This window comes from Bradyrhizobium sp. AZCC 1578, assembly GCF_036924675.1.
Lineage (GTDB): Bacteria > Pseudomonadota > Alphaproteobacteria > Rhizobiales > Xanthobacteraceae > Bradyrhizobium.
Window position 1 is genome coordinate 5,489,521 of the sequence record NZ_JAZHRZ010000001.1, and the last position, 57,671, is coordinate 5,547,191.

The following is a 57,671-nucleotide window of genomic DNA, read 5'->3' on the forward strand; positions in this document are numbered from 1 at the left end:
TGCCATATCCGACGTTCGACCGATCGCGATACACGCGATATATGAAGCTTGATACCGTATCGGTGGCGCCGCCGGGCCCTCCCGCGGTGACGTTGATCACGATGTCTGCGAGCTTCAATTTGAAGATCATCCGGATGATCAGGACGGTGATGCTCACTGGAAGCATGATCGGAAACGTGACGTGCCAGAACGACTGCCAGCTATTGGCGCCGTCGACCTTGGCGGCCTCAAGCACCTCCTTGGGCATCGCCTGCAGGCCTGCGAGCAGGATGATCATGATGAAGGGAATGGATACCCAGGCATCCATCACCTCGATGCTCAGCCACGCCGACCAAGGCGAGGCGAAGAATGCCGGATTGTCCCACCCCAGATAGCGCGCCAGGGTAGCCGCCGGACCGAACCGATACTCCATGAGCGACTTTCCGATCATCCAGCTCACGGCCACCGGACTGAGCATCATCGGTAGCAGGAACACCACGCGGAAGAATTTTCGAGCACGGATCTCGCCGCTCAGCAGGAGGGCTAGTCCAAAGGCAATCGCATATTCGGCCAGCACCGCGATCGTGTAGAAGATCATGTTGCCGAGCGCGTTCCAGTAATAGGTGTCGTGAAACAGTCCCACGAGATTGTTGAGGCCGCTAAAGCGCGGGCCTTCAAGTGAACTGAGATTCCAGTCCAGGGTGGCGATGTAGATTCCGAACAGCGTCGGAAAGATCACGACCGCGACGGTAAAGAAAACCGCAGGCAGCAGAAACAGCGCCCGCGCGCCGCGTTCGCCCCGGATGACCACGAGGCCGGTTCCGATCGCAACGGCCCAAAGCAGGTAGGCAACAAGGACGGGGCGCCAATCTGCGAAGCCGAGCGCCGTCGCACCGATCGCGTGCAGAAGCTGGACCATGAGTAAGAGCAGGAATCCCAGCGAGGCCAACACGACGATCACGCGTCCAGCGTTCCTTCGACCGGCAAGGATGTGCGGAGACGCCGGCTTGTGCCGATCGTCCACCTTGGATTCAGCTAACGGTGATGAAGTCTGCATCAGAGTAGCAACACATCGATTTCAACGTTGAACCGGTTGAAGGAAACCTTTCGGCTGGCGCTCGACGCGGCGCCAGCCGAAGTGTGAGGCGGAAGCCGGATAGAAGCTACACGCCGAGGGACGCCTTATAGAGTGCAATCTGCTTCTCGCGGCCGATCTGGTCGGTCAGCTTTTCCCAGGCGGCGGCGATGTTGTTCGCGCCGGTCTGCGCGTCAACCCTGCCGGCGAAGATCTTGGTCAGCTCGTCTTCCGCGATACTGTAATACTGGAAGATACCCGGGATGCGCGGTTCGACCGCGCGATTGGGATGGTTGTAGGAAGAAAGCTGCGAGTTCAGATAGGACGTGATGTACTTCCGGTCATAGCCCGCCGCCACCCACTCATCGAAGTTGAAGTGGCTGGTCCGGTGCGCCTGGAAGCCCGACGGATACATGACCATCCAGAGCGAAAGGTCCTTGCCGCCGAGATGCGCTGCGGCGCTCCAGGCCGCCCTGTGCTTGCGCTCGTCGCCGGCGACCCTGGCCATGACGTAGATGCCCCAGCCGAGATAGGCGCAGTTCGGCGCATGGTTGGGACCGCTTGCGAGCTTGTCCCACTTGCCTGTCTTGGAATTGTAAACGTCTTCCGATCCAGGCAGGATGTCGAAGCTGACGACATCGCCGACCACAGAGGTGTCGCTCGCCTTCGCCACCTGGCCAATGTCTCCCCACCAGGGGATCATCGAGCCGATGCCGGCCAGAAATTGCTGGAAGCCGGTGGTGTTGGGGTCCGCGTTGAGCTGATCAGCGGGTTCGGACGGCAACGCATCGATGACGTCCTGGATGGCGCGAATCCAGGCCGGATTGTTGATGCGCGGCTTCATCGTATCGACATCGAACAGCCAGGCCTTGTCATCCGGATGCTTGGCGTAGGCAGAGGCGCGGCTGGCAAGGAAATAGAAGCCGAATCCACCCCAGGGCTTGGGTGCGTCGAGATAGCCGAACGCGTTCTGCCCCATGATCTTCTTGCCTTTGAGGAATTTTGTGACCGCCTGGACCTGCTGCCAGGTCTTGGGCACGCCCCATTCGCCTTGATTGCCGGCGTCCTTCCAGGCCTTGGCGAGAGCGGGGTCGGAGAAATAGTCGGTTCTGTAGTTGAAGTTGTGGCAATCGCCGTCGATCGTGACGCGATAGGTCTTGCCGTTCCAGGTTCCGACCGGCGGCTTCAGATAGTCGACATAATCATCGATATCGATCTGCTTCTTGACCCAGTCCGGCATCTCCGACGCCAGCCCCTTGCCGCACACGTCTCCCTCGAACGGCGCGCCCATTTCGAGGATGTCGAAATCGACTGTGCCGGTCGCGATCGCTTGCTGCAGTCGCGGGTTGTAGTCGGCCTGAGCAAGGTCGATCCATGAAATCTTCGCGCCCGTATAGGCCTCCCATGGTTTCAGGAAGCCGCGGAACAGCAGGTTGTGCAGATTTTGGTTGTTCAGTCCCATGAAGGAGAGCTCGACGCCCTTGAATTCTCCTTCCTTGACACTGGCCTTGGTCGGGCCGAGGCAGAGTTCGCCCACCTTCTGCCAATCGGCGTCGGTTGGCGCGCCTTTTCCAACGCCCGGAATCTGTGAGATCTGGGACCGCAGATTGCTCTGCGCCAAGGCAAGCTCGGAGAATGAGCCGAGCGCGCCGGTCGTCCCCAAGGCAGCGGCGCTGGCTGCTCCCTTCAGGACGGTACGCCGGTTCGGTTTCAGTACGGAATGCTGATCGTGTCCTTGCGGTTTCATTGCGTAACCTCCCTGTTTTCTTATGGCGATGGCTTATGGCTGGGTCTGTAGCTCCCTGTGCACCGGTCGGCGACGCGACCTGCAGAAATCACTTTCGCGGCAGCGGCTGGCCGTGACGCTGAACGGCGTCGTTGCGGACTGATGTTTGACGGTGCAAAGGTTTCGTTTCTTCACGGCTTTTTCGCGGCTTTGTTTGCAGGGTGGGCTGGGTCGCGTCGGGAGCGATGACCCCCTTCTTGAAGACGAAGCAGCCGTAGAAACGGCGCTCGCCGGTCTGGATCACGCAATAAGCATTCTTCGCGCGTTCATAGAAGGCAAATCGCTCGACCGGCCCCATCGGCGAGGAGCGGCCCTCTGCGGCATCGATCTCCTTCTGCACCTCGCGCTGCACGGGAGGAATCTCGTCGGGCTGACCGACGATTTCCATCCGCAATGCGGGCTTTTCGACAAAGGAATCGAGCGGTAGGACTGAAAGAATGGCGCGTGTGGCGCGGCTCGCGCTGACGTTGTCAATGCGGAGCAGCCGGCCCAGCACGGTCTGACGGGCAACCGCATCGGCGGGAAAATTGGTGTCGCAGAGGACGAGATCATCGCCATGGCCCATGGCGCGCAATGCGTAGAGGACGTCTGCATTCAGGATTGGATCGATCGATTTCAGCATGCTGCGCCTCCGATGATTCCAATAGACTCTTTTGGGCGGCTGGCTCTCTCGCTCAACCACGCAGCCACATCCGCTTGTCGATAGGACACGGGTTGAACGAACGGGCACCCGCACTGACTGCGGCACTCAGCGATTTCATTCAGTGGATGGTCGCCCTTAAGCAAGGCTCATTCTCCCCGGTCGTTGTGGTACATCGCCCGCATCCGCGCCGCGCGCTCGCGGAGCAGGGGAGCGGCGGCGCGATCAGGCGAAAAGCTCGCACGGATCGCCGGCTTGACGCAGACCTCTTGCTGGTTGACGCCGGCCGCGATCATGCCCAGGCGTGCCGCGCCGAAGGCGGCACCGAGCTCGGCGCTGTTCGGCACATCGAGAGCGAGGCCGGTCGCATCCGCCAGCAACTGGGCCCAGTAGGAACTCCGCGAGCCGCCGCCGACCATCAGGCAGGAGGTCGGCGCGGCGCCGGCGTCGACGAGCACGTCAAGGCAGTCGCGTAGCGCAAACGCGACCCCTTCGAGGACGGCGTAGGCGAGCGCTTCGGGACCGTGATCGGCGCAGAGCCCGCCAAACGCGGCGGTCGCGTGCGGATCGTTGTGCGGCGTTCGCTCGCCGGTCAGGTAGGGTAGAAAGACCGGTGCGTGGGCGCGCCGCTCCGGTTCCGAAGCGAAGTGCGCTACGCGCGCGAGCAATCCCTGGATGTCGCCGCCGGCACCCATGATCCTGGCGATCCAGGACAGAGCCGACGCCGCCGAGAGGGCGACTGTCATGCCGTGCCAGCGACCGGGAAGCGCATGACAGAAGGCATGCAGCGTACGTTCCGGCAGGGCCACCGGATGATCGGTGACGGTGAAGATGACGCCGGAGGTTCCGAGCGAGAGGAAGCCGTCGCCGGCGCGCGCCGCGCCGATACCGACGGCGGAGCAGGCATTATCTCCGCCGCCGCCCGCGATGGGAATCTTGCGGCCCGCAAGTCCCCATTCGGCCGCAACCTGCGCCGAGAGACAGGCCGAGACCTGCGAGCCTTCGACGACGTGTGGCATCTGCGCTTCCGTCAGGCCGCAGGCGGCGAGCAGGGTGGCGTCCCATCGACGTTCGGCGACGTTAAGCCATAGCGTGCCGGCGCTATCTGACATCTCGGAAACATATTCGCCCGACATGCGGAAGCGCACATAGTCCTTCGGCAGGAGGATCACCGCCGTTTTCGCGAACACCTCCGGTTCGTGCTTCGCGACCCACAGCAGCTTCGGCGCAGTGAAGCCCGGCATCGTGGTGTTGCAGGCGCGCCTCGTGAAGTCCGGCACGCTGTCGAGCAATTCGCGGCATTCGGCGCCTGAGCGTCCGTCGTTCCAGAGAATGCAGGGCCGCAGCGCTTTGCCGGCCGCGTCGAGCAACGTCGCGCCGTGTTGCTGCCCGGAAAGGCCGATCGAGGCGAGTTCGTTCCATTCGCGCGGCACCGCTGCGGCCAAGGCGGAGATCGCGCCCTGAGTCGCGGTCCACCAGCTCTCCGGTTCCTGCTCTGACCATAATGGGCGCGGCCGGTCGACCTCGAGCGGTGCCGAGCTTTCGGCGATGAGATTCTGGCGCGAGCCGATGAGGACCGCCTTGACCGACGAGGTGCCGATGTCGATGCCGAGATGGCTGGTCACTTCAGTCCCCGCTCTTGTGCTTCCTCGTAGCGCAGCATTCAGATCGCAATCCCGTCGGCGTCGAATAGGTAGACCCGCCCCGAGGCAAGCCCGACCGGCAGCGCTGCTCCCCGAACAACTTCCGGCCGTCCGTTCGCGAGGATCGCAATCTGCGGCGCGCCGGTCGCAGTGGCATAGACCTGGGTGTGACCGCCGAGATTTTCGGAGAAGTCCGCGGTGAGGTTGAGAATGGGGTTGGGGCCGCCGATCGTGAGATTGTCGGGTCGCAGCCCCACCGTGACGGGCGCACTCGGCGACACCGGACGCCGTGGCGCGCGTTCGACGGTCAATGTTCCCCCGGCAAAGGCAGGATGCGAGAGCGTGATCGCGTTGTCCGCAACTGCGCCGATCCTGGCCTCAATGAAGTTCATCTTGGGCGAGCCGATGAAACCCGCGACGAAGCGGTTGGCCGGTTCATCATAGAGCGTGCTCGGCGAGCCGACCTGTTCGATTTGGCCGGCGCGCAGCACGACGATGCGGTCTGCGAGTGTCATCGCCTCGATCTGGTCGTGCGTCACATAGACCATGGTGACGCCGAGATTGCGGTGCAGCCGGGCGATCTCGACGCGCATCTGTGCTCGCAATTCGGCGTCGAGGTTGGAAAGCGGTTCGTCAAACAGGAATAGCTTCGGGTGGCGCACGATCGCCCGGCCGATCGCGACGCGTTGTCGTTGGCCGCCAGAGAGTTGGCGGGGCTTGCGCGACAGCAGCGGACCAATCTGAAGGATGTTCGCCGCTTCGTCCACGCGGCCGGTAATCTGGTCGGCGGGCATTTTTGCCATCTTGAGGCCGAAGGCGATGTTGTCGAACACGCTCATGTGCGGGTAGAGCGCGTAGGACTGGAACACCATCGATACTTCACGATCGGCCGGCGCAACGCTCGTGACGACCCGGCCATCGATCGAGACGTCGCCCGCGGAGATCTCCTCGAGGCCCGCGATCATGCGCAACAGCGTCGACTTCCCGCAGCCCGACGGGCCGACGAAGACGACGAACTCACCCTTCTCCGCTTCCAGGCTGACGCCGTGGATTACAGGGATCGAGCCGTAGCGTTTGACAACCTTGTCGAGCTTGAGAAAGGACATCGTGTTCAGAATACTCCTGTGGACGCGGAGGGGCGGCCAGCCAACCGTCGACCTTCGGCCTCGATTTCGTTGCGGACGGCGAATAGCTTCAGGTAGGTCGAATAGGCGACGTCGTTGGCCATCGCCCATGTTGGATCTGCCGTGTGGATGGTCTGCTCCGGCGCCATCGCGTCGAGCGCGGCGAACAGATCCGGATGCAGCCCGGCGGCGACGGCCGCGACCATTGCGGTACCGAGCAGCACCGGTTCGGGTGCATGGGAGATCACGAGGTCCGCGCCAAGCGCATCGCGATAGAGGCGCACCATCAGCGGATTCTTGGCGTGTCCGCCGGAGAGGCAAACACGATCGATCGCATAGCCGTGCGCGTTTAGATGCTCGCGAATGTGCCGGCTTTGCAGCGCGAGCGCGCGGGCCGTCGCGTAGTAGTGCTCAAGGAAGGAGCGCGGGCTCGTTTCCAGGCCGATGCCGCTGACCAGCGCACGCACCGTCCCATCGCCATAGGGCGCGCGATTGCCGAGCCAATCGGGTACGATATGCCGTCGGGCGGCGAAGGCGGGGCCTTCGAGATCGAGCAGCGCTAGGATGTCGCGGGCGGTCTCCGCATGCCGATCCGGCGAAGCCTTGCCTGGGCTCGCGGGATGTTGATCCAGCACGGTGTCAAGCGCAGCTCCCGAGATGGTCATTCCGGCCTCGTGCATCCAGTAGCCGGGAAATACCGCGTCCTTGAAAGGCCCCCAGATGCCGGAGACGTGCCGCTCATCCTCCGCCCAGCACATGTAACAGGTTGACGTGCCGCCGATCAGCGCCAAGGAGCGATTCATCTTGTCGCGAAATCCGCTGCTTGCGACGCCGAGAGCACCTGCTTCCGCGTCGATCAGGCCGATCGCGACGGGCGCGCCCGGCGCGATGCCGAGCGCCTGCGCCGCCTCTGAGGAAACCGTCCCTTGAACTTCGCCGACCCGGCCCGGTGGCTCGGCGAGATTGCCGCGCTGCAGAAGATCGGAGAGGCCAAGCGTTGTCAGCAGTTCGCGGCGCCACGGGCTGGGATCAGCGGGCAGGTAGGGAAACTTGCAGGCAAGCCCGCAGACGGAGTGACGATCGACGCCGGTTAGGCGACGGGCCACTTCATCCGAGAGGTCGCGTACAGCGGTGATGCGCGCCCAGGCCTCCGGCGTGTGTCGCTTCACCCACAGAATCTTGGGCAAATACATCTCCGGGGAGACCGTACCGCCGACATGGTCGAGATAGCGGTCGCCGGAAGCCCCGATCTCCGCGGCCTCGCGCTCGCCGCGATGATCCATCCAGCAGATGACGTCCGCGTCGCCTTCAAGCGGCCATCCGCCTTGCGCCTCGAAAAATGTGGAGGATGTCGCGTCGATAGCAATGCCTGCAATCGCGGCCGCCGCGCCGGGCGCGTCGCTGACGGCTGCACGAACCGCGGCACACACTGCCGCCCAGATTTCGTCCATTCGATAGACGGCATGGTTTTCCGCCGGGCGCAGCAGTTCGAACGGATGACTGCGTGCTGTCACCAGCCGGCCCGATGCGTCGAACAGGCCGGCGCGGGCCGACAGGGTGCCGACATCGATGGCCAGAAGCAGGCTCATTGCAGCAGCACCTCCGCCGCTGATTCGTCGGTGACGAGGCAGCGCACGTAGCGCGCGTTCAGAATGCCTCGGATCACCGGCGCCTTGGGTACTCCGCCCGAAGCCAGGATGGAGATCGGGTATGCTTTCAGTTCCTGTGGGCTCAGGGCCATGACGCGGGAGTTGAGAGGATGGTCGATCGGCCGGCCATATTCGTCTAGGAACGTTCCGAGCAGGTCACCGACAGCGCCGGCCTTCCGCAGCCCGTCCAGCGCTTCGCTCACGATATGGGTCGAGGCAAGCAGCGAGCGCGGTGTCAGGTCGCCACAGGACACAAGCGCAATCTGGCCTTCGCGCGCTCGGCGCATCACGTCCGCGAGACCGTAGTGAGTCAGGAGCATCGAACGGCTCTCGACCGACGGGCAATAAATCGGTGCGGCGACATAGTAGCATTCGACACCGATCAGGCGCGCAAACTCGGTCGCGACCTCGAAAGTATTAGTGCCGGCACCGCGTGTCAGGCCGCCCATCAGCGAAGTCACCCAACCCTGAGCGAACCGTCGCTGCTTGAGCGCGCGCGCAGCGGCGCTTAACGTGCGACCCCAGCCGACGCCGAGGCCAATGCCATCCTTCAGCAGGGGGTGAAGCATCGTGCTCGCGGCTTCCCCGACCACCTGCTGCAGTGCGTCGGGATCGGGGAAGGTCGGCACCACGGAAACATCGTCGAGCGCAAAGCGTGCCTTCAGCTTCTCTTCCAGCGCGACGCAATTGGCGAGTGGCAGCTTGATCTCGACGCTGACGAGCCCATCCTGCCGAGCCTGTCCGAGAATCTTGTTGACCCTGAGCCGCGTCAGCCCCAGCCGATCGGCGATCTCCTGCTGCGTCATCGCGCCGACATAATAGTACCAGCAGGCTCGAGCCTGGATTTGCGCTTCCGTCAAGTCCTCCGCGTTTATGCGCATTGTCGTCATGTCTCTATTGGGTGTGTCGCTCACGGTCCCCTCACGCATACGCCGGCTTCAGAAGCGCAACCGACCGCTTGACCGCCTCGAGCACGGAAGCGTCGTCGCGCTCGAAGGGATAGAAGACCTCGAGGAATACAGGAGTTTGGCCGAGTCCGTGCGCCCTTTGCAGCGCAGCCGTCGCAACGGGATCGAGCCGGCCGGGTTCGGTAAAATCCCAGTGCCGGTCATACTGGAAATCGGTTTGCTGCAGATGGATCACGCCGACATTGGCTCCGAGCGCCGCAAACCAGTCGGCCATGCCGGCCCGGTATCTTCCGTAGAGCGGCTCGAACGTCCCGTGGCCCCAATCCAGGCAGAATTTCCACGGCACCGCCGACGTCTTGAGGTCGGCGGCCATCGTGAGCGCCTGATCCACCGTCCAGGGCCATTCGCGCCGCATCGGCGTAGGCTCAACGTATAGTTCGACGAGCCCTTCGGCCTTTGCGGCGTCAGCCAATTTGTGCATGCGCGCGATCAGGTCTTCATAGTCTGCGGGGGGCAGGGTGTCGGCCTCGCGACCGTCGCGGCGCGAGGCAACCGCGCCGAGCGGCCCGCCGACGCGCGCGATGCCGGCGCTAGTCGCAAAACGATAGGCGCGCCGCAGCCAGACTTCTGCGGCATCGCGGACGCCAGGATCGGGATGCAACAGTTGGTTGAACGTGTAGTGAGCAAGGCCGATGAAAGCGCTATGCACGTTGATGCCAGTCGCGTCTGTGCATCGGCGGATGTCACGGGCAAGCGATAGCAGCAGATCGTCGGGCCAGGTCGGATCGACGAGATCGAATGACAGCTGAACGACATCGAGGCCGAGATCTTCGCGGACCAGCGGGGCCCAGAGCTCAGGCGTTACCCAGCGCTTGGCACAGAAAGAAAGATTCACGCCGAACGGCATGGCCTCGGATTCCCGTTATTTGGTCGCGCCCATGGTTAGTCCGCGTATCATGTGCCGGCTGACGAGCATTGCAAAGACCGTCACCGGCAGCACGATTACCGTGCCTGTCGCCATGATCTTTCCCCAGGGCAGCTCGTAGCCAGACATGAAGTTCGTGGCCACCACGGGAGCGGTCTTGAGTCCCTGGCTTGTGATCAGCACGAGCGCATAGAGCAATTCGTTCCAGGAGAAGATGAACGCGAAGATGGCGGAAACAGCGACGCCGGGTAGACCGAGGGGCAGGTAGATCCGCCAGAATATGTCGAACTGCGATGCGCCCTCCAGCCGCGCCGACTGCTCCAGATCCGGCGGAATGGAGCGGAATTGGTCGGTACAGATCCAGACGACGATAGGAAGGTTGAAGGTGAGATAAATCAGCACCAGCACCAGGTGCGTATTTAATAGGCCGACCTGCCTCGACAGCAGGTAAACCGGCAGTGCGAGCACGATCGGGCTGATCATGCGGTTCGAGATGAACCAGAACCAGAGATCCGCCTTGCCGCGAAACTCGAAACGCGCAAGGGCGTAGGCCGCGGGCGTGCCGAGAACGACGGACAACAGCGTGGTCGAGACCGCGACGATCAGCGAATTGAGGACTGCCGTGGTCACCTTCGTGTCGGCGAAGATGTCCATGTAATTCGAAAGTGTCGGACGGAAGAACCAGACAGGCGGCGAGGCGAGCAGCTCGGTCTGGTCCTTCAGACTGGATGTGATCATCCAGTAGAAGGGGAACAGTGCGAAGGCGAGAATGACGAGCAGGCCTACCGCGTGCAGCAGCGAGCGAATTCGCGTTGCGGCCATCATTCGATCTCCCGATAGAAGATGTGAATGTAGAGACGGCTGAGCACGATCGTGAGAATCAGCAGCAGAATCGCCTGTGCGGAGGCCAGCCCGAGGTCGAAGACCTTGAAGCCGACGCGCTGGACATAGATTGAGATGAGATCAGTCGCAGCGCCAGGTCCACCGCGCGTCATCACGAACACCGTATCGAACAGTTTCAACACGTCAGCGGAGCGCAGGATCAAGATTGCGGTAAGACCCGGCAGCATGTAAGGAAGCTGTACGTAGCGGAGCAGGGCCCAGGGGCTCTTCGTTTCAAGTCGAGCGGCTTCCTCGATCTCGACCGGCACCATCGACAGGCCCGCCAGGAAGATCAGTGCGACGAACGGCGTCCACTGCCAGATATCCATCAGGACGATTGCGACAAAGGCTCCCGTCGGATTGCCAAGCCAGTCGGACGAGGAGACGCCGAGCCAGCTCATGAACTGGTTGGCGACGCCGAAATCGCGATTGAAGACGAGGCGGCCAATCAACCCTACGACGGCATAGGTCGTTGCCAGCGGCACCACCAGCGAAACGCGGGTGATCGCGCGCAACAGTCCCCAGCCTGGTCGATGCAGCATCAGCGCGATCAAAATCCCGAGCGCGATCTGCACCGGCACCACGCTCAGATAGAACTTGCCGGTGAGCAGAAGGCTGTCCCAGAAGCCACTGTCGTGGAGTACGGCCAAATAATTGTCGAAACCGACGAAGGGGAAACCATCCTGCTGGTCGGCGCGTCGCGTGATGTTGTAGCGCCGGAATGACGTTGCGATCGCGAAGAGGGTCGGATAAATACCGATCGAGAACAGGACGATGACCGCCGGCGCGAGGAAGAAGAAAGGTGTCCAGCGGCTATAGCCGGGGTGATGGCGCCGCGCGCCGCGGGTGTCGGGCGACGCCAATTGCGTGGACAGATTTTGCGGTACCGACGTCAAGGCGTTATTCCAGATTCGTGTGGTTAGCGCGCATCGCCTCAGGGGTAACCCCGAGACGTTCCCGCAGCCGGAGGATCATGATCTCGAACAAGATGTACTGGGCACCTTCGAAAAGGGACCCCATCGGCAGCACCGAGCCTGACGGGCCAGTATCATCGGCCATGGTTTGCGCGGGGACCGGCAGCACGGCATCGGCAGCGCGCGCGCATTCACCGTTTGGCTGAGCGGTGATGACCAGGGTCCGGGCACCGTCGCGGCGCGCGCCGCTCATCAGGGCAACCACGGTTGAGAAATGGCCCGGTCCCGCCGAGGTGATCAGCAGGTCACCTGTCCCAAGGTGCGGCGTCGTCATATCGCCGACCATAGCCACCTGGCGACCAAGGTGGAACAGGCGCATGCAGAATCCCTTGATTTGCAGGCCCTCGCGGCCGACGCCGTAAAGCGCGATGCGTTTCGCACCGGCGATCTCATCGATGGCCCGGTCGACGGCGCTTTCATCGATGCGGTCGAACACGCATCCGAGTTCGTCGAGCGCGGCGCGATAGAGCGTCGTCATGACTTGGCCTCCGAGTAGGGGCATTCGTGTTGCGAATGCCTGGAGCAAGGACAGCGAACGCGTGCAAAACGCGTTCGCTGTCGGGCGGCTTACTGCCGCAGGGCTTTCTTGCCGTCGTAGTAACCTTCCTTCTTTAGGATATTTTCCATGCGCGCGCCGATTTGCTTGGCACCGTCTTCGGTCGAGACTTCGCCGAGCATCATCTTCGAGCCGACCTCAGCAACGATCTCGGAGATAGCGGCCCAGGCCGGAAAGCGCGGACGGAACTCCGGCACGCCCTTCTGCCAGGAGGCGACCATCGGCTCGACGAACTTGTACTTCGCCTTGATGTCAGGCTGTTCGTAGACCGAGCTGCGCCCGGAGACACCACCCGCCTCGACATAGGCGCGGGCGATATCCTCCGAGGTTGCCCATTGGATGAACAGCCAGGACGCTTTCTGCTGTTGCGGGCTGGCCTGCGACGCGACGGCGAGCGAGAAGCCACCGAGTGCGGGTAGACGGCCGGCCGGTCCGGCGGGTTCGGGTGCGACCGCGAGGCAATCGCCAAGCTTGGAGGTCTTCGGATCGGTCAGCGTGCCATAGAACGCCGACCATTCCGTGATCATTGCCACCTGGCCCTGAGCCAACGCGTTGACCGCCTCGACGTGGTCATAGGACACGACGCCCGGCGGCATGTACTTCATCAGGTCCTGGCGGAACTTCAAGCCAGTCTGGCTTTCCTTCGACATCAGGTTCGAATGAAACGTCTTGTCGAGTAGGGAGCCGCCAAAAGGCCAGAGCACGCGCATGAAGCTGTCGGCGGACTGCGTCTCGCCGCGTAACGACTGCAGGGCGAAGGCGTATTGTTTCTTCTCGGGGTTGGTCAGCTTCGGGGCGTAAGTGGTGTAGAGCTCTTCCCACGTCGCGGGCGGTTTGTCGAACCCGGCGTCCTTCAGCATGCATTTGTTGTAGAAGAGCAGGCCCGAGTAGTTGTCGAACGGCAGGCCATAGACCTTGCCGCCCCACGAGCCAAATGCATCGAGCAGCAGCGGGAAGAAGCCCTTGAGATTGAGGCCGGGGTCGGTGATTGACGCGTCGCTGGTGAACTTCTCGATCGGAACGATCCAGCCATTCTCTGCGAACTCGCCGATCCACACGAGATCGACCAGTGCCATGGTCAGATCGCCTTTCGAGCTGAAGTTGAGGACCTGCTTCTCGCGGCTGTTCTCATACGGAACGATCTCATAGTTGACCTTGATCCCGGTTTTTTTCTCGAACTCAGGCAGCAGCTTGATGATGGCGCGATAGCCGGGGCGATCGAGAAAGATGATGTTGATCTCGGTGCCCTTGTAAGGCGCGGCGGCCTTGCCGAGCGCCCATTCGGCCCGGGCGAGGGTGGGGTCGCCAACGGCGGCGCCTGCGGTGATGGCGAACGCACTAAGCGTCGCCAGAAGCCATTTCCTCATCGTGATCCTCCCTTTTTGTTATCTATCGTCAGCTACCTGTCATTCCGGCGTCGGGTCATGTCCTCTTCAAATCGACGAGTACCTTGACATAGCCCGGTGCGTTCTCGGCGAGCGCCGTGAGCACGCCGGGCGTTTCCTCCAGCCCGATGCGATGGGTGACGATCGAGCGTACGTCGACCTTCCCCGCTGCGAGGAACTCGATGGCGAGCGGATAGACATCTCCCATCCGCCGCGCGAACTTGATGTTCAGGCCGCGACGACGCGCGTCCGCGGCCGGCAAGGTGTAGATGTCGCCGTCCGGAATGCCGACGAGCACGATGCGCCCGCCGATGCGTGTGGCGGTCACGGCGTCGCGGAACCCGAACGGCGAATTCGTCGCCTCCAGCACTAGAGGACAGCCGCCTTTGGACCATTCGATGAGATCAGCGGCGGTTTCGCCAACCCGGTCCGCGCCGATTCTTTCGGCCATGGCACGGCGATGCGGCAGCGGATCGCAGGCGAGGACTTCTCCGGCGCCGATCGCCTTCAGCACCTGGATGATGAGCAGGCCAATCGGTCCGCAGCCTAGTACGGCCACGCGTTCCAGCATGCGCGGCTTGGCGAGTTTGACGGCGTGAATTGCCACCCCGAGCGGCTCCAGCATCACGGCGTCGAGCGCGTCGAAGCTCTCCGGCAGTGCAACGAGCTGCGACCTTGGCGCCCAGATGCGCTCCGTCATTGCGCCATCGAATGGGGGAGCGCCAATAAACTCAACATTAGGACACAGATTGTGGTGGCCTTCACGGCACCAGTCGCATTGACCGCACGCCTTGTTTGGATCGACCGCAACGAGCTGCCCGCGTGTGAGACCGAGCTGTTCCACGTCTTCACAAAGATAGCCGCCGAACTCATGCCCAGGGACAAAGGGCTCCTTGATAACGGTGGCGCCGATACCGCCGTCCTTGAAATAATGCAGATCGCTGCCGCAGACGCCGACCGAGGCGACGTCCATGAGGACTTCGCCCGCGCGTCCATCCCGCAAATTGAACTGCGCTACCCGCGCCTTGTTTGCGCCATCGACGAAAAGAGCTCGGCTCATCAACCTGCCACCCGCCTTGCACCGGGGTCTTTGCGCCAACGCTCTATCGTGGCACCGCAAGTCTATTACATTCGTATTTCTCTGGATGCAACATATGAAAAATCATAAAAACATTTGTAACGTGCAATGGTAGGAATAAAAACTCAAGTTTTTCAATTGGTTAGCTGCGCAAGCGGCGCTGCCGGATCTGATAAAGTTGACTGGGAGGCCATTGCCAGGACGCGCCGATCCGTCCGGGAGTATCTCGACACTCTGGATGAGACTGCCTGGGGCGCGGCGAGCGAAACGGTACGAAGTTCGTCTCGAAGTCGGATCCGGCCGCGCAATGGACCGGCGCTCGCAAAGGACACGCCTTCTTTGCGTACGCCAACAATTTACCTCATCGACCTGAAGGTTGCGATCATCGTCGACGTCGAGGCGACGCGAACGATTCGGCAGGCAGAGGTCGGCGCGGCACGCATAATGATTGAGCGTACTGAAGGACGCCTTGAACTCTGTCCCGAGCGCGCCGCTAGGCCGCACCAAATCGTCATTTCCGGCCCTTTCATCATGATGATACATATGTCATGATAGAAATACAAATGATCACGCCGCCAGTTGAGGTGCAGTGAAGGGAGAATCGCCATGACAAGGAAAACTGCATTCATCGCGGCGTTGCTCGGGATTTTGGTGCTATCGATGCCCGCGCAGGCGGCGCGCGTCGAGGTGCAATGGTGGCACGCCATGAGCGGCGTGCTGGGCGACCGGCTCAATGAGCTGGTCGAGAAGTTCAATGCATCGCAGGACAAATATACCGTCGTTGCGGTCGCCAAGGGCAATTACGACGAAGTGACCAACGGTGTGATCGCGGCGTATCGCGCCAAGCGGCCGCCCGAAATGGTGCAGATCGCCGAGCGCGGCTACATGACGATGCTGCTCTCCGGCGCGATCGTGCCGGTGCAGGACCTCCTGGAGCAGAAGGCCTACAAGATCGATTGGCCTGACTTCATCAAGCCGGTGGCGAGCTTCTGGAGCTACAAGGGCCGGATGTCGGCGATGCCGTTCAACTCCTCGACACCGATCTTCTGGTACAACAAGGAGCACTTCCGGAAGGCAGGCTTCGACAAGCCGGCCGACACCTGGCAGGAACTGGAGGCGCAGCTCTATGCCATCAAGGCCAAGGGCGTGAGCGAGTGCGGCTCGGTGCTGCCGGGCGACTTCTACTGGAGCCTGCTGGAGAACTACAGCGCCATCAACAACCAGCCCTACGGCACGCTCGCGAACGGCTTCGACGGGCTTGGCACCGAGTTCGTCTACAACAAGACCAAGGTGGTCTCGCAAGTCGCGCGCCTGAAGAAATGGCTCGACGATGGCGTGCTGCAGATCGCGGGTCAGGGCTTCAGCCCTGAGCAGTTGTTTACCTCCGGACGTTGTTCGACCTTCGTCAACTCGACCGCCTCGCACGGCAATATCGAGCGCAACGCCAAGATCGACTGGAGCGCCACCTTCCTGCCGCACGAGAACGACATCAATCCGCCGCTCAACAGCACCATTGGCGGCGGCGCCATATGGGTAATGAAAGGCCATACTCCCGAACGCTACGACGCCGTCGCGGCCTTCCTCGATTTCGTCGCCCAACCGGAGACGCAGGTATGGTGGCATGGCGTGACCGGTTACGTTCCGGCGACCAACAAGGCCTACGGGTTGGCGCGCGAGCGCGGCTACTACAAGGACCATCCGACCCGCGAAATCGCGGTGCTGCAGCTCTCTCGCGGCACGCCAAACGAAAATTCGCGCGGCTTCCGCTTTGGCAATTTCGTGCAGGCGATGCTGGCGCAACGCACTGAGGTGGAGGCGGTGTTCACCGGTCAGAAGCAGCCGCAGCAGGCGATGGATGACGCCGTCAAGCGCGGCAACGAGATCCTGCGGCAGTTCGAGAAGCTGAACGCCGGAAAGGATACCGAGGCGGACGGCAAGCCGAAATGAATGCAGGCTCGCCGATCGTCTTGTCCGAAGCGTCCGCGGCGCAGGTGGCGCAGCCTTCCGGTCTGACCAGAACGCAGCATGCGCCGCCCGGCGGCGCCGTCGTCGGGCGTGGCGCGATGACGCCCCGGCCCAGCAAGGCGCGGACGATCAAGCGCGACCGTCCCGATCGCGAGCCGGGACTGAAGCGGGCGAATTTCGGCCACGGGCCCGGCTTGCCGACACTGTTGCTGTTGCCGCAATTCCTGATCCTGGTGTTCTTCTTCTTCATCCCGTCGCTGCGCGCGCTGATGCAGTCCGTGCTGCTGAGCGATCCGTTCGGCAACAACGTCCAGTTTGTGTGGTTCGACAATTTCAAGGCGCTGTTCGCAAACGGCGAATACCGCCAGTCGATCGTCACCACGATCTGGTTCACGGTGGCGCAGAACGTGATTACGCTTGCCGTCGCCGTTGTGCTGGCATTCGCCACCGACCGCGTGGTGCGCGCACGTTCCGTCTACCGGACCATCATCCTGCTGCCCTATGCGATCGCGCCCGCGATCGCCGGCATTCTGTGGGCGTTCCTGTTCAATCCCGTCGTTGGCCCACTCGCACACATGTTGCACGCGCTCGGGATTGGCTGGGACCCTAACCGCAATCCGAACGACGCGCTGTGGCTTGTGATCATGGCGGCGTCATGGAAACACATTTGCTACAATTACATCTTCCTGGCTGTCGGCCTGTTGGCGGTGCCGGCCATCGCTGATGGAAGCGGCCGCCGTCGACGGCGCCGGGCCGATACGGCGCTTCTTCCTGATTGCGCTGCCCATGCTCGGGCCGACCGTCTTCTTCCTCGCCGTGATGAACTTCATCTACGGCTTCTTCGAAACCTTCGCTATCATCGATGCCGTCACCCATGGCGGGCCGGCCGGCGCGACAAACATCCTGGTCTACAAGGTCTATGTCGACGGCTTCGTCAATCTCGACCTCGGCTCCTCGGCGGCGCAGTCGGTTCTGCTGATGACGTTCGCGCTGATCTGCACGCTGCTGCAATTCCGCTATTTCGACCACAAGGTCAATTACGGGGTCTGACCGCATGGTGGAACGCGCACCCATCCTCGACACGATCTGCCACGCGATCCTGATCGCCGGCGCGCTGCTGGTGTGCGTGCCGCTCTACTTTGCGTTCGTCGCGGGATCGTTGACGATCGCCGAGGTGCAAAAGGTGCCGCTGCCGTGGCTGCCGGGCGACCAGTTCGTCGCCAATCTGCAGGCGGCCTGGATCAAGGCCGATTTTGGCCGAACGTTCCTCAATTCCATTGTGGTGGCGGTTGGCATCGCCACCGGCAAGATCGCGGTGTCGTTGCTCTCTGCCTTCGCCATCACCTATTTCCGCTTCCGTTATCGGATGCTGGCGTTCTGGCTGATCTTCATGTCGCTGATGCTGCCGATCGAGGTACGGATCGTGCCGACGTTCGAGGCGGTGGCGAATGCCGCGCTGCCGCTGCAATGGCTCGCCGACATGCTGCATGTCGGCGATCTCTGGAAATGGATCAGCGGCCATGATGTTGCGATCGCGCTCGAATGGAACATGGTCAATACCTATCCGGGGCTGATCCTGCCGCTGATCGCTTCCGCCACCGCAACCTTCCTGTTCCGGCAGTTCTTTCTCACAGTGCCAGACGAACTGTGCGAGGCGGCGCGGCTCGACGGCGCGTCGCCGCTGCGCTTCTTCTGGAGCATCCTGCTGCCGCTGTCGGTCTCGAACATAGTCGCGCTCGCGATCATCCTGTTCCTGTTCGGCTGGAATCAGTATCTGTGGCCATTGCTGTTCACCACCGACAAGGACATGGCGACCGCCGTGATCGCGCTGAAGAATCTGATCCCGCGCTCCGACAACGAGCCGGCCTGGAACATCGCCATGAGCGGCGCGCTGCTCACGATGCTGCCGCCGACGCTGGTTATATTGCTGTTGCAGCGCTGGTTCCTCAAAGGGCTCATCGACAGCAGCAAATAGGGACGAAGCATGGTTTTCATCGCCGGACACCGCGGCGCTCGCGACCTTTGGCCGGAGAACAGCCTGCTCGGCTTCCGCAATCTATGCGGACTTGGCGTCGAAGCGGTCGAGTTCGACATCCACCAGAGCGTCGACGGCGGACTCGTCGTCATTCACGATCCGCTGCTCGATCGCACCACGCATGACGCCGGGCCGGTCGGCGTCCGCACGCTGAAGCAACTCACCGCCACGCGCCTGCGCGAGGCCGGCGAGGAATGCATTCCGACGCTTGATGCCGTGCTCGACCTGTTCAGCGATTCACCGCTCGAACTTCACATCGAGATCAAGACCGATGCCCTCGGCAATCCATATCCGGGCATCGAAGGACGCCTGGTCGAGGCGGTGAAGCGGCGACGGCTGGAGCGACGCGCGGTGCTCACCTGCTTCGTCCCCGGCGCGATCGAGACGGTACGGCGATTGTGTCCGCAGGCGCGGGTGCTGGTCTCGCTGGATCGCCGGTCGGCGGAGATGATGGGCGGCATCTCGCCGGCGCTCGACCGCCTCGCCGCCATCCCGGACTGCATCGTGGCGGTCGAGAAGTCGCTGCTGTCCCTGACACTTCCGCTGGCGCTCAAGGTCCTCGGCCGCGAACGGCTCGGCGCCTGGGTCACGAACGAGCCGCGGGAGGTCGCCCACTGGCTGGCACAGCCGGTGCGGCAGATCACCACGGACCGGCCGGATCTTGCCGTGAATATCCGGCGCGGAATGCCCGCGCCATCATGAGCGGCCTCATGATGCCGCGCCGACGCTTCCTCGCGGGCTCGCTGGCCAGCGCTGCGGTGGCATCGCCATTCGGAATCGTGCGCGGCGCACCGGTGACGTTCAGCGCTGACCCATATACGCTCGGCGTTGCGTCCGGTTGTCCGCGTGAAAACAGCATTATCCTGTGGACACGCCTCGCGCCCCGACCGCTCGAGGAGGGCGGGATGCCGCCTTCGCCGGTTGAGGTCGAATGGCAGATTGCGGAGGACGAAGGATTTGCGCACATCGCCGCGAAGGGCGTCGTTCGCGCGACTGCGGAGCTTGCGCATTCCGTGCATGCCCAGGCGACGGGGCTGCGCCCGGGCCGCGTCTATTGGTACCGGTTCCGCGCCGGTTCGGCGGTGAGCCCGGTCGGGCGCACCCGCACCGCGCCGGCAGCAGGCAACGGCAATGGCCGGTTTCGGTTCGCTTTCGCCTCCTGCCAGCAATACGAGCAGGGCTACTACGCCGCGTATCGCGACATGGCCGCGCGCGATCTCGATCTGGTCGTGCATCTCGGCGACTACATCTACGAAAAGTCCTGGGGCACGCGCCACGTACGTCAGCACGGCGTCGGGATACCGATGACGCTGGGAGAGTTCCGCAACCGCTACGCACTCTACAAATCCGATGCCGACCTGCAGGCCGCACACGCCGCCTTTCCGTGGCTGTCGATCTGGGACGACCACGAGGTGGCGGACGATTACGCCAACGACCGTTCCTACACCACGCGCGATCCGGAGCGATTCCTGAAGATTCGCGCCGCCGCTTACCAGGCCTATTACGAGCATATGCCGTTGCCGCCCTCGGCGCACCCGATCGGGCCGAATGCTACGATTTACGCGCATTACCGTTTCGGCGACATGCTGGACTTGCTGTTGCTCGACGAGCGCCAATACCGCTCCGCGCCGGCCTGCGTGCAAACTGGCCGTCCGGCGACAGTACCGGACTGTGCGGAACGGACCGAGAAGGTGCGCACCATGTTGGGAGATTCGCAGGAGCGATGGTTTGATGCGCGGTTGGGCGACAGGAGAGGGCGCTGGACCGTCGTGGCGCAGCAGACGCTGATGGCCGAGGCCAAACGTAAAGACGCCGAGGGCGGTGATCGCTTCCGGATGGACGGCTGGGATGGATATCCAAATGCCCGCCGTCGCCTGCTCGATTCGATCGTTACCCACAAGGTGCGCAATCCCGTCGTCATCGGCGGCGACCGACACGCCTTTTTTGCCGCCGATCTCAAGTGCGACTTTTCGCGGCCTCATGAGGCGACCATCGCGGCCGAATTCGTCGGCACCTCGATCACCTCGGACGGGCCGGGCGAGAGCAGCGTGCGCAACGCGCTCGCCGGCAATTCGGACCTGATCTACGCGAACGGCGAAAAGCGCGGCTATGCCGTCGTAGCGCTCGATGCGCGATCTTGTACGGTCGGTTTCGAGGCGCTTGAAGACGTCAAGGACGCGCACAGCGCGGTGCGCCGGCTTGCGACCTTCGCGGTCGAGGATGGCGTGCCCGGCGTGAAGGCAGCCTGAATTGAACAGCTTCCAGCCAACAGGGTTGATGCCGATGCCCGCTGAGACGGATTTGATGGCGCTGCCATTAACTACGCCACCGGTTTGCCGTGGTTCTCGGTGAGCGCCGCCTACCATGATGGCGGCGAGGCGCTGGTCGGCCTGGTCGAATCGCCGCTGGCCGACATCAGCGGCCGCTACGTGCGGGAGGCAGTAGCGACCGTGAACGGCAAGCCGGTGCGGGTGTCGGACACGCGCGCACTTGCGGACGCGGTGGTGTCGGTGATCCTGACCTCGCATTATCAGCCCGACGAAGTTCGGATGGCGACGGCCATTATCGAACAACTCGGCTCGGCGGTGCGCGGCGTCCGCATCGTGGTCTCGGGCGCGCTCGAAATGACATGGATCGCGGCCGGCCAGCTCGACGCGTTCGTGTCGGTCAAGGCCGACCTCGTCTCCCACGCCGCCGCGATGCCGCTGGTGCGTGCGGCGGGTGGACGTGTGACCACGATTGCGGGTACCGATTCGCGGTTTGACGATTTGCAAAAGATCGCCTCAAATGGTCACATTCATGACGAACTTTTGAGGCTGCTGCAGGAGATTGCGCTTTGAGTGACCAGACCATCCTGCGGGTCGCCTGGCTCTATTACATGGAAAATCTGACCCAGGCCGAGATCGGCGAGCGGCTCGGACTGACGCGCGCGCGAGTTAATCGTATGCTCTCGGAGGCGCGGCACAGCGGCGTCGTTAGCATCCGGCTCAATTCGGCGTTCGCAAACTGCACCGAGCTCGAACATCAGTTGCGGCAGCAATGCGGGCTCGATGATGCCGTGGTGATTCCGAGTCCGGAAAATCCCGAACTGGTGGCCAGCCTGATCGGAATGGCGGCGGGGGCCTATCTGTCGAAATTCCTGGAAGAGAAGCGCCCGCGCACCGTCGGCATCGGTTGGGGCGCGACCTTGCGCGAAACCATCCGTCACGTCACGCCCGCGGAATATCCGGAGCTCTGGATAGTCTCGATGATGGGTGGGCTTTCGCGCGGCCTTGAGCTCAACACCTTCGAGATCGCGGGCGAGCTCGCGCGCCGGCTGCACGCGAAATGCAGTTATCTGGCCGCTCCCATCTACGCCAGCAGCAGGCGCTCGCGCGACACCTTTATGGCGCAGGAAGTCTATGCGGAAGTATTGGACCATGTCGACCGGATCGACCTCGCGCTGCTCAGCATGGGCGACCTCTCGCCGCGCTCGCTGCTGGTTCGGCACGGCTTGCCGCCCGACGTCGGTATCGAGGATTTGCGCGCGGCCGGCGCCGTCGGTGACGTGCTGGGGCAGTACCTCGACCAGTCCGGCCGGCAGATCACCCACGGCATCAACGCGCGCGCGATCGCGTTGCCGATCGAGAAACTCGCGCGGGCGCCGACCGTGATGCTGATCGCGGGCGGGACCAACAAGGCGCCGGTCATTGCCGCGGCACTGCTCGGCCGTATTGGCAAGGTGCTGGTGACGGACGAGAAGGCCGCGGCCGGCGCGCTCAAGCTGATCGGCAAGCAGAAGTGAGCCTGTTTCTCGGGCTCGACGAGCGCCGACCAGCCCACGGTCCAGGGGAAACTGCCCGCCTGCCAGGCGTCGTAGGAGCACGCCGGACTTTTCCGCCGCGCCCTTTAGCGGAGCATAACGATAGGCGTTCCATTCGACGACATATTCGCCTTTTGGGTCCTTCGAACTTACGATGAAGTCGAGCAGAGCTTCTCCGGCATTGGCGTTCTCGATCACGTTCATGTTCACCAGCGGGTCAGTGGCCTTCCGCTTCTTCAACATGTCGACCTGGGCGCGAACTGCGCCCGTCACCGTCAGATCGCCTGTCACCCTCTCGACGATCAGCATCTGCGTATAGCTGCGGATGCTCTGGTCGGATGGCAGATACTCCTGCTTCGTGTAGCCGGGCGTGGGCCTGGAGCTCCAGACCAGCTTGTAAAACTTGCCATCGAACTGGATGGGGCCCGGAAGTCCGAGATAGTCGCTCACTGGCGCGGCCGCGGATGACAGTGACGCACTGCCAAAGAAAGCGGCACATGCGATTGAAACGACAAGGCTGACTATTGGTGTTCTCGCCAACATCGCGAGCACTTGCCTCGATCAGAGTTTCGGAAAATCGTTGCTCTCGCCAAGCCGGTGCGGCTCAGATCCATGTCACTGGTTCTCAGCGCGCTGACGGGCCCTTCGTCCCTCTTCGCCCCCAAGCTGCCAGGCGGTGCGCTTCAGCCAGTCATCGGCACTCGCTTTGCCGTATAGCTGCACCCGCCGATGATACTCAGGCTCAAGCTGACGCTTCAACTGCTCGCGGCGCACCGGATCTGGTCCTGAAGTGACTGGGGCCCGACGCGGCTGATCTTGCGCCGCTCCTTAACGCTGCAGACGTTGCTGGTGACGTCGAATGTTGTGGTGACGCTGCGATTCGAGGTGAGGCGTAAGCCAATTCATCTGAGCAACAGCCTGGTTGCTGACAACCCCGGGAGGATCAAGCATTCCGACCGTGGCGAGAACAGCCAACCCAGCGACCTGCGCGCTCTTTTTCATTTTCATTCGCATCCTTGCAGTGCGTCATTGCAGACCGTCGATGCCTTGAGTGACCGACAAAACAGAGGATTTTTATGGCATGATCGCGATCGAAACCGCTTTACATCGCATCTGAGCTCGCTGAGATGGTGCAATGACGGATGCGGGCTGACGCGAAACAGGTCTTAAATCAGGCGGCGTGACCGTCGAGCAGCAACATGTAGTCGTCGCCGCTGCGACCGAGTTCGAGCGTGAGTTCACGGAACTTGTCGCAGCTGAAGACTGCGTCTTGGCATCAGCCGACGTTGCTGACCGCCTGCCGTTGGCGCTGCCGACTTTCAGACGCTCAGCCAATCTGTCAGATGACATCGAATGAGGCCTTGAAGAGCGGTCACGCAACCCATCGGCACCTTCGCCCGTCGCAGCGACCTTCTCCGCACTTATCGACATGCTCAAGATGATCTGTGAGCGGGAAATGAGGATCCACGATGAGCATCATCGAGCGCGAGCCCCATCTCGGTCGCGCCCCAGCAACGGATGGGGAGTTGATTGCTTGCAATAAACCGGTTTGGCATCTCAATGGATGGAATCGTGTCTCTGCCGCTTTGCAGGTCCGCGCCACGGGCGACAATCCTGATCGCATCGTCGGGCAATAGTCGTTAAAGAGCCCTGGCTTCATCCCAAAGTGCATGCATCCACACGTCGCGCTCTTCGTCTGTCGTCAGGATGACCGGGCATGGCTTTCGGATGAATAGTTTCAACTACCGCATTCGGCCGAGTTATCAGGAAGCCATAGACTAGATGTGGCCCAGGAATTGGCTTCGACTTGGTGCTCCGGTCGCCCTTGAATCTGTCCACATGCCAGCGAAGGCGCACGGTGGACGCTCTTCGTTCAGCGCGAACCAAACAACGTCTTTCTTCTTCGTCTCTGGATTGGTTTCAGGTGCGTACTCGGCAAAACTGTTCAACGGCACCAAGCATCGATTCTCGGGCTTCAACCAGCCGCATAGAGTGATCGAGCGGGACACAAAGCGTTGGATCGCTAAAGCTAGGGGGCTTCAAGGAGTCGCTCCGAACATGGGCAGCTGTTCTACGCCTGGCGGATGGCAGGAACCAAAGCATGGATACAGCTTTTATTTGACAGCGCATAGCTGCCCTCGCGTGCTGCGAGGGAAGCGTTTGAGATGATTCATGAACAAGATCAAGGATGAGAGACTGGCCCTGGCGGCGGCAAGCCTTCGGCATGCGCCGGTGCTCGAAGGCAAGCCCTTTCCGCTTGGGGCGACCTGGGACGGCCTTGGCGTTAATTTCGCGCTGTTTTCGGCTCATGCCACAAAGGTCGAGCTCTGCCTATTCGACGACAGCGGCGAGAAAGAGATCGAACGCATCGAACTGCCCGAATACACCGATGAAGTCTGGCACGGTTATATACCGACCGCACGTCCGGGCACAGTCTATGCCTACCGGGTCCATGGCCCTTACGAGCCAGATGTCGGACACCGTTTCAATCCCAACAAGCTCGTGATCGATCCTTATGCTAAGCAGCTCGTGGGCAAGCTGTGTTGGGGACCCGAATTATTCGGTTATGAGCTCGGTCACCCGGATAAGGACAAGTCCTTCGATCCACGGGACAGCGCGCATCTCATGCAAAAATGCCGAGTGATAGATCCCGCCTTCACTTGGGGCCGCGCGGCAAAGCCCGAGGTGCCGTGGGACCGCACCATTCTTTACGAGATGCATATCAAAGGTTTTACCCGGAGCCATCCGCTTGTACCTGAAGGCGACCGCGGCACCTTCGCCGGACTTTGCCATCCACATATCCCTGCTTATCTTCGAGCGCTTGGGATCACGAGCGCGGAATTTTTACCCGTCCAAGCATTCGTGGATGATAGTTATCTTGTGGAGAAGGGCCTGCGTAACTATTGGGGCTATAACTCGCTTGCGTTTTTCGCGCCCGAGCCGCGCTATCTCAAGACACCTTTTGCGAACGAGTTCAAGGAAGCCGTCAATCAGTTCCATGCCCATGGTATCGAGGTGATACTCGACGTCGTCTATAATCACACTGCCGAAGGGAACGAACTCGGGCCAACGCTTTCCTTCAAAGGCATCGACAACGCGAGCTATTATCGTCTGCTCCCCGAGGAGAAGCGTTGCTACATTAATGACACCGGTACTGGGAATACGTTAAACCTTTCGCACCCGCGCGTGCTGCAGATGGTCGCGGACAGCCTGCGCTACTGGGCGGCCGAAATGCGCGTGGATGGTTTCCGCTTCGACCTTGCGACCATCCTCGCAAGGGAGCCCTACGGCTTCGATGAAGGCGGCGGCTTTCTAGATGCCTGCCGGCAGGATCCGATACTATCGTCAGTCAAGCTGATCGCCGAGCCTTGGGATGTAGGCCCGGGCGGCTATCAGGTCGGCCAATTTCCCCCTGGATGGGCGGAATGGAATGATAAATTCAGGGACGCGGTGCGGCGCTTTTGGAAAGGGGATGAGTGCATGACGCCCGAATTTGCGCGGCGCATCACCGCATCGGGCGACCTCTTCAATAAGCGTGGTCGCAGGCCATGGTCGTCCGTCAACTTCGTTACGGCGCATGACGGCTTCACACTGAACGACGTCGTTTCCTATAATGATAAACACAACGAGGCCAATGGCGAAGACAACCGCGACGGACACTCGATTAATTATTCCTGGAATCACGGCGCTGAAGGGCCGACCGATGATTTTGAGATCATCAAGCTTCGCGAGCAGCAAAAACGCAATCTCCTTGCGACGACGTTGCTGTCGCACGGGACACCTATGATCCTTGCGGGTGATGAGTTTGGCCATGCTCAAGGCGGCAACAATAATGCCTATGCTCAGGACAATGACACGACCTGGCTCAATTGGCTCGGCATCTCGGCCGAAGGCCGCGCCTTGCGGGAATTTGTCCGCAAGCTAATCGCCACACGGCAGGCCTTTCCCATCTTGCATCGCTCAAGGTTCGTCATCGGCAATGTCAATGAAGAACTTGACGTGAAGGACGTAAGCTGGCTCGCGCCTAACGGGAGGGAGATGGCAACGGCAGATTGGGACAATCCAGCCACGCGATGTTTCGGTATGCTGCTTGACGGAAGGGCACAGGAAACTGGCGTCAAACGACAAGGCTCAAATGCAACACTGCTGCTTATTTATAACGCGCACCATGAGGCGGTCGAATTCATCTTGCCCGAAGTGCCGCCGGGCCGCGCGTGGGCCGGGCTCATTGACACGCATGTAGCGGATGTAACGTTGACGATTTATCCGTTTGGCCAGCGCCTGAAGGTCGCTGCTCGCTCAATGCTCGCGCTCGGGCTCGCAACGGAAGAGACGATGACGCGACGGCTCCGTCAGGGCCTTGCTGCCATCATGGACGTCGCTGAATTCCCATTACCCGTCTAGGTCACGCCTCCTTCTTCGAGAACGCGCAGGACACCTTGCAGGGGCACGGAAATCCACGCCGGCCGGTAGGAAAGCTCGTACTCAACCTCGTAGAACGCCTTTTCAAGGAGAAAGAAATTCAACATCGCTTTAGCGTCATCAGATCGAGCTGGCCAGAGAGCCGAGGGGCCCATCGCTTCCTGGTAAGCGCTGAGAAAGCCATCTGTGGACTGGTCACGCCAGGCGTGTAAGGCCCGCAACGCCGACGGGGTGAGCTTTTCGGATTTCTGCCTCTGCTGTCCCAAGGCCATGGCGGCGTAGTCCAATGAGCGCAACACGCCTGCGACGTCGCGCGCAGCCGGAGCCTTGCGCCTCCGGTCTGCCAAAGGCCGGCTCGGCTCCCCTTCGAAGTCGATAATGACGGCGTCCTCACCGGCTACGAGCACCTGACCCAAATGCAAATCGCCGTGATGGCGTATCTTGCAAGGGCCATGCGTATGACTGATCAAGTGAGCTGCGTAACCGGACAGTGCGGATCTGACTCGGAGCAGGCGCTCCACGAGGGGCCGGTCGTTTGCGTCCAGCGGCGTCTCCTCCAACCTATTGAAAATGCGAGCCGCGCGTTCCACGAGATCGCCGATCCAAAAATCGAGATCACGTTCGTTGATCGGCTCAGGCTTGAACGCCGCTACGTCGTCGCGACTCGCCAGGGCGCAATGCATCTCAGCGACGCGGCATCCCAAGTGCCGCACCCACTGAAGGTAGTCCCGCCGTGTGGTGAGCGCCTTATCGCGCTCCTCAGAGCCTTCCGCCATCGCATCGAGGTAAATGCTGAGGCGATCGACCGACCAGGTCCAGGCGTCGCCATGGTTCGGCACAAATGCATGGACAATGCCGAGGGCATAGCTTGCGGAATCATAAGTGGCCTCGACGTGGCCGAGCAGCGCAGGCGTATGCGTAAAATTCGTCGCCTCGGTCAGAAAGTACCCCATCTCTATCTCGGGATTTTGGCCGGGCTCGATATGACGGTACAGCTTGACGACATAGTCTTGGTCAACGAGCGCCGTACTGTTGGATTGCTCACCTTGGATGGCGCGAACCCGGGCTGTGGCACGCGGAGGCCGACTTCCGAGTTTGGTCGTGGGCTTGAAATCCAGCCGCCAACCCGAGCCGGCGATAGAAACCTCCCGCCGAAGGTGATCAAGGAGCTTCTGGATGAAAGCAGGATCAGCGGCGACATCGCGCAGTAATCCTTCGCGCTCGCCCTGGCGCAAAGGGGCAACAATGGATTTTTCAAGTTCGGGGCCCGCGTCAACGGACCAGTCGGCCGTCAAGGGTAGAAGATAATGCGCGTGATGGTCAGTCTCGATGACAATGAAAACGGTCGCGTTCCCGGAAAAGGGGAGGCGTGCAATGATCTTCGGCTTAATCCGTTTCGCAGAGTTGCGAGGAAACCACCTGGCCTTCGCGAGATAGGCTGGAAGGAAATGTTCTTCGAGAGCCGCAGTCACCTCGCTGTTCGCAAACCATGAAGACCCTTCGGGTGTCTCCAAGAACGCGAGGCTCCTACCGGGGGCGCCCATCTTCGCTAACCCGAGCATCGGAAAATAAGCACGGGATCATGCATGGGATCGATCCAAAGGCGCATACCGCCGTAAGTCACAGGAGAGGTCGGACCGGTTTTGAGATTTTCGAGCGCGGTCACGGGCTTCAAGTCGCCATTGCCTAGCCGCACCTGCACATCTCCGAGCGGGAGCCAGAATTCGTGGAAACCACCTGTCAACGCGATGACGGTTACGACGACGTTTGTCTGATCGGCAGAATGCTTGACGTACGCAGTGACTGAGGGGTCCTCCACCGGCAGGAAGCGGATCGCGGAGGTCTGTTGCAGCGCTGCGTTTTCGCGCCGGATACGATTGATTTGGGCGATGTAGGACTTGATGTTACCGGGCTTGTCCCAGTCGCGGGATTTTAACTCGTATTTTTCGGAATTAAGATACTCCTCGCGGCCTGGTATCGGCTCATGCTCGAGCAGTTCAAAACCGTTATAGATGCCGTAGTTGCTCGATAACGTCGCAGCCAGCGCAAGCCGCGCCTTGAAGATCCATGGTTCGCCGCGTTGAAGATGGAACGGCAGGATATCAGGCGTGCTAACGAAGAAATTGGGGCGAAAGAATTCTCGCTCGGGGTAGCCGGCGAGCTCGCTTACATACTGCTCGATTTCCCATCTCTCCGTTCGCCACGTAAAGTACGTGTAGGACTGCGTGAAGCCGAGCTTGGCGAGCCCCTTCATCACCTTGGGCCTGGTGAATGCCTCAGACAGGAACAACACGTCGGGATCGCGCGCTTGCACCTCCTTGATCAACCACTCCCAAAAGCGAAACGGCTTGGTGTGCGGGTTATCAACGCGAAAGATTTTAACGCCTTGCGACACCCAGAACAGCACGACATCGCGCAACGCACGATACAAGCCTTTGGCATCCTTCGAATCGAAATCAACATTCACGATGTCTTCGTATTTTTTTGGGGGGTTCTCCGCGTATTTTATCGAGCCGTCTGGGCGGCGCTTAAACCACTCCGGATGCTGCTTCAACCAAGGGTGATCCGGTGAGCATTGAATAGCGAAGTCGAGTGCGACCTCCATGCCCGCGGCGCAGCATGCCGCAACAAACCGCCGAAATTCATCAAGGCTTCCAAGCTGCGGATGGATAGCGTCGTGTCCACCCTCATGTGAGCCAATCGCGTAAAAGCTGCCCGGGTCACCGTCGGCCGCCCTGAGAGCATTGTTGCGTCCCTTGCGGTTCGTGCGCCCAATCGGGTGGATGGGCGTCAGATAAACGACATCGAAGCCCATGGCCTGGATGTCAGGAAGACGATCAATGCAGTCGTTCCACGTGCCGTGCTGTCCGGGGCGAGGACTCTGGCTGCGCGGCACCATCTCGTACCAAGAGCTGTAGCGAGCCTGGGGCCTATCCACCATGAGTGTAAGTGGCTTCGATCGGGTCAGATCCGTACGCTCTTGCCCTTCAGCCATCGCCTTTTTGAGGTCATCGGAGAGCAGGACCTCGCACTTGCCCGATTGTAAGAAGGTTTCGCATGCACGGGCCAGCTTCGCGGTAGTTTCCTGACCGCCGCTAACGGCGCGGGCAAGCAGGGAAGCCCCTTCCATGGCGTCAAGCTCGGTCGCCACGTTGGCTTTCCGTTTCTGTTCAAAGCCATGTCGCCAGGTGGCGAATTCGTCGGTCCACGCCTCGATTGCGCAGCTGTAGCGGCCGGTCTTCTCAGGCACGAAGGCTCCCACCCAGCGGTCGTTGCCGTGGTGGGTCATGGGAGTCCGTTGCCAATCGGATTCAGGCTCGCGGCGCCATATCAAGTCGGCCGCAACGACATCGTGACCGTCGCGATAGATGTCTGCCCAGACCTCAACAGTCTCGCCCACGATCCGCTTGACCGCAAAGCGGCCGCAGTCAATGGAGGGGAAGATCTCCTCGATATGAAAAGCCTGCTTTACGGAAGCGTTTACAAAAGCGTTCATGGGATGCTGAGGACGCGGCCACACCGAGACTTACGTACGAATGCCGTACGTGCCCGATTAGTTCCTGGCTGCTCGCTCGTCCCTCGCGGAGGGAACTATTTAGGGACTGCTCGGTTAGAGCTTCAGGACAATTCGTCCTGGTTTTTGGCGACGCATTGAGTGACCTCAAGAGGCAATCGAATATTGCGACCTGTCGCTGGACCTGTCGCTACAAGTCAGTCCTCGATCCTCTTGCTCCGGTGCTTCGAACGGATTGGTCGCTCACATGCTGCAGCCAAGACTGCGTTCATCAGCTGGGCGCTTAAGCCAGGAGTGTTACCTGAGTAGTCCGAAACGGAGCCAATCGGCAACCTGCAAAGGACCCAGATGACTGGGTGTCTGGCGATGATCCGATGACGGGCGCGCAGGCATCGTATCTCAAGACACTCTGCGGCCCCCTCGAACATCATTTGGTCGAAAGGCATGACAAGAGTTCTCTACGAAAGCGCCAGCGGTGATCTCCGGCGGCTGGTCCGCGATCCGCAGTCGGGTGTCGCGATGGTGGAGCACAAGCCGAACGTCAGCTCTGGGGACTTACGTCCCTGATCGAAATCGGACAATTCCTTCGAGCTGGCTAGCGCAATGCCAGGGAACAATGGTCAGTCTTGCCAGTTGGCAAGAAGAGACAATCAGCCGGCATCGGATGGCGGCCATGATTTATCCGTGAACTGTCGTCCTTATCCTGTTGGCGGGGGCCGCTAGTGCCGCCGTGCTGATTGTTATGGGTATGGACGCGGACATCGCTTCGCGCAAACCGCATCGACCCATGTAAGTCCTCTAAGTCCTCCGCCGCGCGGTCACCGCTGCTCTCTATACGGAACTCAATCCCGAACAAACCACCCGCTCCAGCGTTGAAATTATCACCACACGATCTCTGGCAATCATCGGTGATAAGACCGCAATTCCGCTCCACGCACCCTTAAATGGATGGAGCAAGCGCATGGGCGAGCGTGACGGTCCCGATGATCCTCTCAAGAAAAGACTGCTGGAAGATGCAGAGCGTCTCCTGAGAGAGGCAGGACGTCTCCGTCAGGAAGCACGAAGAACTCCGACGGGCATTGAGCGCGAACGCCTGCTTCGTAAGGCCCGCCAACTTGAGACGGCCGCGCGTATGCAGGAATGGCTTAGCTCGCCGGGTCTAAGAGCCCCCGACTAAAATCACAAAAGCCACGCGGGCGTTACACCGCATGGCTTTTGTTGGGACTGTCCCCGTCGGCGCGGGAATTCCATCCGCTCTCCGATAAAACGCAGATCCCTTCCGGACGTTCCGGACCTCCTTTGCGCCAGCTGAGTTTGTGAGCCGCCTTCGGAACCGCAACCTTTTTTATCGAGGTGAATTGATCTCAGGCTGCGGGGCCTCGCAAATCTGGGAGGCGAGCCATGCTCTTATCTCTAGGCGACGCCTTCCTTGCCGTCGCGACATTGGGAACCGCAGTCCTGATCGAGATCGCGGCTTTCATAGTCTTGGGACTGATCTAAAGGATCACCGGCTGGCGACCGCGCGCGATTGCTCGTCGATTTAAGTTCACTCTTGGACATTTTCTGCGGAACCAAGCGCCGTTAATGTTTGGTTAATCGTACAGAGTGGGGATGCGTGCGCTTTTAGGTTGCGCATCCGGAAGGACTGCCTCAGAACGGCATGTCTATTCAGCGGGAGCGCTTCGGCAGTTTCGGAAGTTTCGCGGGGTCAAATCTTGGCGGCGGCCTGCTCGGCTCTGGCGCGGCTTGCTGCTCTTCGATGTGAATGAGCGTTCCCTCAAGGACCACGCCCGGAAACTGCTCAGCCGTGGCAACGTAACGAGCGATCTTGCCGCGGCACGTTCCCTCAAGGGTCAGCTTGAGTTCATCGCCGCCGCCAAAAACCGTGGGCTGTCCGTCGGTATGTCTCTTGGTCGTTACGATCGCGGTGAACCGATCGCCATCGACCTCGCAAGTGCCGCTGTAGGTCATGATGCTATCGCGACCCCAGATTTTCCCGTTCGCAACATGGGCGATGCCGGTGCCCTGGCCCAGTGGGGTCTTGAACCACGCCGCATATGTGCCGTCTTTGAGCATGGGAGACTGCTCTCCTCGGTTTTTGCAAGAGCCCACCAGATGATCGGCACAACTACCGCTAAGACTTGGTTAAGCTTGGCATCCTGTGTTGAAAAAGTCCCTTCTGGTTGATGACTGAAAATTCTCAGGGATCGCTCGTGCATTTCACGCGCTGCGATGTGAGGGACCACAACGATTAACGCAAAAGCGACCACCGACGCTCGCATCGAATCTGCGGAGCCTTGCAGCGGCTGAGATCATCAACATTCGACATTCGCGAGATTTTTGGAGCCCTTCCAACCCTGCCCGGGGGCTGGGTTTTCAGCCGATGGCAAGGGATAGAAGGCTTAGGGCCGTCAGCTAGAGGTCGATTTCAAACGTAACACCGCCGACCTAACGGAATATCTTCGTTAGGTGGCGCCGCTCAAACTACTCGGCCCTCAGATCCCCAGCATAGGTATGTCTGAGCCCTGCCTAAAGGGTTCAAAAGAAAACCCAGCACCCAAGGGCCGCTTGGGCAAGGACAATCCAGGCTGCGCGGCTTGCTCCATCGTCGAATATCGCGACATGGCGGTGATACCCCGCCAGGTAGACGGCAGCCGTCAACCCCGATAGTCCGCCTCCAATTATAAATACAGTCGCCAAGGCCCATTACCGTGCTAGATCCCAAAGTTATGGCGAAGGATGCCAGGCGCTTTAGAAACTCTGCTCCGGGACGATGAAGAGCGCCGCCAAGGGCGGCAGAGTTAAAGTGAGCCTGGGGACAATTTCATCAGGCGCGTGTATTTCGCCGCCGTTTCCCACGTTACTGCCACCATAAGACGCCGAGTCCGAGTTGAATATTTCGATCCATCTGCCATGGAAAGGCACGCGGATGCGATAGTGGCGGTAGACGTTTGGCGAGAAGTTGACAATTACGAGACACCGTGATCGGGGTTGGTCACCTTTGCGCATCCACGCAAAGACATTCTTGTTCGCATCATCAATCAACCATTCGAAGCCGGCTTGGTTACAGTCCATCTCGTACAGCGCCGGCACGCTGCGATAGAGGCGGTTGAGATCGCGGATCAAGTTCTGGATACCGACATGCTTCTGTTGCGCCAGCAGGTGCCAGTCCAGCGAATGATCGTGGTCCCATTCGCGTTCCTGGCCGAACTCGCAGCCCATGAACATCAGCTTCTTGCCGGGATGGCCGAACATGAAGCTGTAATAGGCACGCAGATTGGCAAAGCGGTGCCACTCGTCGCCGGGCATGCGCCCGAGAATCGAGCGTTTGCCGTGCACCACTTCGTCGTGGGACAGCGGCAGGACAAAGTTTTCCGAAAACGCGTAATGCAGGCCGAACAGGATGTCGCCGTGGTGGTGCTTCCGATATATCGGGTCCTTGCCGATATAATTCAGCGTGTCGTGCATCCAGCCCATGTTCCATTTGAAGCCGAAGCCGAGCCCGCCAAATTCGACCGGCCGCGAGACCTGCGGCCACGCGGTGGATTCCTCCGCGGCCGTGGTGGCCCGCGGAAATTGTCCGAACAGTTCGATGTTGAAGCGGCGCAGGAAGTCGATGGCTTCGAGATTCTCACGTCCGCCATACTGGTTCGGGATCCATTCCCCGGCGGGCCGGCTGTAGTCGAGATAGAGCATCGAGGCGACGGCATCGACGCGCAGGCCGTCAATACCGTAACGGTCGAGCCAGAACAGCGCGTTGGAGATCAGGAAATTGGCCACCTCGGTGCGGCCGTAATTGTAGATAAGCGTGCCCCAGTCGAGATGGCGGCCCTGCAGTGGATTGGCGTGCTCGTAGAGCGCGGTGCCGTCGAAATAGCCGAGGCCGTGCGGGTCATCAGGGAAATGTCCGGGTACCCAGTCGAGCCACACGGCGAGCCCCTCGCGATGGCAGGCGTCGACGAGTGTGGAAAAATCCTCCGGCGTGCCGAACCGGCTGGTGGGGGCGTAGAGGCCTGTCGGCTGATAGCCCCAGGAACCGTCGAACGGATGCTCGCTGACGGGAAGAAACTCGATATGTGTGAAGCCGAGGTCCTTAGCATAGGCCGGGAGCTGTTCGGCGAGGTCGCGATAGCTCAGCCATTCATTGCCGTTCTTGCGCCGCCATGAGCCGAGATGAACCTCGTAGATCGAGATCGGCGCACCCAGTGCGTTCATGCCCGACGGCGCCGCGCGCGGATGCGGAATCCGACTTTCATCGACGACAACAGATGCCGTGCTGGGGCGCATCTCGGCGGCAAAGGCCACCGGATCGGATTTCAGCGGCAGGTGCCGGCCGTCGGGGCCGATTATATCGAACTTGTAGCGGTCGCCGGCGCGGGCATGGGGCACGAACAGCTCCCAATAGCCAACGCCGCGCACCCGCATCGGATGCCGCCGCGCGTTCCAGTAGTTGAAATCGCCGGCCACGCTGACGCCCTCGGCATTCGGCGCCAGCACCACGAACGCCACGCCCTCCACGCCCTCCAGCGTCATCGGATGCGCGCCGAGCTTGTCGTAGATCCGCAGATGGGTGCCTTCGCCCAGCAGATAGAGATCGAAGTCGCTCAATACAGGCGGAAAGCGATAGGGATCGTCGAGATCGACGACATTGTCGTCGAAGCGGGCGCGCAAGTGGTATTTCGTCGAGCCGTTCGGCAGCGCGCCGGCAAACAATCCGGCGTCGTGGATGCGCTGAAGCGGCGCCGGCTCGCCATGGTCGCCAATCGCTTCCACGTTGGAAGCTTCAGGCAGGAAGGCGCGCACCACGTTCTGGCCGCTCTCGCTGTGCAGGCCGAGATAGTGAAAGGGATCGGAATGCTTGCCTTCGATGATCGCGTAGGCCTCGGCGGGTAGCTTGGTCATGGCTTCAAAGGCCTTCCAATATCCTTGGCTATCCCGCCGGGCGGAACTCCGAGCCACTCAGGCCGATAAGACATTTCGTACTCGACCTCATAGATTGCCTCCTCAAGTAGGAAGAACCTGAGCACTCCGTTTGCTGCATCGTCATCAGGCCATAGGCCTGACTCTCTGACGACTTTGCAGTAGGCATGCAGGAACGTTTCCGTCGCCCAATTGCGCCATGTCGAAAAAATTGGATAGAGCCTTTGGCGGTCCTCGACCGCACCCCACCGGTGAAGGGCCGCCATAAACGAGTAATCGATCGATCGAATGACACCTGCAACGTCACGAGCCGTCGGTGCGACGCCGACGGTGGTGTCGCGGTCATAGCGGTAGCGGTCATCCCGATCCCGTCCGATCTGAACATCGACGCCTTGGGCCATCTTGGACGGCTTCAGCCTTTGCCAGACTGGCAAGCGGGGCGGTTGTCTGCGCCGCTGCGGCTGTTGCTACGACAAGCGATCCTTAGCATGGGGGAGTTCCTCCCTGGGCTTGAACCGTTGTAACGGGCGCCAACAGTGACCGTTCCATCTTGTCTCCCGGCGACGGCTGGCAGCTCTCAATCCGGTGGTTCTGGACTAACCGATCCGCATAGAGGGCAATGCTCAAGACTTGTCCGGGGAAGGGGGCCCCGAACCGCGCAGGCCCCGCTCCCTAGCGGCGCAAGATCCGTGTGGCCCGGAAATTTCCGGTTGGGTTTCAAGTAGTTGGTTCCTTGGAGCTAGTTTGTCTATGACGTTTCCTTCGGAGGACGTTCCCGAGAGTTTGTTCTGGGAGTGTAAGTGTTTCTCCGTCCGAACCGCCAACAGGAGAACGTTTTGTTGCGGCGCGGTTCCCCATCCAAGTAAGCATGGTGTTATCGGAGATCGATGCTGGGGTTAGGGCGGGGCTGAGTGAGATCGAGCGTGAAGGAGGTCAAGCATGAAAACACACCAACAGATCGAGGGCCTTGAGGACCGGATCCGGAAAGGCACCATTTCTGATGAAGAGATCTTGCGCGAGGTGCACGCCCTGTTGTTCGCCTTCGATGATGCCGACTACCAAGAAAAAATCAGGAACGCGCATGACTGGGCCAACAAGTATTTCAGTCCCAGCCAATCGGACCCGTTCGGCGGTCGCGACATGGTTCGATCTCATCTGTTGCAGGAGCTTGGGTTAGCCGGGGAGGAGGCCAAGGAATTGGAAGGCGGGTGACCAAGATCGCCGATCCGCCGCTTGCGACAGCTCAACACGACGTTGCTATGTCAAATCAGGAACCGCGCGGCGCGATCTCGGTTAGATTGGTATGCGCGAACGACTTTTGTACCAAAGCAGCAATGGCGACGCTTGGCTGTTGACGTGCGATCCGGCGTCGAAGTTGCCGATCGTGAAACACGAGCCAAACGTGAGCTCTAGCGGACAGATCTCCTACACGGACATCGGCAAATTCCGCCGAGACGGAGCAAGTGGCCCGGAGCACCAGGCGCTACTAAAGCTTATCGGCACGCTGATGGATGACTGATGGCAGGAGCCAGCCAGCGGGAGCTCCCGAATTTGTAGTGTCAATTCAACGAAACTAGCGCGACTTGATCTTGACGTCCGGCCGGTGCCTCGGGATGCTCGCCCGGCAGCAGCAAGTCCGAGGATAACCCATGGCGATCATTTCAGTCCTAATTGGCGTTCTGATCATTGTGGTCGTGGGCGCAATCTGTTTTTTGGGCTATCGACAGGTTTGCTCCCGACGGCCGATTGGCAAACCTTCTCAAGTTGCTGGTGGTGCTCGTTTGCTTAGGCGCGATTGTGCAACGTCTGCTTGTCCTGACTTATTAGCCCGTACCCTCTCGCGATAGATCCTCCACGCACGTTACGTCGCTGGGCGGCAATACGATCGCGATCCGATCTGAGCGACACCACAGCCAGCGGATGATCAGGCGAGCCGTATGCGTCAAACCTCGGGAATTTGGCTACTCAACAATTGCGACTGGCGCTGTCTGCGTTCATCTGTTCGCGTCGTGTTGCTCGGCTGAAGCCTTGATGTTCGCAATCTCCGCAAGTGCCATCACCGAGGCAAACTCGGCGATCGAATAGCTCCTGGTGCCATCGCTGATCGAGATGCCTATTAGCCTCCCGACGACATGCCATTCGACCGCTTTTGCAAAAGCGTCCCTAGCCGTTTTGGCGGTGGCTTTGAATATGTGATCGTCAACGTGGGCATGCACGCGGAAAATCATAGTTGATGCTTGCCCAACGCCACGGGGCTGGACCAGACGGAAAATCTCGCACGGCGCTGCTTGGCGCTCAAATTGCACCGAGGAACGGTCCTTTTGCTCAAAGCGTGCCATCTTGAGCCTATAATGCGGTCCGTCCACAAAGCCCGGCCGACTGCTTGCTGTGCCGGAGTTCAAGGCACCGGCTGCTGAGACTTCTTCTTTATGTCGGCCGCTTTAATGAAGCGGACGCCAACTTGATCGCCGTTGACCCAAGCTAGTTGGCAACGCCGGTATGCTTTCCCCACCGTCGAGAGCACAAGAAAGAATTCTTTCAGCGGAAGACCTTCAATCGAACCGCCGACGGAAAGTCTAGCGCCCGTCTCCGATACATCCTGCATTGTACACGGACGCTGCCACGTACCGTCGATCGCCATCATGTTCGCGGCGAACCCGCGCTCGAATACGACACGATGTGCCTTGCGCTGTTCCATCTAATCAAATCGTCGAAACTAAAAATGAATGACGAACGGCGACGAAAACCCCCTTATGCAATAAACGCGCGGTGCGCCTTTTGGGGGGCCGCGATTGAAAAGTGTACAGACGGACTGTTAAAACTTTCACAATAAGTGGTCAGCCCGAAGTCAGGTTAACCGGAGCCAAGTTGAAGCCCACGCGACGTGGGTGGAGCCGATGTTCGATGCCGATGTTGAATACCGGGCATCACGTCGGAAGGCTTGCTGCGAGACAGTTCATTAAGGGGGCTGACCAAGGGAATGCGGCGGACTTGAAATCGTCGCCATTCCGGCAAAAAACTCCGTAGGAATACGGGGTTCGCGCAAGTCTTCATCCCGCACAGTTTGCAGGCAATCCCCTCACAACCTGATCTTGGTTGACGGTAATAGGAAGCAAACAATAAAAAATCGAATGTTATCGAATTAACACCCTCCACTTTTGGACGCTCTCCATACTGTTTTTTTGGAGTAGGCATGCATGATTTTCCGAAACTCGCTGCGCAGGTAAGGGGCGCACGCGCACTTCTTGGTTGGTCTCAATCTTATTTGGCAGAAGGTGTCAGTGTTCGTCGTGTGATTATCGCTGATTTCGAAAGCTGCAAACGCGAACCGCAGGCATCGACAGTATCCGCCTTGATGACTGAACTGAGCGCGGCAGGCATCGTCTTTACTAAAACAAGTGTCGAGCTTCTGGAATGGCCACCGAGACCCTACGTACCGACCGGGTGCGCAACGATAAGGAAGCGCGCGAGGAGACGGGACGCGGGAATTTTCTCTCCTAAGTCGTAGCGGCAATGCGCGTGAGCATCTTTCGTGCGTTGTAGAATGCCATCTTCACCGAGGCCGGGAAAATCCGTCACACCGCGTGCGTCCCAATAAGACAGGCCGCCTAACAGGCCGCGTAAAGCGCCTAAAGCAGCGACGCGAAAAACTGTATCGCAAGATAGAGCCAACCGCCGCGAAGAATGTGATGCCAATCGCGATGGCGAAGTTTCGGACGACGTGTCCCAAGTTCATAAGTCTTCTCGGATGCCCTTGAAGAATGGCTGCCGTACCTTGCCCTCCGCCGACTTCGCACGGTACTCGATCTGCGCCAAAAGCTCTGGCTCGACCCAGATGACCTTGTGGGCGATCCGTTTGGTGTAGGGCTAGGGCTTTTGTCTTGCGGATCAGCGGCTTCAATCGGGCTTGCAGTTCTTTTGCCGTGGCGGTGTCGAAGCCGTGATCCACCTTTCCGGCATCGCTGGCCGAACTTGGCGTAACCGATTTCGACGTCGATCTGTGGTATGGCGTTCTTGCCCCGGTCGATACGCCGAAAGCCATCGTTGACCGCTACAATGCGGTTTTCAATGAGATACTGGCGCAGCCTGGCGTTCGGGCCGTACTCGACAAGCAAGGCTTGATCGCTCAAGGCGGCGCGCCTGAACGCCTTGCAGAACTGATCGCCAGGGATCGCCTGCGCTGGGCCAAAGTAGTCAAGGATGCCCAGATCACTTCAGAATAGCTTGAACGAGACTCTCCGGGGCTTTTTCTTGCCCATGTCGACCTTGAGTCAAAAGCTGGCTTAGGAGGAACGGCTGTTTTTGGCGACGGTCCTGCTGGCATCCATAAGAAAGGGTAGCAAGCTGTGGAAAATGCCGGAAAGCCCAAAATCATCGTAGCCGGCGGCGGCATAGGCGGGCTGACGGCGGCGCTTTCCCTCATCAAGCGCGGCTTCGAGGTCGAGATTTACGAGCAGGCCCCGATCCTTCAGGAGATCGGAGCTGGTGTGCAGATCAGCGCCAACGGCATGCTTGTCTTTCACGAACTCGGCCTCGCTACCCGCGTCATGGAAGCGGCCGCGCATCCGGAGCGGCGTGAAATTCGGATGTGGAATACCGGCCAAGCATGGACCGCTTTCGATCTCGGCGCCGTGTCGGTGCAAACCTATGGTCACCCCTACGTCACGATGTTCCGGCCGGACCTGCTGGGTGTCCTGTCGGATGCGGTGACGACGGCTGTCCCCGGCGCGCTTCGTCTGGGACATAGGGCTGTCGGATGCGAGACCGTAGGAGCGCGCGTAATCCTGCGGTTCGATGACGGCAGCACCGCCGAAGGCGACGCGCTGATTGGCGCCGACGGGATCCACTCCGTGATCCGTGCAGGACTGCATGGCCCGGACAACGCCGAATTCACGGGTCTCGTTGCATGGCGCGGCGTCATCCCGATGGCGGACCTGCCGCCCCGCCTGGCACGTTCGGTCTCGTCGAACTGGGTCGGGCCTGGCCGACACGTCGTGCAGTATCCCTTGCGGCGCGGAACGCTGATGAACTTCGTGGGCGTGGTCGAACGCGAGGACTGGCACGAAGAGTCCTGGACGACGCCGGGTTCGCATGCGGACATGCTCGCCGACTTCGCTGGATGGCATGAAGACGTACAGACGCTCATCGCAGCCATTCCCCAGCCGTATCTCTGGGCATTGAAACTGCGCCGTCCTCTTCCGTCGTGGTCGGTGGGTCGCGTCACGCTGCTCGGCGACGCCTGCCATCCGACACTGCCGTTCCTCGCACAAGGCGCCGTCATGGCGATCGAGGACGGCTACATCCTGTCTCGAGCGCTCGAGGCGCACGGCATGGACGTTGCCGCGGCATTCCGCGCCTATGAATCGGCGAGGTACGAACGCACATCCCGCGTCGTCAACGGATCGGCCGACAACACGAAACGCTTTCACAACCCGTTGCTGGGAGATCCGGCGACGGCGCAGGCCTATGTGGAGCGCGAGTGGGCGGAAGACCGTCTGCGGGGGAGCGATATGACTGGATGTACAGATACGACGCTACCGCCGTTGCCATGTGACGACGTCGAGCGAATTCGGTCTGACAAAATGCGAGGACGACTCGCGGGCGGACAACCTGGCAGGATGCGCTCGGTTCTGCTGCCGGCGTTCTCGCCCCCGCGGGTGGGCGGGCCGCCGCCGCCGAGACCCGTTACCCCGCCCACTCCGTGACGGTCGTCAATCCGTTCGCGGCCGGCCCTCCCGAGAAAATCAACAACCTAGAAGATGATCACTGCGTGCGGGATGCAGGGAGCACCTTGTCAAATCGCGACTTCAAGCGAACGTCGGTATCGGTGGTTGCGTGTGCGCGATTTGAACTTATTCGTCGCCTTCTCACGCAGTTCGGACGCGCGCTGCTATTTGACTTCCTTCGACGACACTTCCTTAAGTTGGCTTAAACCTGCCCATGATGGATTGGAACGAGAGTTTAAGTTTTTCAACTGGTTAGAAGGCGGCGTGTGCACGACGTGTGCACCGGGAGATCTAGAAAATCTAGCGATAGCGAGTTTGAGCAGTCGAGGTTCGGGGCGATCGAATAGGCGAGAGCAGTGCGGCTGCGTGCGACCGAGAAGTTGATTTCATTTATCGGCATAGCGAGCGGACCCGCATTGGGACGCTGGCGGGGTAGGGGGCTGCGGTTCAGCGGAATGATGAAAAAAGCTGATGTCGGGGATCGGAGTCGCTCCCCCGCTACCAAAACTACGATTTTGCACGCCAACGTACGATTTCCTGCGATTTCTTGTGCTTGATGGTAGCGCTCGGGTGCTCAGCGAGCGCGAGCGGAAGCTCGGCGAACCATCAAGGCGTGTGTTGGTATTGAATGATTATTGTCGCTGCGCGCAGCCTTGACGAGGTACACACCGACTACAAAAAGCCTGACTGCCCACGCGGATCCTTGGCGGCGAACGGGCGCCACAACCAGACACCACGCCGGTCTCCACTATGACGTCGTTCAGGCTGGCTTGCAGCCATGTAACTCCGTTCCTTGCGGCGGGTCTGCGAGTACCGGAACGATCCGTTCCAAAAGCAGAGGTGAACGCTGTACATCTGTCACGATGACCTTAATCAACCAGCGGGAGCCAGCGCACCAATTCCGCAGAGACTAACTTCGAGTCCCAGTTCTGTGGCGAGTGCGGCCTTTGCGAAGACCGATCGGTCGGCCTCAACAGCTGAGTTGGCGTAGGCCACCTGAATGTGGTTGGCCTTGTGGCGTGCCATCATTTGGTCGCGAGTGACGCCTGTGAGCACGGCCTGCATCATTGGCCACTGTTCATTGGCCACAAAGATCAATCCAATTTCTTCTTAGGACCCATGCGGATCGGCGAAGCATCGTTGAGAGGGGTCGTTGCAAACCTCGGCAAGTCATCAAGCACCTCGAACCAAGGTAGTTGTTCGTCCACGAAGGTATGGCAGCTTGGCGACACATAATTCGGATCGAGCAGTGATGCCGCATATAGATGAATTTCCCCCTCTAGCCGTTCATTCTCATATGTGAGGGGCGACCCACAATTCTCACAGAAACCACGCCGAACGCCTGGCGAAGATCGGAAATAACGAGGCACACCCCTCGTGAACGCGAAAGCGCTGCGTGGCACTGAAATCCATGTTGTTATTGGGGAGGAGGTAGCTCGTCGACAACTCTCGCAATGGCAATGCAACGTCCAGTTCGGTGCCCCATTACATTTGAAAACAATGGAGCCGCACAAACATCTGCCGGACATTGAAGTGCCATCCATCGCCGGACCTCGTTCCCGTATAGGACAGCCGAATTGTGCTGATTGACTATCGTATGTCAACGTTGTCGCCTGCTGGCCCTTCGCGTCTATCTGGGAGGCTGATCGAGATTACCGCTATTGAGGGGTAAGCGGACCATCCGCAACATCGGGGGATCCACGACGCGTAGTGCTAAATGGCAAAGCATCGCCGACTTGCCAATTGGAACGCATTGCGGGCTGCGGCATCATAGGGGAAGCGCGAGGGAATAGTGCCCATCTTCATCAGTCGCGGCGCGCCGCTTCGGCATAAATTGAGCTCGCCAACCCCCCCGATCACATACCAAAAGCATTGTGGTGCTCCAACGAAGTGATCTCGAATTGGAGGCCCAATTCGCGAGCGCGGCGCCACGAATCCTCCAGCTCCGCGTGCGTCGGTCGGCGAGCGATTTCCGCATATTTGTCCCGGTACTTGGCACTCGCGGGATCACAGAAATTGTCGGGATGGAATTGCTCCATCACGTTCACGGGCGCTGCGGGCACGCGCGAGGCAATCCATTCCAGCACCGGATACGTGCAACACTCGACGTGATTGGGCATCACCAGGTGGCGGATGGAAAAATCCTCTCCCCACTCGTCGAGTAGCGCAATGTTGCGCGTCACCGTCTCCCAGTACCAAGGTGTCTTCGCCAGTGTCATCGCGCAACGGCCGGGACCGAATTTGAAATCAGGGAGCCAAACGTCGGTCAGGATGCGCAGGATCTTCATGCTCTCGATCGTCATGAAGAAGTTGCTGTTCCATAGCATCGGCGCATTGAACTTACCGTCATAGACAGCGGCGCCGGGTACCTCGTCGAACCAGAAGAAGCGGTCAGCCTTCGTTTTGCGCGCGCGAGCCAGCTCCGCTCGTGTCGGCGCGTAATCGCGGCCCAACAGCGCAATCGCATGGACGATGGCGTGCAGGTGAATGACGACTTCGCCGCCGACCCAATTTATGTTGTGGCAACCTTCGCGGCGCAGCGTCCACGCCATCGCCGCAAGAGTACGCGGATCCGTCTCCTCACCGTTGTCTTTGTCGGTGCTGATGTCGCCGTTCTGGCAGAAAGCGCAGCGCATGTTGCACGAGGTGAAGAAGATCGTGCCCGAGCCTTGCGTGCCGCGATAGAACAGCTCCTCGCCGGTATGATGGAAATGGGAGCTGACGCGTGAGCCGGCGGCGAGCTTGCAGGCGCCAAATTTGGTCCCTGCCGCGCGATCGATGCGGCAACCCCACGGACAGAAATTGCAGTGGGTGAGCATGCGGTAGGCGAGTTCGCGGCACAGCTCCAGCAGACTTGGGCCATCCGCCGCCGGTGGCAACGGCGCGCCCGCCCTGATCGCCTGCCAGCGCGCGATAAAAATCGGCGTCAGGTCATCGAGCTCGGCCCAGAGGGCATCTTCGCTACTTGCTGCAGGATCGAACTGCAGAGGAACCGTGGCGGCAATACGGAACTTGGCCGGGCATCGGTTTTCCGCGACGTCAAGGTACCACGACAGCGCGGCACGAATCGCTGGATCGTCCCACACTCTCAGCTGGGCCAAGTCGCTCATGCGCGGGCTCCGGTCACGCCAGCCTACATCCCTGCCTTGGAATTATGGATCGTTTTATTCGGGGACAAGCGGGTCGCACGGTCGTGTCTGGCGATGACGATCTCGCCGCTGCGGGCGTAGAAGGCCCGATTCCGGGCGTAACGATCGCGCTCATCGGGGGCTCGGCTTTATTCGTCCTTCCATTTGATCGAGCAGCCAATAGACGCCTTTTGGTCAGCCGGCGCCAGACCGGTGGTCGCAATCGCGCGCATGGCCCCGACAAGCTCTCGGGGTGCCCCCGCGCGAGGCGGAGTTGTGCGGCCCTCGTCGAGCCGGCCGCGATACTTGAGCTTGCGGTCGGCATTGTAACCGAAGAAGTCCGGCGTACAGACCGCCCCATACGCCCGAGCGACTGTCTGGGTCTCGTCGTGGAGATATGGAAACGGGAAATCATGAGCCTTCGCGAAACGCTTCATATTCTCAAATGAGTCTTCGGGATAGCTCGCCGCATCGTTCGAGCAAATCGCCGCAAAGCCTACGCTCTCCGACATCAGCACGCGGGCGTCCGAAACCATGCGGTCGATCACCGCTTTAACATAGGGACAATGGTTGCAGATGAAGACGACGACCGTGCCTTTTTCGCCCGCAACGTCGTCCAGTGCGTAAGTCTTGCCGTCGGTGGCCGGAAGCCGAAACTCCGCCGCCGGCGTATCAAGAACGACTTGGGTAGCTGTTGTCGCCATATCGCACCTCCTTGTGCCCAAATATATGCTGACGACGGCCTGCCGGGGCACAGTTTCCAAAGCCTGCTCGCCAGTCGTGTCGTTTTGGCCATACGTCAGCCATTTCCGGTCGACCCTTAACAGCCGACATTTGGACGAGCGCGGGATTTCGTCGGTGTGGGCCAAAATGCGACTTCACCGAAAACAGCCGCTCCAGAGGCCCGGTCTCGGTCGCGCGGAGCTGCCGGCAATGGACGAAACGGTTCAGTTGGGTAGGCCGCGCAGGAATTCGATGATCGCGACGCTGACCTCTGCGGGGCGCTCTTGCTGGGTCCAATGCCCACAGCCGGGTAGCATCTGGATGTCGCGCAGCAGAGGCACGACCTGTTTCAAGTTGGCGATCTGCTCAGCTGCGCCGGGAAACGCCACGACCATGTCGTGATCGCCCGCGATGTACAGCGCCGGCACCGTGACCTTTGTCCCGTCGAACGCCGCCATCAGCTCCCAATTACGATCGACGTTGCGATAGTAATTGAGGGGACCGCGAAAACCGCTGCGCGCAAATTCTTCGGCGTAGACATCGAGGTCGGCTTCGCTGAGCCATGACGGCAACGGCGGTGCGCTGGATGGCAACCAGCCGCCAGCGCGCGGCACCATGCCGACGCCGGGCGCTCTGCCGCTATTCGCCGCCACGGCGCGGATCGCGGCAACCCCTTCGCCGGATCCGCCGTAAAGCATTGCCCGCAACGTCAGGCGAGGATCTTTCTCGAACTCCGCTTCGGCGACGCCGGGCTCTTGGAAGTACAGCTGGTAGAACTGAGCGTCAGCCGTTTGCGGCATCAGGCTGGTTGGGCGCGCCGGACTGCGCCGCCATAACGGTACGCTGAGACTGACGATTGCGCGGAAACGATCCGGACGCAGACGTGCGGCCTGCCAGGCGATGCCCGCGCCCCAATCATGGCCGATGATGACGGCCTTGGGCGCCTCTAACCCGTCCAGCAGCCCCACAAGATCGCCGATCAGGTGGAAGATCGTGTATTGATCGATCGCCTCGGGCGCGTCGCTCTTGCCGTAGCCGCGCATGTCCGGGGCAACGACGTGGAAGCCCGCCTCAGCCAGCGCTTCGATCTGGTGGCGCCAGGAGTACCAGCTCTCCGGAAAGCCGTGGCAGAGCAAAACAAGAGGGCCCTGGCCCTGCTCGACGATATTCAGGCTGATGCTGTTGGTCTTGACGATCCGCTCGATCGGTTTGCTCATGGTCGTCGTCCCACCAAGGCGTGACCGCAGCTCGCTTGCCTATTCACCGAGACTACATGGGCGAACAGGGAACTGCGCGTGAGCTGCAGGGTATGTACGTCAGCGGGTATTAGCAACTGTCGCATCCTTGCGTGTTAGGCGCATTTGAATAGAGGCAGGTGCGAACGTTGCGGAAAGTCCGGATTGGGTCAAAGGCGGCATCCCCAGGTCTTTGAACGCATGTCGTCCTTGCCCCTGAAAGCGGACCAACGCACATTTATGATCAGCCGTGAGGACATTCTGGCCTATGCGTTTGCCCAGTGTCGCTCCAACAAGGGCGCACCGGGGATAGACGGTCAGGACTTCGCGGCCGCCGCAGACGAATTCTCGCCGCCCAACCTCGTAGCAGAAAAACTGCCGCCGAGGCGCCTGAGGGCCTGTTTGTGATAGCGCGACTGAAGCTGAGGAGTAATCGATAGCCATTGCGAACCTCCCGTTCTGCCTACCATGAGGCCACAAACAGAAGGCGCGGGACCGCACGGACGTTCGTTCCGGAAGGTCGGGCGTCTCAAGTTAGATATGCTCCTATCGACTTGCTGCCCCGTCAAGAAAAATCCCGACCTGAGCTCTGACTTCGCGATCTGGCAAGGTTACTGTCCTTCTCGACGTCGACTAGCGGCTCGCGGCATGTCCGGTCGGGGGTCATTCACGTTGTTCTGTGGGTGGGCCAGTGATTTCCGGTCTACTGCAACAAGCAGACAGCCGGTCGGGATTTCTCATCGAAGGTGCCAAACAGCAAGCATTCCTCAACCCTCGACAAACCTCGTAAAGTGCGATCCAATACCTGCTGGAGATGCATCGTAGCCCCCTATGCTGGAATGCGAGTCTCCTCTGTTGTGAGCTTCTCGCGCGGCAATTTTCGCCCTGCGCCAGTTGCTGTGACTTTCTCATTCGAGGACTAGGTGGGCTGCTGCTCGTCGACGCCGGCGGCCGATGAGGCTAACGGGTCATCCTCGACGGAGGCGCTCGTGGACGCGCTGATGTAGGGGCGGCTCAGTGGACAGTCCGTTCGAGCTGAGTGACCACACTGGCACCCCGCTGCACGGACGCCGATGTCCGTGGAAACCAACAGGGAGGATTCTCATGAGCCAGTATGCTGATCCCAAAATGCTGGTCGACACCGCCTGGGTGGTGGCGCACCGGAGCGATCCGAACGTTCGTGTCGTCGAAGTCGACGTCGACACGGGTGGGTACGACCAAGGGCATATTCCGGGTGCGATCGCCTGGAATTGGACGACGCAGCTCTGCGACACGTTGCAGCGTGACATCATCCCGCCCGGCGATTTCCAGCGCCTGATGGAAGAGGCGGGAGTTGCGAGCGACACGACCGTGATCCTGTACGGCGACAACAACAATTGGTTCGCCGCCTGGGCGCTGTGGCAGATGAAAATCTACGGCCACTCGGACGTTCGCCTGATGGACGGCGGGCGTCGCAAATGGCTCGAGGAAGGGCGCGAGCTGACGACGGACGTGCCGCAGATCGCCCGCAGCAGCTACACGATGCCCGGCGCACCCGATTTTTCGATCCGCGCCTATCTCGGCGATGCGCAGGTGGCCGCGGTGCAAAAGAGCGCTGCGCTGGTGGACGTGCGCAGCCCCGACGAGTTCACCGGGCGGATCCTGGCGCCGCCCGGCCTTCCCGAGACCTGCCAGCGCGGCGGGCACGTGCCGGGCGCGCGGAACATCCCCTGGGCGAGGGTCTGCAACGAGGACGGCACCTTCAAGTCGGCGGACGAACTTCGTGCTCTCTACGAGGGCGAGGGAGTGACCCCGGATCGTCCGACGATCGCCTATTGTCGTATCGGTGAGCGCTCCAGCCACAGCTGGTTCGTGCTCAAGTACCTCCTGGGCTACCCCGACGTGAAGAACTACGACGGTTCCTGGACCGAGTGGGGCAACCTCGTCCGCGCGCCAATCGAGCGCGCTGCGGCGTGATTCTGGAAGGAGGAGCGCTCCATGCAAAGCGAAACGGTGCTGCGCGCCGAGGACTATCGGCGCCGGCGAGATCGCCTCGAAAGCTGGGACATTGGCATCGCCTCGTACAAGCTCGGCGGCCGGTACTGCTGCGAGGTGGACAATGTCAGCGCGGGGGCCCGACTGGCCCGAGGCGAAGGGGCCACCCGCGAGCAGGCGGAAGCCGAGGCGCTGAATAGGGCAAGACAGATGTTGGTGAGAACGCGGGTGTACCCGCCGCGCTAACAATTCGCGCGCGCAAGAATCGGTATTGGCGGGCCCAACTCGGGCGCGGCTTTTTGTCGTTGGAATCAGGGCAAGGCAGCGGCGCCTGCGAGGGGCTCGTTGTGCTAGACTTTGAAACAGAAGAGGGCTGGCCGGGCCAGGGAGCGGCGCATGGAATGTCCGAGCTGCCGGGCCGACATTCCGGAGGAGAGCAAGTTTTGCGACGAGTGCGGCGCGGCTCTTCCCGGCCGGTGCCCATCCTGTGGCGCGGCCATTCGCTCAGGTGCAAAGTTCTGTCCCGCGTGCGGTAAGAGGCTGACGGCGAGCAACCGCGACCCAACTGCCGCCACGCGTACGGCTCCGACTCCCCACATCGCGTCGGCCGGAGCATTCGCCGAGCGCCGGCAGCTCACGGTGATGTTCTGTGATCTCGTCAACTCAACAGTGCTCTCGGCGCGGCTCGACCCCGAAGACATGCGTGACGTGCTGCGCGTCTACCACGATGGCTGCGCCAGAATTGTCGCGAGGTTCGAGGGCTTCGTCGCCAAATACATGGGCGACGGCGTGCTCGTATACTTTGGTTACCCGCACGCCCACGAGGACGACGCCGAGCGCGCGGTCCGCGCCGGTCTGGCTCTGGTTGAGGCCATCGGCGCAACCGCGCTTCCGCTGTCCGGCGAGCTGAAGTTGCAAATGCGCGTCGGCATCGCCACGGGCCTGGTGGTGGTCGGCGATGTCATCGGAAGCGGCGCCTCGCGGGAGGAAGCGGTGGTTGGCGAAACGCCGAACCTGGCTGCGCGGCTGCAGGGTTTGGCGGCCCCGAACTCCGTCGTGATCGCCGCCGACACAAGGCGCCTGACGGGCGGGCTGTTCGAATATCGCGACCTCGGCGCCGCGACGCTCAAAGGCTTCGCCGATCCGGTGCGGGCATGGCAGGTGGTCGGCCCCAGCGCCATCGAGAGCCGCTTCGAGGCACTTCACGCCGCCAGCACCACCACGCCGCTGATCGGCCGCGACGAAGAACTCGATCTGTTGATGCGTCGTTGGCAGCAGGCCAAGGGGGGCGATGGCCGGGTCGTGTTGCTGTCTGGCGAACCGGGCATCGGGAAGTCGCGCGTGACCGAGGCGATCGAAGAACAGTTGAGCGGCGAACCGCACATTCGGCTGCGCTTCTTCTGTTCGCCTTATCATGGGGACACCGCGCTTCATCCCGTCGTCAGCCAATTGGAGCACGCCGCCGGATTCGAGCGGGACGACAACGCCGAACGCCGGCTTGGCAAGCTTGAGATGATCCTCGCCCCATCGACTAGGAACATGAAGCAAGCCACCGCCCTGTTGGCGGACCTGCTATCGATCGGCGGCGATCGCTACCCGCCGCTAAACCTGGATCCGCAGAGGCGCAAGGAAGGAACCCTGGAGGCACTCTTCGCACAGCTCGCCGGGCTGGCCGCTGCTCGACCGGTGCTGATGGTATTTGAGGACGTACATTGGATCGACCCGATTTCGCTCGAATTGCTCAAGCTGACGGTGGAGCGGGTTCCGTCCTTGCGGGTGTTGCTGGTCATGACCTTTCGGCCAGAGTTCCAGTCACAGTGGACCGGCGACGCGCACGTGACGACATTGGCGCTCAACCGTTTGGGCCGCCAACACGGCGCCGAACTGGTGAAGCGCCTCACCGGTAACAAGCAGCTGCCCTCGGCGATCCTTGATCAAATCACCGCCCACGCCGACGGCGTGCCGCTGTTCGTCGAGGAACTGACCAAGACGGTGTTGGAAAGCGATCTGCTAAGCGATGCAGGTGACCGGTACGTTTTGACCGGTCCGGTGCCGCCGCTGGCGATCCCAACGACGCTTCATGCCTCGTTGATGGCGCGGCTGGATCGGTTGGCGCCGATCCGAGAGGTCGCGCAAATCGGCGCCGCGATTGGCCGCGAGTTTTCATACGAGTTGTTGGCCGCCCTGGTCCCCCTGCCGGAAAGCGCCTTGCAAGAGGCCGTGGAGCGCCTCGTCCATTCCGAGCTGGTCCTCTGTCGCGGCAGGCCGCCGAGCGCGACCTACACGTTCAAGCACGCCCTGATCCGGGACGCGGCATATGCGACCTTGTTGCGGAGCCGGCGACAGGAGCTGCACGCGCGGATTGCGAAAGTGCTCGAAGATCGGTTTCCGGAAACGGTGGAGCTGCATGCTGAGATCCTCGCCCTCCATTGGTCGCAAGCGGGCCTGGTCGAGAAGGCGGCCTTTTATGCAGGAAGGACCTGGCTGCATGCCGACGGCTATCAGCGACGCAAGGAGCACCTAGGTGATTGGGAGATCGGGGTGATTTCGTACAAACTGGGCGACCGATATCGCTGCGAGGTGGACAATGTCTGCCCCGGAACACGCCTCGCGCGCGGAGAGGGCCCCACCCGGGCGGAGGCGGAGGCGCAGGCCCTTAACGAGGCGCGCAAGATGTTGGCCGGAACGCGGGTGCGTTCCTAACTAACCTGAAGATTACGGCTCCGCCGTCTCGACAACGAAAGTGCGCAACTGGATGCGCCATCTTGGACGAAAGCGATCCGCACAACTCGGGCTCGACGCGAGAAAGTCCCGCAGCATGGAAGTCCCAGGTGCCGCCTCGAGTTCGGCCCGTCGCAAAGACCAGAAACTATGCGCCGAGGTATCCGATAGCATCTCGTGACTTTCGCTTCAGGTGGAGCGTCTGGAAAGGGTCCATCAGCGGACGTGGCGGCGCGGCTGCGGAATATCCGGCTTACTGCCAGTGGCAGACATCGATGGTTGCCGCATCAACGACCGCTAAGTGCCATAGACGGACGTCGCAAGCCGAGGCAGATTATGCAGCAGGGCGCTCCGGCCGGTGACGACTGCACGACGCATTAGGCGTGCCGACAATGTGCATCGGCCGCGAGGGCAATACAGACGAGCGCGTTATTGCGACTTTCGCGGATCATCCTTCGGGTTGACGTAGTTGATGCCCCACGGCCCAGAGGTGTTGACTTGCACGACGGTATCTTCGTCAAAGGAGACATAGTGCGCCATGCCCGGAGAAAGCGCAAAGAAGCTGCCGGCGGGCAGCAGCTGAGCCTTGCTGTGATCCGCAGTGTCTCCCATTCCTAGACGGACCGTCCCCGAGATCACCGTGTTGATTTCCGGCTTTGGATGCGTATGGGGAGGAATGTAATAACCCTTCGCTCCCTTGAGCCGCATGGCAAACACGCCTTCCTTGCGCGGGTCGCCGTACAGCACAGCAAGTTCCGCGCCGGGCGGAAGCGAGGCAGGCGCAGGCCCCCATTTGATCTCTTGCGGCGAGACAATCTTGTGCGCATCGGCCGTTTGGGCCGTGGCCGCGGAAGCGGCACTCGCGAGCACAACGATTCCAATCAGCAGGCTCTGCGATACGATTTTCATTGGCGAACCTCCCGTGTAGCCGAGCTATTCCCCGGCCCCGAGCGGAGAAGCTCAGTCGCCTCACTTTAGCGCTCGCATCCGATGGCGTACAATACGCTAAGACGACCTGGCTGCATATTTCCGGCCTTTCACCACACCCGAGAATGTCGGAATCGAGTCATTCGCGACAGTTTGACGATGTCCGTGTCACTTCCGCTTTTCCCCCGATAACGGCTGTAAAGCGGACTCGCAGCACTTCCGAAAAGTGCCAGATTCAGCCATTCGGTATCGAACTAGCGGATCGGCGCTTCCTACCCTTGGTCGCCATCAGTCGGCACCCAATCCTGGTGGAGCCTGTGCCATGGCTGATCAGGAAAACGTCTCGCTGTTTCCTCCTTGACCTTCCGCTCGCGCCAGATTGGTCCGCCGATTTGCCATTCAGCTTCTTCTTCTCCGAAGTCGGCAGTGAGGCGCGGTGGAATGTGATACTCCGCGTCCCAGATAGCCATAATCTCCATGTTCTGGATCGCGGGATCTTCGACACACGTATCATGGCTCGGCTTGCCGCCAGCCCATACCGTTACGTTCAAAGCTCCTGCCGGCCACTGAACTGAATAGCGTATCTTTTGTAGCTCTTTGTGCAGCGGGAAACGGCCCAGCTTCTTCCATCGGCCGGATCTCAATGCTCGGCCTATGGATGGATAGGCAACGACGACTGTCGTCATCACGTTCGACGATAAGACACCTTCTGGTCCCGCCAAATTGTGCGCTCGACGCCGGAAGAAGCCGATGGCTTTGTCCAGCGTCACCTGGCCGTAGTAAATCCAGGCGGATTCGCCCGCTATCGCATAAAGGGTTCCCACCCTTAGATCGGCTCTGGCTTTAGGGTCAGCATCGAACATGGTGCAACCGAAGGCAGGTCATCGCGGCAAGGGTCAGCAGCAGCAAACATATCTATAACAGCGTCAGGCGAAACGTCGCTATGTCGCAAATGGGTCCAAAAGCTGACCTCACGGGAATGACCGCTGTTAAACCGGACATTCGGGCTGACCCGCATGTCTCGGAAGGGCCAATTCCAGACTCGTGCAACCGACGCAATACGTTTTCACTTCGGAGCAACGATAAGTTCCGCAGTGAGCGTGACACTCGATCTTATGGAATTCGAGATGAAGCACTGTGCTTCGACACTTTCCATGATTTCGCGGGCACGTTCGAATTCGGCATTGTCTTTGACGGCTACGCGAGGTCGGACGATGACTTCCGTGATGCGGTACTTGCCTTCGATATTTTCGAGCAGGCCTTCGGCTTCACTTTCATATCGCACCGGCGTCAGACCTTTTGATTGGGCGAGTGTGAGAAAAGTCAGCATCATGCATGTATTGACTGAGCCTACGAGTAGCTCTTCAGGCGCCCAGACATCCGGCTCGCCTTTAAACTCAGGTGGGCTGCCAACCACGATGTTTGGCTTTCCGGACGCATAAAGCGTACCCCTTCGCGCGGAACTCCAGGCTGTATTGGCCTTGTAGCGAAAAGATTTGTAGGCTCTCTTTGTCTCCACGCAAACCTCCTACGCCGCTGCCGCCGAACGGAGGCGTTCGGCGTTTCTCTCGAACCATATCGCGACGCGGCTTTAGTCTGAAGTGGGTCACAAGCGGCGGTGGAGGCGACCATGGACCAGCGTCCGGATCAGCCGACATGACAACGGCTTAAGTGCTGTTCTGCTTGGGGCCAGAAGCTGCTCTTCACGTGCAGTCAGCTCGTGGTGTTTCCCCGTGCCCTCCCGGCCATTTTGCAGTAGGCTCGAACACGTGGTGCTCTGAAGACGAGAGCCGGGAGGAGCCCATGGATGTCACGGCCTGGCTGTGTGGCTTGGGGCTGGGACAGTACGAACAGGCGTTCCGGGAGAACCACATCGACGCCGAGGTCCTCATGGACCTCACGGCCGAGGATCTGATCGGACTCGGCGTCGCCTCGATCGGCCATCGCCGCAAGCTGCTCGCCGCCATTGCCAACATGCGCGCCGGCTCAATTTCGGCGACCACCACTGCCATGGCCGCACCCGCCGCTGTCGCCGGGAAAGCCTCGCTTGCACCCGAGGCCGAGCGCCGCCAGCTCACCGTGATGTTTGTCGACCTGGTCGACTCGACCGCGCTCGCGGCGCGGCTCGATCCGGAGGAAATGGCCGAAGTCCTGCGGACCTATCACAGCGCAGTGGCGGGCGCGATCGCGCGGTTCGAAGGGTACGTGGCGAAGTACATGGGCGATGGTATGCTGGCCTATTTCGGCTATCCGCGCGCCCATGAGGATGAGGCCGAACGCGCGGTGCGGGCCGGCCTCGCCGCGGTCGCGGCGGTTCACAGCCTGGGATCGGCGCATGGCGAGACGCTGGCGGCCCGTGTCGGCATCGCGACTGGCCCGGTGGTTGTCGGCGAGTTGATCGGCGAAGGCGCGGCCCGCGAGGAGACGGTGGTCGGCGACACGCCGAACCTCGCGGCGCGGCTGCAAACCCTGGCCGAACCGGGCACGGCGGTGATCTCCGCCCGCACCCGGGAGCTCATTGGCGGGCTGTTCGAGCTCACCGACCTCGGCATGCAGATCTTGAAGGGATTTCCTGTTCCGGTACGGCCGTGGCGCGTGGTCGGGGAAGGCACCGCCGAGAGCCGGTTCGAGGCATTGCATGGGGCCGCCCTGACGCCGCTGGTCGGTCGCGAGAATGAGATCGGTCTGCTGCTCGAGCACTGGGAGCGAGCCAAGGACGGTGAGGGTCAGGTGGTGCTGCTCCGGGGCGAGCCTGGCATCGGCAAGTCGCGCCTTGTGCGGGCGCTGCGCGGGCGACTTGAGAATGAGCCGCATACCACCCTGGGTCACTACTGCTCACCGCATCATCAGACCAGCCCGCTTTATCCGGTGATTGGCCTGCTGGAACGGGCGGCGGGCTTCGCCGCAGACGATCCCGCCGCAGCTAGGCTCGACAAGCTCGAGGCGCTGCTTGCGCTATCGATCGATGATGTCACCGCCGTGGCCCCGCTGCTCGCGGCATTGCTGTCGCTCGAGACGGCCGCGCGCTACCCACCGATCGACTTGAGCCCGCATCGGCAGAAGGAACGGACGCTCGAGGAACTGGTCAATCAGGTGCTGGGCCTCGCAAAGCGCCGGCCGGTCCTCGCCCTGTATGAGGACGTGCACTGGGCCGATCCCACCTCGCTCGAGCTGCTCGATCTCCTGGTCGACCGGGTGGGAGGCGCCCCCGTGCTCGTCCTCATTACCTTCCGGCCCGAATTCGAGCCGCACTGGATGCGCTATGCCCATGTCACCGCGCTAACCCTCAGCCGGTTAAGCCGCCGGCAAGGTGCGGCCATGGTCGCGCGGCTGAGCGGCGGCAAGGCACTGCCTGCGGCGGTGCTCGACCAGATCGTCGCCAAGACGGACGGCGTGCCGCTGTTCGTCGAGGAGCTGACCCGGACCGTGCTGGAGGCCAATCTGCTCCGGGATGAGGGTGACCACTACGCGCTCGCGGGGCCGCTGCCGCCCATGGCGATCCCTACCACGCTCCAGGAGTCGCTGCTGGCCCGGCTCGATCGACTGGCGCCGGCCCGTGAGGTAGCCCAGGTCGCGGCCGCAATTGGCCGGGAATTCTCGCACGAACTGCTCGCTCTCACGACGGCGCTGCCAGAGAGCGAACTGCACATGGCGTTGGACGACCTCGTCGACTCGGGCTTGGTGTTCCGGCGCGGGACGCCGCCTCAGGCGACCTACAGCTTCAAGCACGCGCTCGTGCAGGACGCGGCCTACGCGACCCTGATCCGCGCGAAGCGGCAGCGCTTGCACGCCCGAATCGCCGCCGCGCTCGAGCAGCATTTTCCGGAGACAGTGCAGGCGCAGCCCGAGCTTCTGGCCCATCATTTCACTGCGGCCGGGCTGGCCGAACCGGCCATCGACTATTGGCTGAGGGCGGGACAGCGAGCCATCGCCCGCTCGGCGATGGCCGAAGCGCTTGCACAGTTGCGGAACGGGTTGAACCTGCTCGCCGGTGTGCCGGAGGCAGATCGGAGGCGGCGCGAACTTGACCTCCAGGTAGCATTGGGTGTGGCGCTGATGGCCACGCAGGGTTGGGCTGCGCCCGAAGCGGGGCGGGCCAACGCTCGTGCCCGCGAGCTCTGCGAGCAGATCGGAGCCACCGCCCAGCTCTGGCCCGTACTCTACGGTCAATGGGTGTTCCACGGCGTGCGCGCCGAGCACAACGCGGCACGCGAAGTGGCAGACGAGTTTCTGCGCCGGGCGCAAGACCATCAGGAGACTTCCGCAACCGTGGTGGCTCATCGCATCCACGGAACCGGTGCCTTCTGGCGCGGCGAGGCGACGAGTGCCCGCGACCATCTGGAGCGGACGCTCGCCCTCTATGATGCGGAGCGGCATCACGCGCTCGCCTTTCTCTACGTGCAGGATCCTCGGGTCGCCGCGCTATCGGCGCTTTCGTGGACGTTGTTTGCGCAGGGCTATCCGGAGCAGGCCCGGGCACGGAGCCGCGAGGCGCTCGACGCCGCCCGCGAACTCGCTCACCTCAACACGCTGGCCTACGCCCTATTGTTCGCGTGCTTCTTCGAGCAATTCCGCCGGGCGGGGCGCGAGGCCCAAGACCGAGCCGAGGCACTGGTGGAGCTCTCGACCGAGCAGGGCTTTCCACATTTCTTCGCGCCGGCGACGATGATCCGGGGATGGGCTCTGACTAAGTCGGGAGAGGTGGAGATAGGGCTCGCGCAGCTTCGGCAGGGGCTTCCGGCCTGGCGCGCCACCGGGGCCGGGCTCTATGAGCCGTATTTCCTTGGGCTGCAGGCCGAGGCGCACGGTCGTTTCGGCGCAGTAGAGGAAGGCTTGAATTTGGTTGCACAGGCGCTCGAGCGCGTGGAAGAAACCGGCGAGCGGTGGTTCGAGGCCGAGCTCCATCGGATGATGGGCGAGCTGATGCTGCGGCTGCCGAGCTCCGATCCGACCGCCGCGGAAGCACAGTTCGGGCATGCGGTTGCGACCGCGCGCCAGCAAGGCGCCAAGCTGTGGGAGTTGCGTGCGGCGACCCGCCTTGCACGGCTTTGGCGAGAACAGGGTCGGCGCGGCGAGGCTCACGACCTGCTCACCCCGCTGTATAGCCAGTTCACTGAGGGCTTTGGGACACTGGATCTGCAGGCTGCCAGCGCACTACTTCGAGAGAGCAGTGCCAGCTTGGAGCCGAAGAACCCGATCCCAAACACCAGTCGTTGATGCTGCATACGAGCATGGCAGGTCTCTCGGCCAAGTCGCCTGGACGGGAATCTCGCCGGCTTTCAATAGTAGCGTGAAGCCGCCCGCCTCTGAATTCACCCAAGTCACAGAATCATACGTGTCCACAGTTCGAGCGTTGCCCCCTCAAACCCAGCCAAGTTGCCTTAAAGCCATGCCAGAATGCCAGATCTTCGTCACGTGGCTGATCTTGTCGTCGGTGAATTGCATCACGTAGACGTAGTCTGAAGTGGTTTTTTTTGCCGGTTGGCTCACACGGACCACCGGGACCGGTATGAGTACCTGAAAAGATGGCATAGGCAGCGACGTTGCTTCGTTCAGTATCGGTAGCGAAGGATTTCACCTCGTAGCTGCTGTCCGGCATAGCGGTTGTTACCCCCGTCATCCAATCCGCGTATTCCGCAAGCGTTTTAATATCTGCAAGCGGTTCGGCCTGAGCGGCGAAGGTCGCGTTTGGAGCACAGTAAGCCTTGCAGATTTCCCAGCCCTTTCCAGTCTCGCAGGCGGCAAAGAAATCATTGGCAATTGCCGTGATCGATGCCATGAGCGGTTCTCCTTTGTATTTGTTGCAGACTTGGCTTGAAATGAACTAACCGAGGGACTTCCACGTTAACGCCGCGCAATCGTGGTCCCGATTTACCTAAGTTTGCCGGGCCCGCCGCATTACTCGTTCACGCACAACTCGCCGCGAGCGTGCGATTCAAATCCGCCGCCTTGCCGGCCGATGCCGGTGAGAAAAA

General features: G+C 61.1%; 48 protein-coding genes and 7 pseudogenes (2 of these 55 only partly in view). 21 read left to right on the plus strand and 34 right to left on the minus strand.

Features of this window, described 5'->3' with window-relative positions; genetic code table 11:
• From V1290_RS26345 to V1290_RS26410, 14 genes and pseudogenes are all read right to left on the minus strand, one after another.
• On the minus strand, positions 1 to 1,036 hold the 5' portion of the coding sequence (locus tag V1290_RS26345; RefSeq protein WP_334367068.1) for a carbohydrate ABC transporter permease. The gene continues 92 nt to the left of window position 1, outside the view; the window shows 1,036 of its 1,128 coding nt (coding positions 1-1,036); the start codon lies at positions 1,034 to 1,036; its stop codon lies off the left edge, out of view.
• Positions 1,037 to 1,142: 106 nt separating this feature from the next.
• Entirely contained in the window at positions 1,143 to 2,801 is a 1,659-nt protein-coding gene (locus V1290_RS26350) for a substrate-binding domain-containing protein (RefSeq protein WP_334367069.1), read from the minus strand.
• A gap of 211 nt (positions 2,802 to 3,012) precedes the next feature.
• A pseudogene (locus V1290_RS26355) lies at positions 3,013 to 3,462 on the minus strand (RbsD/FucU family protein); the annotation flags it as partial.
• A gap of 167 nt (positions 3,463 to 3,629) precedes the next feature.
• A complete protein-coding gene (gene xylB / locus V1290_RS26360; RefSeq protein ID WP_334367070.1) occupies positions 3,630 to 5,105 on the minus strand; it encodes a xylulokinase in 1,476 nt (491 codons plus the stop codon).
• Between the two features lie 38 nt (positions 5,106 to 5,143).
• A complete protein-coding gene (locus V1290_RS26365) occupies positions 5,144 to 6,229 on the minus strand; it encodes an ABC transporter ATP-binding protein (RefSeq protein ID WP_334367071.1) in 1,086 nt (361 codons plus the stop codon).
• Between the two features lie 5 nt (positions 6,230 to 6,234).
• A complete protein-coding gene (locus V1290_RS26370; RefSeq protein ID WP_334367072.1) occupies positions 6,235 to 7,836 on the minus strand; it encodes an FGGY-family carbohydrate kinase in 1,602 nt (533 codons plus the stop codon).
• Positions 7,833 to 8,756: a sugar-binding transcriptional regulator gene (locus V1290_RS26375; RefSeq protein WP_334367073.1), complete on the minus strand. Its 924-nt coding sequence runs from the start codon at positions 8,754 to 8,756 to the stop codon at positions 7,833 to 7,835. The genes V1290_RS26370 and V1290_RS26375 overlap by 4 nt, the downstream gene beginning before the upstream one ends.
• A 61-nt stretch (positions 8,757 to 8,817) precedes the next feature.
• Entirely contained in the window at positions 8,818 to 9,711 is an 894-nt protein-coding gene (locus V1290_RS26380; RefSeq protein WP_334367074.1) for a sugar phosphate isomerase/epimerase family protein, read from the minus strand.
• A gap of 15 nt (positions 9,712 to 9,726) precedes the next feature.
• On the minus strand, positions 9,727 to 10,551 hold the full coding sequence (locus tag V1290_RS26385; protein ID WP_334367075.1) for a carbohydrate ABC transporter permease: 825 nt from the start codon (positions 10,549 to 10,551) through the stop codon (positions 9,727 to 9,729).
• Positions 10,551 to 11,507 carry a carbohydrate ABC transporter permease gene (locus V1290_RS26390; protein ID WP_334367076.1) on the minus strand — a complete coding sequence of 319 codons (957 nt, stop codon included), beginning with the start codon at positions 11,505 to 11,507 and terminating at the stop codon, positions 10,551 to 10,553. The genes V1290_RS26385 and V1290_RS26390 overlap by 1 nt, the downstream gene beginning before the upstream one ends.
• A 4-nt stretch (positions 11,508 to 11,511) precedes the next feature.
• The gene (locus V1290_RS26395; RefSeq protein ID WP_334367077.1) at positions 11,512 to 12,063 is read right to left on the minus strand and encodes an SIS domain-containing protein; all 552 of its coding nucleotides are present in this window, start codon (positions 12,061 to 12,063) and stop codon (positions 11,512 to 11,514) included.
• A gap of 89 nt (positions 12,064 to 12,152) precedes the next feature.
• The gene (locus tag V1290_RS26400; RefSeq protein WP_334367078.1) at positions 12,153 to 13,508 is read right to left on the minus strand and encodes an ABC transporter substrate-binding protein; all 1,356 of its coding nucleotides are present in this window, start codon (positions 13,506 to 13,508) and stop codon (positions 12,153 to 12,155) included.
• 55 nt (positions 13,509 to 13,563) lie between these two features.
• The gene (locus V1290_RS26405; RefSeq protein ID WP_334369174.1) at positions 13,564 to 14,151 is read right to left on the minus strand and encodes a zinc-dependent alcohol dehydrogenase; all 588 of its coding nucleotides are present in this window, start codon (positions 14,149 to 14,151) and stop codon (positions 13,564 to 13,566) included.
• An 84-nt stretch (positions 14,152 to 14,235) separates the two neighbouring features.
• A pseudogene (locus V1290_RS26410) lies at positions 14,236 to 14,586 on the minus strand (alcohol dehydrogenase catalytic domain-containing protein); the annotation flags it as partial.
• A 177-nt stretch (positions 14,587 to 14,763) separates the two neighbouring features.
• Between V1290_RS26410 and V1290_RS26415 the strand changes: the two are divergent.
• The 11 genes and pseudogenes from V1290_RS26415 to V1290_RS26465 form a co-directional block, all read left to right on the plus strand.
• Positions 14,764 to 15,099 (plus strand): annotated as a pseudogene (locus tag V1290_RS26415) (IS5/IS1182 family transposase); the annotation flags it as partial.
• Positions 15,100 to 15,210: 111 nt separating this feature from the next.
• Entirely contained in the window at positions 15,211 to 16,551 is a 1,341-nt protein-coding gene (locus tag V1290_RS26420; protein WP_334367079.1) for an extracellular solute-binding protein, read from the plus strand.
• 116 nt (positions 16,552 to 16,667) lie between these two features.
• A pseudogene (locus tag V1290_RS26425) lies at positions 16,668 to 17,619 on the plus strand (ABC transporter permease subunit).
• Between the two features lie 4 nt (positions 17,620 to 17,623).
• Complete coding sequence (locus V1290_RS26430; protein ID WP_334367080.1) at positions 17,624 to 18,544, plus strand: ABC transporter permease subunit; 921 nt, start codon at positions 17,624 to 17,626, stop codon at positions 18,542 to 18,544.
• A 9-nt stretch (positions 18,545 to 18,553) separates the two neighbouring features.
• Positions 18,554 to 19,306 carry a glycerophosphodiester phosphodiesterase family protein gene (locus tag V1290_RS26435; protein WP_334367081.1) on the plus strand — a complete coding sequence of 251 codons (753 nt, stop codon included), beginning with the start codon at positions 18,554 to 18,556 and terminating at the stop codon, positions 19,304 to 19,306.
• A gap of 8 nt (positions 19,307 to 19,314) precedes the next feature.
• Complete coding sequence (locus tag V1290_RS26440; protein ID WP_334367082.1) at positions 19,315 to 20,853, plus strand: alkaline phosphatase D family protein; 1,539 nt, start codon at positions 19,315 to 19,317, stop codon at positions 20,851 to 20,853.
• A gap of 66 nt (positions 20,854 to 20,919) precedes the next feature.
• Positions 20,920 to 21,444 carry an inositol monophosphatase family protein gene (locus tag V1290_RS26445; protein WP_334369176.1) on the plus strand — a complete coding sequence of 175 codons (525 nt, stop codon included), beginning with the start codon at positions 20,920 to 20,922 and terminating at the stop codon, positions 21,442 to 21,444.
• Positions 21,441 to 22,388 carry a sugar-binding transcriptional regulator gene (locus V1290_RS26450; protein ID WP_334367083.1) on the plus strand — a complete coding sequence of 316 codons (948 nt, stop codon included), beginning with the start codon at positions 21,441 to 21,443 and terminating at the stop codon, positions 22,386 to 22,388. Before V1290_RS26445 ends, V1290_RS26450 begins: the two co-directional genes overlap by 4 nt.
• Positions 22,389 to 22,560: 172 nt before the next feature.
• Positions 22,561 to 22,725, plus strand: coding sequence for a hypothetical protein (locus tag V1290_RS26455; RefSeq protein ID WP_334367084.1), 165 nt, complete (start codon positions 22,561 to 22,563; stop codon positions 22,723 to 22,725).
• Positions 22,726 to 23,586: 861 nt separating this feature from the next.
• Positions 23,587 to 23,763: a hypothetical protein gene (locus V1290_RS26460; protein WP_334367085.1), complete on the plus strand. Its 177-nt coding sequence runs from the start codon at positions 23,587 to 23,589 to the stop codon at positions 23,761 to 23,763.
• A 112-nt stretch (positions 23,764 to 23,875) separates the two neighbouring features.
• Positions 23,876 to 24,043 (plus strand): hypothetical protein, encoded by a 168-nt coding sequence (locus V1290_RS26465; RefSeq protein WP_334367086.1) that lies wholly within the window; start codon positions 23,876 to 23,878, stop codon positions 24,041 to 24,043.
• Between the two features lie 6 nt (positions 24,044 to 24,049).
• Here the strand turns inward: V1290_RS26465 and V1290_RS26470 are convergent.
• A pseudogene (locus V1290_RS26470) lies at positions 24,050 to 24,388 on the minus strand (SOS response-associated peptidase family protein); the annotation flags it as partial.
• Positions 24,389 to 24,578: 190 nt separating this feature from the next.
• Here V1290_RS26470 and glgX point away from each other — a divergent pair.
• Positions 24,579 to 26,810, plus strand: coding sequence for a glycogen debranching protein GlgX (gene glgX / locus V1290_RS26475; RefSeq protein WP_334367087.1), 2,232 nt, complete (start codon positions 24,579 to 24,581; stop codon positions 26,808 to 26,810).
• On the opposite strand, the gene V1290_RS26480 is transcribed toward glgX, so the two are convergent.
• Both V1290_RS26480 and V1290_RS26485 read right to left on the minus strand, forming a co-directional pair.
• Positions 26,807 to 28,342, minus strand: coding sequence for a putative maltokinase (locus tag V1290_RS26480; RefSeq protein ID WP_334367088.1), 1,536 nt, complete (start codon positions 28,340 to 28,342; stop codon positions 26,807 to 26,809). The two genes, glgX and V1290_RS26480, sit on opposite strands and share 4 nt — an antisense overlap.
• Before the next feature lie 35 nt (positions 28,343 to 28,377).
• On the minus strand, positions 28,378 to 30,324 hold the full coding sequence (locus tag V1290_RS26485; RefSeq protein WP_334367089.1) for an alpha-1,4-glucan--maltose-1-phosphate maltosyltransferase: 1,947 nt from the start codon (positions 30,322 to 30,324) through the stop codon (positions 28,378 to 28,380).
• Between the two features lie 374 nt (positions 30,325 to 30,698).
• On the opposite strand from V1290_RS26485, the gene V1290_RS36580 reads away from it, so the two are divergent.
• Entirely contained in the window at positions 30,699 to 30,821 is a 123-nt protein-coding gene (locus tag V1290_RS36580) for a DUF3072 domain-containing protein (protein WP_442895014.1), read from the plus strand.
• Positions 30,822 to 32,010: 1,189 nt separating this feature from the next.
• Here the strand turns inward: V1290_RS36580 and V1290_RS26495 are convergent.
• The 4 genes from V1290_RS26495 to V1290_RS26510 all read right to left on the minus strand — a co-directional run bounded on the left by V1290_RS26495 (position 32,011) and on the right by V1290_RS26510 (position 35,663).
• Complete coding sequence (locus tag V1290_RS26495; RefSeq protein WP_334367090.1) at positions 32,011 to 32,418, minus strand: hypothetical protein; 408 nt, start codon at positions 32,416 to 32,418, stop codon at positions 32,011 to 32,013.
• 462 nt (positions 32,419 to 32,880) lie between these two features.
• Complete coding sequence (locus V1290_RS26500) at positions 32,881 to 33,042, minus strand: NAD(P)-binding protein (RefSeq protein WP_334367091.1); 162 nt, start codon at positions 33,040 to 33,042, stop codon at positions 32,881 to 32,883.
• Positions 33,043 to 33,093: 51 nt separating this feature from the next.
• Positions 33,094 to 35,244 carry a 1,4-alpha-glucan branching protein GlgB gene (gene glgB / locus V1290_RS26505; RefSeq protein ID WP_334367092.1) on the minus strand — a complete coding sequence of 717 codons (2,151 nt, stop codon included), beginning with the start codon at positions 35,242 to 35,244 and terminating at the stop codon, positions 33,094 to 33,096.
• Entirely contained in the window at positions 35,241 to 35,663 is a 423-nt protein-coding gene (locus tag V1290_RS26510; RefSeq protein ID WP_334367093.1) for a hypothetical protein, read from the minus strand. Before V1290_RS26510 ends, glgB begins: the two co-directional genes overlap by 4 nt.
• 538 nt (positions 35,664 to 36,201) lie before the next feature.
• On the opposite strand from V1290_RS26510, the gene V1290_RS26515 reads away from it, so the two are divergent.
• Positions 36,202 to 36,474 (plus strand): hypothetical protein, encoded by a 273-nt coding sequence (locus tag V1290_RS26515; RefSeq protein WP_334367094.1) that lies wholly within the window; start codon positions 36,202 to 36,204, stop codon positions 36,472 to 36,474.
• Between the two features lie 782 nt (positions 36,475 to 37,256).
• Here the strand turns inward: V1290_RS26515 and V1290_RS26520 are convergent.
• The 3 genes and pseudogenes from V1290_RS26520 to V1290_RS26530 all read right to left on the minus strand — a co-directional run.
• Positions 37,257 to 37,664, minus strand: a complete 408-nt coding sequence (locus V1290_RS26520) for a hypothetical protein (RefSeq protein ID WP_334367095.1) — start codon at positions 37,662 to 37,664, stop codon at positions 37,257 to 37,259.
• Entirely contained in the window at positions 37,661 to 37,960 is a 300-nt protein-coding gene (locus V1290_RS26525) for a PilZ domain-containing protein (protein ID WP_334367096.1), read from the minus strand. Before V1290_RS26525 ends, V1290_RS26520 begins: the two co-directional genes overlap by 4 nt.
• 1,034 nt (positions 37,961 to 38,994) lie before the next feature.
• Positions 38,995 to 39,220: pseudogene (locus tag V1290_RS26530) on the minus strand (ATP dependent DNA ligase); the annotation flags it as partial.
• Positions 39,221 to 39,224: 4 nt separating this feature from the next.
• Here V1290_RS26530 and V1290_RS36585 point away from each other — a divergent pair.
• Together V1290_RS36585 and V1290_RS26535 are read left to right on the plus strand one after the other, a co-directional pair.
• On the plus strand, positions 39,225 to 39,485 hold the full coding sequence (locus V1290_RS36585) for a tripartite tricarboxylate transporter substrate-binding protein (RefSeq protein WP_442895076.1): 261 nt from the start codon (positions 39,225 to 39,227) through the stop codon (positions 39,483 to 39,485).
• 123 nt (positions 39,486 to 39,608) lie between these two features.
• On the plus strand, positions 39,609 to 40,967 hold the full coding sequence (locus tag V1290_RS26535) for an FAD-dependent monooxygenase (protein ID WP_334367097.1): 1,359 nt from the start codon (positions 39,609 to 39,611) through the stop codon (positions 40,965 to 40,967).
• Between the two features lie 894 nt (positions 40,968 to 41,861).
• Here V1290_RS26535 and V1290_RS26540 read toward each other — a convergent pair.
• The 5 genes from V1290_RS26540 to V1290_RS26555 form a co-directional block, all read right to left on the minus strand.
• A complete protein-coding gene (locus V1290_RS26540; RefSeq protein WP_334367098.1) occupies positions 41,862 to 42,086 on the minus strand; it encodes a hypothetical protein in 225 nt (74 codons plus the stop codon).
• Entirely contained in the window at positions 42,083 to 42,532 is a 450-nt protein-coding gene (locus V1290_RS36590; RefSeq protein ID WP_442895015.1) for a GFA family protein, read from the minus strand. Before V1290_RS36590 ends, V1290_RS26540 begins: the two co-directional genes overlap by 4 nt.
• A gap of 312 nt (positions 42,533 to 42,844) precedes the next feature.
• Positions 42,845 to 44,098, minus strand: coding sequence for a radical SAM protein (locus tag V1290_RS26545; RefSeq protein ID WP_334367099.1), 1,254 nt, complete (start codon positions 44,096 to 44,098; stop codon positions 42,845 to 42,847).
• 167 nt (positions 44,099 to 44,265) lie between these two features.
• Positions 44,266 to 44,820, minus strand: coding sequence for a thioredoxin family protein (locus V1290_RS26550; RefSeq protein WP_334369177.1), 555 nt, complete (start codon positions 44,818 to 44,820; stop codon positions 44,266 to 44,268).
• Positions 44,821 to 45,063: 243 nt separating this feature from the next.
• Positions 45,064 to 46,056 carry an alpha/beta fold hydrolase gene (locus V1290_RS26555; protein WP_334367100.1) on the minus strand — a complete coding sequence of 331 codons (993 nt, stop codon included), beginning with the start codon at positions 46,054 to 46,056 and terminating at the stop codon, positions 45,064 to 45,066.
• A 1,122-nt stretch (positions 46,057 to 47,178) separates the two neighbouring features.
• Here V1290_RS26555 and V1290_RS26560 point away from each other — a divergent pair.
• From V1290_RS26560 to V1290_RS26570, 4 genes and pseudogenes are all read left to right on the plus strand, one after another.
• Positions 47,179 to 48,030, plus strand: a complete 852-nt coding sequence (locus V1290_RS26560; protein ID WP_334367101.1) for a sulfurtransferase — start codon at positions 47,179 to 47,181, stop codon at positions 48,028 to 48,030.
• Between the two features lie 21 nt (positions 48,031 to 48,051).
• Positions 48,052 to 48,294, plus strand: coding sequence for a hypothetical protein (locus V1290_RS26565; protein ID WP_334367102.1), 243 nt, complete (start codon positions 48,052 to 48,054; stop codon positions 48,292 to 48,294).
• Positions 48,295 to 48,444: 150 nt separating this feature from the next.
• Positions 48,445 to 48,585 (plus strand): annotated as a pseudogene (locus V1290_RS36595) (zinc-ribbon domain-containing protein); the annotation flags it as partial.
• 102 nt (positions 48,586 to 48,687) lie between these two features.
• The gene (locus tag V1290_RS26570) at positions 48,688 to 50,751 is read left to right on the plus strand and encodes an AAA family ATPase (protein ID WP_334367103.1); all 2,064 of its coding nucleotides are present in this window, start codon (positions 48,688 to 48,690) and stop codon (positions 50,749 to 50,751) included.
• A gap of 447 nt (positions 50,752 to 51,198) precedes the next feature.
• Here V1290_RS26570 and V1290_RS26575 read toward each other — a convergent pair whose 3' ends face one another.
• The 3 genes from V1290_RS26575 to V1290_RS26585 form a co-directional block, all read right to left on the minus strand.
• The gene (locus V1290_RS26575) at positions 51,199 to 51,678 is read right to left on the minus strand and encodes a cupin domain-containing protein (RefSeq protein WP_334367104.1); all 480 of its coding nucleotides are present in this window, start codon (positions 51,676 to 51,678) and stop codon (positions 51,199 to 51,201) included.
• A gap of 290 nt (positions 51,679 to 51,968) precedes the next feature.
• Positions 51,969 to 52,559, minus strand: coding sequence for a hypothetical protein (locus V1290_RS26580; RefSeq protein WP_334367105.1), 591 nt, complete (start codon positions 52,557 to 52,559; stop codon positions 51,969 to 51,971).
• A 203-nt stretch (positions 52,560 to 52,762) separates the two neighbouring features.
• On the minus strand, positions 52,763 to 53,215 hold the full coding sequence (locus tag V1290_RS26585) for an OsmC family protein (RefSeq protein ID WP_334367106.1): 453 nt from the start codon (positions 53,213 to 53,215) through the stop codon (positions 52,763 to 52,765).
• A 284-nt stretch (positions 53,216 to 53,499) separates the two neighbouring features.
• Here V1290_RS26585 and V1290_RS26590 point away from each other — a divergent pair, with 284 nt between their 5' ends.
• The gene (locus V1290_RS26590; protein WP_334367107.1) at positions 53,500 to 56,913 is read left to right on the plus strand and encodes an adenylate/guanylate cyclase domain-containing protein; all 3,414 of its coding nucleotides are present in this window, start codon (positions 53,500 to 53,502) and stop codon (positions 56,911 to 56,913) included.
• Positions 56,914 to 57,025: 112 nt separating this feature from the next.
• Here the strand turns inward: V1290_RS26590 and V1290_RS26595 are convergent, their stop codons facing one another.
• Positions 57,026 to 57,475, minus strand: a complete 450-nt coding sequence (locus V1290_RS26595) for an ester cyclase (RefSeq protein ID WP_334367108.1) — start codon at positions 57,473 to 57,475, stop codon at positions 57,026 to 57,028.
• A 119-nt stretch (positions 57,476 to 57,594) separates the two neighbouring features.
• Positions 57,595 to 57,671, minus strand: the end of a protein-coding gene (locus tag V1290_RS26600) for a hypothetical protein (protein ID WP_334367109.1). The gene runs 418 nt beyond the window's last position; the window shows 77 of its 495 coding nt (coding positions 419-495); the start codon falls outside the window, past its right edge — the gene reads right to left on this strand; it ends in the stop codon at positions 57,595 to 57,597.

Coding starts and splice junctions, on each gene's coding strand:
- V1290_RS26575 (WP_334367104.1), bottom strand. CDS start 51,678: ATGAAAATCGTATCGCAGAGCCTGCTGATTGGAATCGTTGTGCTCGCG.
- V1290_RS26560 (WP_334367101.1), top strand. CDS start 47,179: ATGAGCCAGTATGCTGATCCCAAAATGCTGGTCGACACCGCCTGGGTG.
- V1290_RS26435 (WP_334367081.1), top strand. CDS start 18,554: ATGGTTTTCATCGCCGGACACCGCGGCGCTCGCGACCTTTGGCCGGAG.
- V1290_RS26395 (WP_334367077.1), bottom strand. CDS start 12,063: ATGACGACGCTCTATCGCGCCGCGCTCGACGAACTCGGATGCGTGTTC.
- V1290_RS26440 (WP_334367082.1), top strand. CDS start 19,315: ATGATGCCGCGCCGACGCTTCCTCGCGGGCTCGCTGGCCAGCGCTGCG.
- V1290_RS26455 (WP_334367084.1), top strand. CDS start 22,561: ATGAAGTCGAGCAGAGCTTCTCCGGCATTGGCGTTCTCGATCACGTTC.
- V1290_RS26515 (WP_334367094.1), top strand. CDS start 36,202: ATGAAAACACACCAACAGATCGAGGGCCTTGAGGACCGGATCCGGAAA.
- V1290_RS26525 (WP_334367096.1), bottom strand. CDS start 37,960: ATGGAACAGCGCAAGGCACATCGTGTCGTATTCGAGCGCGGGTTCGCC.
- V1290_RS26370 (WP_334367072.1), bottom strand. CDS start 7,836: ATGAGCCTGCTTCTGGCCATCGATGTCGGCACCCTGTCGGCCCGCGCC.
- V1290_RS26495 (WP_334367090.1), bottom strand. CDS start 32,418: ATGCTCAAAGACGGCACATATGCGGCGTGGTTCAAGACCCCACTGGGC.
- V1290_RS26590 (WP_334367107.1), top strand. CDS start 53,500: ATGGATGTCACGGCCTGGCTGTGTGGCTTGGGGCTGGGACAGTACGAA.
- V1290_RS26430 (WP_334367080.1), top strand. CDS start 17,624: ATGGTGGAACGCGCACCCATCCTCGACACGATCTGCCACGCGATCCTG.
- V1290_RS36590 (WP_442895015.1), bottom strand. CDS start 42,532: ATGGATGGCACTTCAATGTCCGGCAGATGTTTGTGCGGCTCCATTGTT.
- V1290_RS26510 (WP_334367093.1), bottom strand. CDS start 35,663: ATGGCCCAAGGCGTCGATGTTCAGATCGGACGGGATCGGGATGACCGC.
- glgB (WP_334367092.1), bottom strand. CDS start 35,244: ATGACCAAGCTACCCGCCGAGGCCTACGCGATCATCGAAGGCAAGCAT.
- V1290_RS26550 (WP_334369177.1), bottom strand. CDS start 44,820: ATGGCGACAACAGCTACCCAAGTCGTTCTTGATACGCCGGCGGCGGAG.
- V1290_RS26420 (WP_334367079.1), top strand. CDS start 15,211: ATGACAAGGAAAACTGCATTCATCGCGGCGTTGCTCGGGATTTTGGTG.
- V1290_RS26385 (WP_334367075.1), bottom strand. CDS start 10,551: ATGGCCGCAACGCGAATTCGCTCGCTGCTGCACGCGGTAGGCCTGCTC.
- V1290_RS26555 (WP_334367100.1), bottom strand. CDS start 46,056: ATGAGCAAACCGATCGAGCGGATCGTCAAGACCAACAGCATCAGCCTG.
- V1290_RS26580 (WP_334367105.1), bottom strand. CDS start 52,559: ATGTTCGATGCTGACCCTAAAGCCAGAGCCGATCTAAGGGTGGGAACC.
- V1290_RS26350 (WP_334367069.1), bottom strand. CDS start 2,801: ATGAAACCGCAAGGACACGATCAGCATTCCGTACTGAAACCGAACCGG.
- V1290_RS26465 (WP_334367086.1), top strand. CDS start 23,876: ATGAGCATCATCGAGCGCGAGCCCCATCTCGGTCGCGCCCCAGCAACG.
- V1290_RS26595 (WP_334367108.1), bottom strand. CDS start 57,475: ATGGCATCGATCACGGCAATTGCCAATGATTTCTTTGCCGCCTGCGAG.
- V1290_RS26380 (WP_334367074.1), bottom strand. CDS start 9,711: ATGCCGTTCGGCGTGAATCTTTCTTTCTGTGCCAAGCGCTGGGTAACG.
- V1290_RS26485 (WP_334367089.1), bottom strand. CDS start 30,324: ATGAACGCTTTTGTAAACGCTTCCGTAAAGCAGGCTTTTCATATCGAG.
- V1290_RS26400 (WP_334367078.1), bottom strand. CDS start 13,508: ATGAGGAAATGGCTTCTGGCGACGCTTAGTGCGTTCGCCATCACCGCA.
- glgX (WP_334367087.1), top strand. CDS start 24,579: ATGAACAAGATCAAGGATGAGAGACTGGCCCTGGCGGCGGCAAGCCTT.
- V1290_RS26545 (WP_334367099.1), bottom strand. CDS start 44,098: ATGAGCGACTTGGCCCAGCTGAGAGTGTGGGACGATCCAGCGATTCGT.
- V1290_RS26565 (WP_334367102.1), top strand. CDS start 48,052: ATGCAAAGCGAAACGGTGCTGCGCGCCGAGGACTATCGGCGCCGGCGA.
- V1290_RS26365 (WP_334367071.1), bottom strand. CDS start 6,229: ATGTCCTTTCTCAAGCTCGACAAGGTTGTCAAACGCTACGGCTCGATC.
- V1290_RS26405 (WP_334369174.1), bottom strand. CDS start 14,151: ATGCTGGAGCCGCTCGGGGTGGCAATTCACGCCGTCAAACTCGCCAAG.